This is a genomic window from Zwartia sp. (assembly GCF_049655405.1).
Lineage (GTDB): Bacteria > Pseudomonadota > Gammaproteobacteria > Burkholderiales > Burkholderiaceae_B > Zwartia.
The window spans coordinates 457,454-515,124 of sequence record NZ_JBASJR010000011.1 but is presented as its reverse complement, the minus strand read 5'-3'; the positions used below and the strand labels follow the sequence as shown (position 1 = coordinate 515,124).

General features: G+C 53.8%; 53 protein-coding genes (2 of these 53 running past the window's edge). 32 read left to right on the top strand and 21 right to left on the bottom strand.

Annotated features, from left to right (window positions below; genetic code table 11):
* The 13 genes from fba to WBJ47_RS10260 all read left to right on the top strand — a co-directional run.
* Positions 1-161, top strand: the end of a protein-coding gene (gene fba, locus WBJ47_RS10320; protein ID WP_422245254.1) for a class II fructose-bisphosphate aldolase. 904 nt of this gene lie to the left of the window's left edge; 161 of the gene's 1,065 nt are visible here — the last part of the coding sequence; its start codon lies off the left edge, out of view; its stop codon occupies positions 159-161.
* A 5-nt stretch (positions 162-166) separates the two neighbouring features.
* The gene (locus WBJ47_RS10315; protein WP_422245256.1) at positions 167-1,048 is read left to right on the top strand and encodes a phosphoribosylaminoimidazolesuccinocarboxamide synthase; all 882 of its coding nucleotides are present in this window, start codon (positions 167-169) and stop codon (positions 1,046-1,048) included.
* A gap of 38 nt (positions 1,049-1,086) precedes the next feature.
* Positions 1,087-1,593: a 5-(carboxyamino)imidazole ribonucleotide mutase gene (purE, locus tag WBJ47_RS10310; protein WP_422245258.1), complete on the top strand. Its 507-nt coding sequence runs from the start codon at positions 1,087-1,089 to the stop codon at positions 1,591-1,593.
* A 26-nt stretch (positions 1,594-1,619) separates the two neighbouring features.
* Positions 1,620-2,747 carry a 5-(carboxyamino)imidazole ribonucleotide synthase gene (locus WBJ47_RS10305; RefSeq protein WP_422245328.1) on the top strand — a complete coding sequence of 376 codons (1,128 nt, stop codon included), beginning with the start codon at positions 1,620-1,622 and terminating at the stop codon, positions 2,745-2,747.
* Positions 2,748-2,759: 12 nt separating this feature from the next.
* Positions 2,760-3,782 (top strand): L-threonylcarbamoyladenylate synthase, encoded by a 1,023-nt coding sequence (locus WBJ47_RS10300; RefSeq protein ID WP_422245259.1) that lies wholly within the window; start codon positions 2,760-2,762, stop codon positions 3,780-3,782.
* A 144-nt stretch (positions 3,783-3,926) separates the two neighbouring features.
* The gene (locus WBJ47_RS10295) at positions 3,927-5,600 is read left to right on the top strand and encodes an AMP-binding protein (protein ID WP_422245261.1); all 1,674 of its coding nucleotides are present in this window, start codon (positions 3,927-3,929) and stop codon (positions 5,598-5,600) included.
* A gap of 18 nt (positions 5,601-5,618) precedes the next feature.
* A complete protein-coding gene (locus tag WBJ47_RS10290) occupies positions 5,619-6,401 on the top strand; it encodes an enoyl-CoA hydratase/isomerase family protein (protein ID WP_422245263.1) in 783 nt (260 codons plus the stop codon).
* A 3-nt stretch (positions 6,402-6,404) separates the two neighbouring features.
* Positions 6,405-7,163 (top strand): SDR family NAD(P)-dependent oxidoreductase, encoded by a 759-nt coding sequence (locus WBJ47_RS10285; RefSeq protein ID WP_422245265.1) that lies wholly within the window; start codon positions 6,405-6,407, stop codon positions 7,161-7,163.
* A gap of 15 nt (positions 7,164-7,178) precedes the next feature.
* A complete protein-coding gene (locus WBJ47_RS10280) occupies positions 7,179-8,357 on the top strand; it encodes an acyl-CoA dehydrogenase family protein (RefSeq protein WP_422245267.1) in 1,179 nt (392 codons plus the stop codon).
* The gene (locus WBJ47_RS10275) at positions 8,354-9,229 is read left to right on the top strand and encodes a 3-hydroxyacyl-CoA dehydrogenase family protein (RefSeq protein ID WP_422245269.1); all 876 of its coding nucleotides are present in this window, start codon (positions 8,354-8,356) and stop codon (positions 9,227-9,229) included. Before WBJ47_RS10280 ends, WBJ47_RS10275 begins: the two co-directional genes overlap by 4 nt.
* A gap of 5 nt (positions 9,230-9,234) precedes the next feature.
* Positions 9,235-9,900, top strand: coding sequence for a 3-hydroxyacyl-CoA dehydrogenase family protein (locus tag WBJ47_RS10270; RefSeq protein WP_422245270.1), 666 nt, complete (start codon positions 9,235-9,237; stop codon positions 9,898-9,900).
* On the top strand, positions 9,887-10,993 hold the full coding sequence (locus WBJ47_RS10265; protein ID WP_424585625.1) for a CaiB/BaiF CoA transferase family protein: 1,107 nt from the start codon (positions 9,887-9,889) through the stop codon (positions 10,991-10,993). The genes WBJ47_RS10270 and WBJ47_RS10265 overlap by 14 nt, the downstream gene beginning before the upstream one ends.
* A gap of 54 nt (positions 10,994-11,047) precedes the next feature.
* Positions 11,048-12,016 carry a Bug family tripartite tricarboxylate transporter substrate binding protein gene (locus WBJ47_RS10260; RefSeq protein WP_422245273.1) on the top strand — a complete coding sequence of 323 codons (969 nt, stop codon included), beginning with the start codon at positions 11,048-11,050 and terminating at the stop codon, positions 12,014-12,016.
* A 29-nt stretch (positions 12,017-12,045) separates the two neighbouring features.
* On the opposite strand, the gene WBJ47_RS10255 is transcribed toward WBJ47_RS10260, so the two are convergent.
* Entirely contained in the window at positions 12,046-12,813 is a 768-nt protein-coding gene (locus tag WBJ47_RS10255) for a short-chain dehydrogenase/reductase (protein ID WP_422245274.1), read from the bottom strand.
* Positions 12,814-12,926: 113 nt separating this feature from the next.
* Here WBJ47_RS10255 and WBJ47_RS10250 point away from each other — a divergent pair, with 113 nt between their 5' ends.
* Genes WBJ47_RS10250 through WBJ47_RS10235 form a run of 4 tightly spaced genes read left to right on the top strand, consistent with a single transcriptional unit; the run spans position 12,927 to position 16,236 of the window.
* A complete protein-coding gene (locus WBJ47_RS10250) occupies positions 12,927-13,700 on the top strand; it encodes an SDR family NAD(P)-dependent oxidoreductase (RefSeq protein WP_422245275.1) in 774 nt (257 codons plus the stop codon).
* 59 nt (positions 13,701-13,759) lie between these two features.
* Positions 13,760-14,734, top strand: coding sequence for a Bug family tripartite tricarboxylate transporter substrate binding protein (locus WBJ47_RS10245; protein WP_422245277.1), 975 nt, complete (start codon positions 13,760-13,762; stop codon positions 14,732-14,734).
* A 4-nt stretch (positions 14,735-14,738) separates the two neighbouring features.
* A complete protein-coding gene (locus WBJ47_RS10240; RefSeq protein ID WP_422245278.1) occupies positions 14,739-15,395 on the top strand; it encodes an aspartate/glutamate racemase family protein in 657 nt (218 codons plus the stop codon).
* A gap of 31 nt (positions 15,396-15,426) precedes the next feature.
* Positions 15,427-16,236: an enoyl-CoA hydratase/isomerase family protein gene (locus tag WBJ47_RS10235; RefSeq protein ID WP_422245280.1), complete on the top strand. Its 810-nt coding sequence runs from the start codon at positions 15,427-15,429 to the stop codon at positions 16,234-16,236.
* A 70-nt stretch (positions 16,237-16,306) separates the two neighbouring features.
* Here the strand turns inward: WBJ47_RS10235 and WBJ47_RS10230 are convergent, their stop codons facing one another.
* From WBJ47_RS10230 to WBJ47_RS10195, 8 genes are all read right to left on the bottom strand, one after another.
* The gene (locus WBJ47_RS10230) at positions 16,307-17,497 is read right to left on the bottom strand and encodes an acyl-CoA dehydrogenase (protein ID WP_422245282.1); all 1,191 of its coding nucleotides are present in this window, start codon (positions 17,495-17,497) and stop codon (positions 16,307-16,309) included.
* 66 nt (positions 17,498-17,563) lie between these two features.
* Positions 17,564-19,252: a thiamine pyrophosphate-binding protein gene (locus WBJ47_RS10225; protein WP_422245283.1), complete on the bottom strand. Its 1,689-nt coding sequence runs from the start codon at positions 19,250-19,252 to the stop codon at positions 17,564-17,566.
* 85 nt (positions 19,253-19,337) lie between these two features.
* Positions 19,338-21,005 (bottom strand): acyl-CoA dehydrogenase family protein, encoded by a 1,668-nt coding sequence (locus tag WBJ47_RS10220; protein ID WP_424585359.1) that lies wholly within the window; start codon positions 21,003-21,005, stop codon positions 19,338-19,340.
* 15 nt (positions 21,006-21,020) lie between these two features.
* Complete coding sequence (locus tag WBJ47_RS10215) at positions 21,021-22,130, bottom strand: NAD(P)/FAD-dependent oxidoreductase (protein ID WP_422245286.1); 1,110 nt, start codon at positions 22,128-22,130, stop codon at positions 21,021-21,023.
* Between the two features lie 23 nt (positions 22,131-22,153).
* A complete protein-coding gene (locus WBJ47_RS10210; protein ID WP_422245287.1) occupies positions 22,154-22,660 on the bottom strand; it encodes a flavin reductase family protein in 507 nt (168 codons plus the stop codon).
* A gap of 1 nt (position 22,661) precedes the next feature.
* Complete coding sequence (gene pdxH / locus WBJ47_RS10205; RefSeq protein ID WP_422245289.1) at positions 22,662-23,297, bottom strand: pyridoxamine 5'-phosphate oxidase; 636 nt, start codon at positions 23,295-23,297, stop codon at positions 22,662-22,664.
* A gap of 105 nt (positions 23,298-23,402) precedes the next feature.
* A complete protein-coding gene (locus tag WBJ47_RS10200) occupies positions 23,403-24,059 on the bottom strand; it encodes a gamma-glutamylcyclotransferase (RefSeq protein ID WP_422245330.1) in 657 nt (218 codons plus the stop codon).
* Between the two features lie 7 nt (positions 24,060-24,066).
* Positions 24,067-25,323, bottom strand: a complete 1,257-nt coding sequence (locus tag WBJ47_RS10195) for an MFS transporter (RefSeq protein ID WP_424585358.1) — start codon at positions 25,321-25,323, stop codon at positions 24,067-24,069.
* Between the two features lie 110 nt (positions 25,324-25,433).
* Between WBJ47_RS10195 and WBJ47_RS10190 the strand changes: the two genes are divergently transcribed.
* The 5 genes from WBJ47_RS10190 to WBJ47_RS10170 all read left to right on the top strand — a co-directional run bounded on the left by WBJ47_RS10190 (position 25,434) and on the right by WBJ47_RS10170 (position 30,355).
* Positions 25,434-26,309: a tRNA threonylcarbamoyladenosine dehydratase gene (locus WBJ47_RS10190; protein WP_422245292.1), complete on the top strand. Its 876-nt coding sequence runs from the start codon at positions 25,434-25,436 to the stop codon at positions 26,307-26,309.
* Positions 26,310-26,314: 5 nt separating this feature from the next.
* Positions 26,315-27,484, top strand: coding sequence for an alpha-hydroxy acid oxidase (locus WBJ47_RS10185; RefSeq protein WP_422245294.1), 1,170 nt, complete (start codon positions 26,315-26,317; stop codon positions 27,482-27,484).
* A gap of 50 nt (positions 27,485-27,534) precedes the next feature.
* Positions 27,535-28,206 carry an RraA family protein gene (locus WBJ47_RS10180; protein WP_422245295.1) on the top strand — a complete coding sequence of 224 codons (672 nt, stop codon included), beginning with the start codon at positions 27,535-27,537 and terminating at the stop codon, positions 28,204-28,206.
* Positions 28,207-28,312: 106 nt separating this feature from the next.
* Positions 28,313-29,338 (top strand): hydroxyacid dehydrogenase, encoded by a 1,026-nt coding sequence (locus WBJ47_RS10175; RefSeq protein ID WP_422245296.1) that lies wholly within the window; start codon positions 28,313-28,315, stop codon positions 29,336-29,338.
* Between the two features lie 36 nt (positions 29,339-29,374).
* Complete coding sequence (locus WBJ47_RS10170; protein ID WP_422245298.1) at positions 29,375-30,355, top strand: tripartite tricarboxylate transporter substrate binding protein; 981 nt, start codon at positions 29,375-29,377, stop codon at positions 30,353-30,355.
* Here WBJ47_RS10170 and WBJ47_RS10165 read toward each other — a convergent pair.
* From WBJ47_RS10165 to uvrA, 3 genes are read right to left on the bottom strand one after another with little or no spacing between them, the layout of a single operon-like run.
* Entirely contained in the window at positions 30,326-31,045 is a 720-nt protein-coding gene (locus WBJ47_RS10165; RefSeq protein WP_422245331.1) for an aminotransferase class IV family protein, read from the bottom strand. The genes WBJ47_RS10170 and WBJ47_RS10165 overlap by 30 nt on opposite strands.
* Before the next feature lie 8 nt (positions 31,046-31,053).
* On the bottom strand, positions 31,054-32,211 hold the full coding sequence (locus tag WBJ47_RS10160; RefSeq protein WP_422245300.1) for an aminodeoxychorismate synthase component I: 1,158 nt from the start codon (positions 32,209-32,211) through the stop codon (positions 31,054-31,056).
* Positions 32,208-37,817, bottom strand: a complete 5,610-nt coding sequence (gene uvrA / locus WBJ47_RS10155) for an excinuclease ABC subunit UvrA (RefSeq protein WP_422245302.1) — start codon at positions 37,815-37,817, stop codon at positions 32,208-32,210. Before uvrA ends, WBJ47_RS10160 begins: the two co-directional genes overlap by 4 nt.
* Before the next feature lie 102 nt (positions 37,818-37,919).
* Here uvrA and WBJ47_RS10150 point away from each other — a divergent pair, with 102 nt between their 5' ends.
* The 7 genes from WBJ47_RS10150 to WBJ47_RS10120 all read left to right on the top strand — a co-directional run bounded on the left by WBJ47_RS10150 (position 37,920) and on the right by WBJ47_RS10120 (position 44,915).
* Positions 37,920-38,051 (top strand): hypothetical protein, encoded by a 132-nt coding sequence (locus WBJ47_RS10150; protein WP_259662067.1) that lies wholly within the window; start codon positions 37,920-37,922, stop codon positions 38,049-38,051.
* 166 nt (positions 38,052-38,217) lie between these two features.
* The gene (locus tag WBJ47_RS10145; RefSeq protein WP_422245304.1) at positions 38,218-39,273 is read left to right on the top strand and encodes a cyclase family protein; all 1,056 of its coding nucleotides are present in this window, start codon (positions 38,218-38,220) and stop codon (positions 39,271-39,273) included.
* 128 nt (positions 39,274-39,401) lie between these two features.
* Entirely contained in the window at positions 39,402-40,973 is a 1,572-nt protein-coding gene (locus tag WBJ47_RS10140) for an ABC transporter substrate-binding protein (protein WP_422245305.1), read from the top strand.
* Between the two features lie 54 nt (positions 40,974-41,027).
* Entirely contained in the window at positions 41,028-42,017 is a 990-nt protein-coding gene (locus tag WBJ47_RS10135) for an ABC transporter permease (RefSeq protein ID WP_422245306.1), read from the top strand.
* Positions 42,017-42,931, top strand: coding sequence for an ABC transporter permease (locus tag WBJ47_RS10130; protein ID WP_422245308.1), 915 nt, complete (start codon positions 42,017-42,019; stop codon positions 42,929-42,931). Before WBJ47_RS10135 ends, WBJ47_RS10130 begins: the two co-directional genes overlap by 1 nt.
* 8 nt (positions 42,932-42,939) lie before the next feature.
* The gene (locus WBJ47_RS10125) at positions 42,940-43,914 is read left to right on the top strand and encodes an ABC transporter ATP-binding protein (RefSeq protein ID WP_422245310.1); all 975 of its coding nucleotides are present in this window, start codon (positions 42,940-42,942) and stop codon (positions 43,912-43,914) included.
* Complete coding sequence (locus WBJ47_RS10120) at positions 43,911-44,915, top strand: ABC transporter ATP-binding protein (RefSeq protein ID WP_422245312.1); 1,005 nt, start codon at positions 43,911-43,913, stop codon at positions 44,913-44,915. Before WBJ47_RS10125 ends, WBJ47_RS10120 begins: the two co-directional genes overlap by 4 nt.
* A 26-nt stretch (positions 44,916-44,941) precedes the next feature.
* Here WBJ47_RS10120 and WBJ47_RS10115 read toward each other — a convergent pair whose 3' ends face one another.
* Genes WBJ47_RS10115 through WBJ47_RS10105 form a run of 3 tightly spaced genes read right to left on the bottom strand, consistent with a single transcriptional unit; the run spans position 44,942 to position 47,903 of the window.
* A complete protein-coding gene (locus tag WBJ47_RS10115; protein ID WP_422245313.1) occupies positions 44,942-45,907 on the bottom strand; it encodes a Bug family tripartite tricarboxylate transporter substrate binding protein in 966 nt (321 codons plus the stop codon).
* A 44-nt stretch (positions 45,908-45,951) separates the two neighbouring features.
* The gene (locus WBJ47_RS10110) at positions 45,952-47,112 is read right to left on the bottom strand and encodes an acyl-CoA dehydrogenase family protein (RefSeq protein WP_422245314.1); all 1,161 of its coding nucleotides are present in this window, start codon (positions 47,110-47,112) and stop codon (positions 45,952-45,954) included.
* Positions 47,109-47,903 carry an IclR family transcriptional regulator gene (locus WBJ47_RS10105; RefSeq protein WP_422245315.1) on the bottom strand — a complete coding sequence of 265 codons (795 nt, stop codon included), beginning with the start codon at positions 47,901-47,903 and terminating at the stop codon, positions 47,109-47,111. The genes WBJ47_RS10110 and WBJ47_RS10105 overlap by 4 nt, the downstream gene beginning before the upstream one ends.
* 127 nt (positions 47,904-48,030) lie before the next feature.
* Between WBJ47_RS10105 and WBJ47_RS10100 the strand changes: the two genes are divergently transcribed.
* A complete protein-coding gene (locus WBJ47_RS10100) occupies positions 48,031-49,254 on the top strand; it encodes a CaiB/BaiF CoA transferase family protein (RefSeq protein ID WP_422245317.1) in 1,224 nt (407 codons plus the stop codon).
* Between the two features lie 19 nt (positions 49,255-49,273).
* Here WBJ47_RS10100 and WBJ47_RS10095 read toward each other — a convergent pair whose 3' ends face one another.
* Positions 49,274-49,780: a hypothetical protein gene (locus tag WBJ47_RS10095; RefSeq protein ID WP_422245319.1), complete on the bottom strand. Its 507-nt coding sequence runs from the start codon at positions 49,778-49,780 to the stop codon at positions 49,274-49,276.
* Between the two features lie 109 nt (positions 49,781-49,889).
* Here WBJ47_RS10095 and ettA point away from each other — a divergent pair, with 109 nt between their 5' ends.
* Positions 49,890-51,563 carry an energy-dependent translational throttle protein EttA gene (gene ettA, locus WBJ47_RS10090; protein ID WP_424585357.1) on the top strand — a complete coding sequence of 558 codons (1,674 nt, stop codon included), beginning with the start codon at positions 49,890-49,892 and terminating at the stop codon, positions 51,561-51,563.
* A 94-nt stretch (positions 51,564-51,657) separates the two neighbouring features.
* Here ettA and minE read toward each other — a convergent pair whose 3' ends face one another.
* From minE to WBJ47_RS10065, 5 genes are all read right to left on the bottom strand, one after another.
* Positions 51,658-51,915, bottom strand: coding sequence for a cell division topological specificity factor MinE (minE, locus tag WBJ47_RS10085; protein WP_422244019.1), 258 nt, complete (start codon positions 51,913-51,915; stop codon positions 51,658-51,660).
* On the bottom strand, positions 51,915-52,730 hold the full coding sequence (gene minD, locus WBJ47_RS10080; RefSeq protein ID WP_422244018.1) for a septum site-determining protein MinD: 816 nt from the start codon (positions 52,728-52,730) through the stop codon (positions 51,915-51,917). Before minD ends, minE begins: the two co-directional genes overlap by 1 nt.
* 32 nt (positions 52,731-52,762) lie before the next feature.
* Positions 52,763-53,602, bottom strand: a complete 840-nt coding sequence (minC, locus tag WBJ47_RS10075; RefSeq protein ID WP_422244017.1) for a septum site-determining protein MinC — start codon at positions 53,600-53,602, stop codon at positions 52,763-52,765.
* A 98-nt stretch (positions 53,603-53,700) separates the two neighbouring features.
* A complete protein-coding gene (locus tag WBJ47_RS10070; protein WP_422244016.1) occupies positions 53,701-53,904 on the bottom strand; it encodes a hypothetical protein in 204 nt (67 codons plus the stop codon).
* 26 nt (positions 53,905-53,930) lie between these two features.
* Positions 53,931-55,703, bottom strand: a complete 1,773-nt coding sequence (locus WBJ47_RS10065) for a glutamine--tRNA ligase/YqeY domain fusion protein (protein WP_422244021.1) — start codon at positions 55,701-55,703, stop codon at positions 53,931-53,933.
* Positions 55,704-55,838: 135 nt separating this feature from the next.
* Here WBJ47_RS10065 and recQ point away from each other — a divergent pair, with 135 nt between their 5' ends.
* Positions 55,839-57,671, top strand: the 5' portion of a protein-coding gene (gene recQ, locus WBJ47_RS10060; RefSeq protein ID WP_422244015.1) for a DNA helicase RecQ. It continues 51 nt past the right edge of the window; the window shows 1,833 of its 1,884 coding nt (coding positions 1-1,833); its start codon is at positions 55,839-55,841; its stop codon lies off the right edge, out of view.

The following is a 57,671-nucleotide window of genomic DNA, read 5'->3' as shown; positions in this document are numbered from 1 at the left end:
GCGAATACCTCAAGCCCGCACGTGAGGCGGCCAAGGCGATCTGTGTCGCACGCTATCAGCAATTTGGTACCGCTGGAAACGCGAGCAAAATCAAGGTTGTGCCGCTCAATGAGGTCGCAGCGCAATACGCCGCTGGAAAATTGTCTCAGGTCGTGCAATAAACGTCATGACGAAAGCACTGTATCAATCCAGCATTCAATCCCTTCCGCTACTTGCGCGCGGTAAAGTGCGCGACATGTACGCGGTTGGCGACGACAAGCTTTTGATCATCGCGAGCGATCGTATCTCCGCGTTTGACGTGATTCTTGATGATCCGATTCCTGGTAAGGGGCAGGTTCTCAAGGAGCTCACCGACTTTTGGTTGGAAAAGCTCGCGCATGTGTTGCCCAATCACTCAACGGGGATCAATCCTGAAGACGTGGTCGCGCCGAACGAACGCGATCAGGTGATCGGACGTGCGGTCGTGGTGAAACGTCTCAAACCCATTATGGTTGAGGCCGTTGCGCGTGGTTATCTGATTGGCTCCGGCTGGAAAGACTATCAAGCGACAGGCGCTGTCTGCGGGATTCAGTTGCCCGCGGGTCTCAAGCAAGCCGGCAAATTACCTCAGCCGATTTTTACGCCAGCCGCTAAAGCCGAGATGGGCTTGCATGATGAGAATGTGGACTTTGCGCATGTCATCAAAGAAGTCGGTCAAGAAATGGCGGAGCGTATTCGTGATGTGACGTTGCGTCTGTACTCCGAGGCTGCGACCTTTGCCGCTACCAAGGGCATTATGATCGCGGATACCAAATTTGAATTCGGTCTGGATGCGAACGGCACGCTGCATTTGATGGACGAGGTGCTCACACCTGATTCCTCACGGTTCTGGCCTGCAGATGGCTATCGCGAAGGCATCAGCCCACCCTCGTTTGACAAGCAGTTTGTTCGTGATTGGCTCGAGACGCAAGACTGGGGTAAAACACCTCCGGCACCGCGACTACCTGCGGATGTGATTGCTAAAACTGCGGCCAAATACCGCGAAGCCCTTGATCGTCTGACCGCCTAATCAACTCACTGTTCTATTTTCATTAGCAAGGCTTTGTTATGACCTCTTTATCTTCTGCTGGTGCACCGCTTGTTGGTGTCATCATGGGTTCATCCAGCGATTGGGAAGTCATGCAACATGCCGTGAGTATACTGAGTGATTTTGGTGTGCCCTGCGAGACTCGGGTGATCTCTGCCCACCGCATGCCCCACGACATGGCTGAATATGGGGCACAGGCAGCAGCGCGCGGTTTGCGCGGTATTATTGCCGGTGCGGGTGGTGCTGCCCATTTGCCTGGCATGATGGCGGCGCTGACCGAAGTCCCTGTGTTTGGTGTGCCAGTGCCCTCCAAGTATTTGCGTGGCGAGGACTCTCTTTTGTCCATCGTGCAAATGCCCAAGGGCATCCCAGTTGCGACGTTTGCGATTGGCGAAGCTGGCGCGGCCAATGCCGCCTTGCACGTGATTGCAACGCTCGCCACAACCGATCCTGCCTTGCGTGAAAAGCTCATTGCTTTCCGCTCACGCCAGACTGAGGCGGCACGTGCCATGCGGGTGCCGCTGTGATTGCACCCGGTGAGTGGTTGGGTCTGATGGGCGGTGGTCAATTAGGCCGCATGTTCTGTCATGCGGCGCAGTCCATGGGTTATCGCGTCGCGGTACTAGATCCTGCGGCAGAGGGACCTGCGGCCTCGGTTGCTGATATGCACATCCAGGCAGACTACGATGATGAAACGGCGCTGATCAAGTTGGCGCAACGCTGCCGAGCCGTGACCACAGAGTTTGAAAACGTCCCCGCCCAAAGCTTGAAGACGTTGGCCTCGCATTGCCGCGTGACACCTGGTTCGCATGCGGTCGAGATTGTTCAGGATCGCATTGCAGAAAAAGCGTTTATCGTCAGTCAGGGCGTCGCCGTCGCACCGTATGCCGCGATCCGTGCAGAGTCAGATTTGCGCGCAGCAGGTGCACATTTGTTTCCAGGTATTTTAAAAGTCGCTCGTCTGGGCTATGACGGTAAAGGCCAGGCGCGCGTGCGCTCGCTCGAGGAGGCATTAAAGGCTTTCGCTGAGTTTGGTGGCGTGCCATGCGTACTCGAAGCCATGCTCGATCTCAAAGAAGAGCTCTCGGTCGTGCTGGCCCGTGGATTAGACGGTCAGTGCGCAGTCTTCCCCATCGCACGCAACGTCCACGAGCAAGGCATTCTGGCTGTGACGACCGTTGACATGCAAGCCGTCCCAATGACGGCGCGTGCAACCGAAGCCGCGTTAGCCATTGCGCAAGGTCTCAAATATGAGGGTGTGCTGTGCGTAGAGTTTTTTGTGTTGGGTGACGGTCAGTTACTCGTCAATGAAATCGCACCACGTCCTCACAATAGCGGTCATTTCAGCATGAATGCCTGTGTGACCAGTCAGTTCGAACAACAGGCGCGCGTCATGGCGGGTTTGCCACTCGGCAGCACACGCTTGCTCGCACCTGTGGTGATGCTCAATATTTTGGGTGATGTTTGGTATCCAGGTTCGGATGACAAACAAGCTGAGCCCGACTGGCAGGGTGTATTGGCCGTGCCGGGTACTTCGTTGCATCTCTATGGCAAGCGCGAAGCGCGTCGCGCACGCAAGATGGGTCATGTCAATTGCACAGGTGCGACGCTTGCCGAAGCCGTCTCCCATGCCAACCAAGTGGTGCAGGTGTTGCGCTTGCCCGTTGCGGCAACGCTTTGAGACGGCGGCTCAGTGACCACAGCCTCTGATCGCGACATCCATCAAGCCGCTCAGGTGTTGCTTCAAGGCGGCTTAGTCGCCTTTCCAACCGAGACGGTGTATGGATTGGGTGCAGATGCTGAGAGTCGCGAGGCGGTTGAACGGATTTATCAGGCCAAAGGGCGTCCTTCTAATCATCCTGTGATTGTTCATGTGGCGCCCGAGGCGGATGTTTCTTATTGGGCAGCTTCGGTGCCTGACGAGGCGCGTGCGCTGATTGATGCGTTTTGGCCAGGCCCTCTCACCTTGATTCTCAAACGTGCCGCGCACATTTCTGATGTGGTGAGCGGAGGACAAGATAGCGTGGGTCTGCGCTGCCCTTCGCACCCAGTTGCGCAAAGACTGATCCGTGCGTTTGCCGCCGGCAAGCCTTCAGGTCAGGGTGGGATCGCCGGACCTTCTGCGAATAAATTCGGTCAAGTATCGCCCACGCAAGCCTCACACGTACGCGATGAGTTTCCCGAACTTGTCGCGGCAGGCATGCCAATCCTCGAGGGCGGTTCTAGCGAGGTTGGCATTGAGTCAACGATTATTGATTTATCTCGCCTCAGCCAAGGTGTCGGCCCTGTGCTGTTGCGCCCCGGATTGATCACGGCAAACCAAATCTCTCAGATATTGGAAACGCCTGTGCACCAGCCTGATGCGCAGGCCCCTCGCGTATCGGGTGCTCTCAAGTCTCACTATGCACCTCAGACGCCCATCAAACTTGTCGCTGGGGCAAGTATCTTGTCTGACGTGCTGTCACTTGTAGAGCGGACTACCCAAAAAATAGTGTGCGTCACACATAGTATTGATCAGGCGATGTGCCCTCGGCATGACCGGATCGAGTGGGTCGCGATGCCCACACAGCCAGCCGCCTATGGCTATGCGCTGTATGCAACCTTGCGTGCGCTGGATCAGGCTCACTACGATTGCATGCTATGGGAAAACGTCCCAGATACGCAAGAATGGTCTGGGATCAAAGATCGACTTGGGCGTGCGGCTGCAGCGTTCTGAGCGCACCATCGCGGCTGTTTTGACACAGATGAAAATTCATCTATGCTAGTACGGATTGAGTTCACAAAAATACAAAAGAGACAAACGTGATCGCGCTGAAAGAAGGATAAACAGGCGTAGTCACACAAGGAGAAAATTTAGATCATGATGCTGACATTGCATGATCCTCAGCAGTCGCACGCGTTCTATAAAAATGGATCTTGGCAATCTGACACATTTTTCAGTCTGCTGGAGCAGCACGCGAATCTTCATCCAGAACAGCGGGCGCTGCGCGACAATTTGGTTGCATTGACATGGTCGCAGTTACTCGGTGAGGTGGAGCGGGTTGCGTTGGCTCTTCATCAAAGCGGCTTGCGACAGGGTGATCGCGTCGCGATTTGGTTGCCGAGTCGAGTCGAAAGCGTGATCGTGATGCTGGCCTGCTCTCGTAACGGCTATGTTTGCTGTCCGTCTTTGCATCAGAGCTATACCTCTGACGAAATCGTGACGTTGCTCAAGCGCATCCGTTGTCGCGCGTTGTTCGCGATGCAAGGCTATGGCTCAGACGCCAAGACCAGTTCAATTTTTGAAAAACTTGATCAAGTGTCAACATTGGCTGCAGTGTATGTAGTTGGTCAGTCTTTGCAACAAGCTGCTTTGGATGTGCCTGCTGAGCGCCAGTATCCGCGACAGGCTATCGACCGTGCGGATTTGCCACCGGTGGTGCTTAATCCCGACAAAATCGTCTATCTTGCCTTTACCTCCGGGACAACAGGTTTACCCAAGGGCGTGATGCATAGTGACAATACACTGTTGGCAAATGGTCGGGGTATGGTGAGAGATTGGCATCACGACCGAGAGACCGTGCTGCTCGCCTTGAGTCCGATGAGTCATCACATCGGGACGGTGGCCGTTGAGCAGTGGTTGGTGGCAGGCATGCAGCTTGTCATTCATAATTATGCGCATAGTCAGACAGCGTTGCAATGGATACTGGAAAGTGGTGCGACCTATGTCATGGGTGTGCCCACCCATGCCATGGATATTCTTGAGGATATGCGTCGCAGCAATGTTGAACAACTCGGCGCTGTTAAAACTTTTTATATGGCGGGCTCGCCCATCCCACGAGAAGTCGCAGAACGGTTTCTGAGTGTGGGCGTGCGACCTCAGAATGTATATGGCATGACCGAAAACGGTTCGCACCAGTACACCTTGCCAACAGACCCGACTGATACGATCATCGCGACTTGCGGTAGAGCGGGTGGTGGTTACGAAGTCCGGATTTTTAATCCAGAAAATATCGATGAAGAAATGCCTGTTGGACAGGTCGGCGAAATCGGTGGACGCGGTGGCTTGTTGATGTTGGGTTATTTTGATGATCAAACGGCCACAGAAAAATCCTTTAATCGTGACGGTTGGTTTATGTCAGGTGATCTAGGGATTGTGGATCAGCAGGGTTGCCTTCAAATTGTCGGTCGACAAAAAGATCTCATTATTCGAGGTGGCCACAATATTCATCCAGCGCGCATCGAAGATCTGACCCATCGCCATGCGGGAGTGAGCAAGGCAGCTGCTTTTGCGATCGCAGATGAACGACTAGGTGAGCGAGTTTGCTTGGCAATCATTGCGCGGCCTGGATTCGAGGTTGAAGCACAAGAACTACTCAGTCATTTATACGCAGTCGGGCTATCCAAATACGATATGCCCGAGTATTTCATCGTAATGCCAAAGTTTCCACTCACCGCCAGTGGAAAAATTCTGAAGCGTGAGCTAATGGAGATGGCCAAACGAGGTGAGATCAAGCCAGAGGCGGTTCGATGGAAAGCATCGTCACCGGTATGAATCAATCAGGAGAGAAGGATGGCTGTTGAATTCAGTATTGAAGAGGGACTCGCGCGCATTCATTTAAAGCGTCCAGAGGCACTCAATGCTTTGAGTTTTTCTATTTTGAATGAACTGGGTGCGGTCGTGTCTAAGATTGAAATGGCGATCGAGCAAGGTTTGGTCCGCGGTTTGATCGTCACGGGTGAGGGCGAGAAATCCTTCTGTGCCGGTGCAGATATCAAAGAACTGATGGGACGCACTCTGACCCAAGAACACCAAGGCGCGCGAGCAGGGCAGGAAGCATTTAACCGCATCGCGGCCCTTCGCGTGCCTTCGGTAGCAGTGATTCATGGCTATGCCTTCGGCGGGGGGTTAGAGCTCGCCTTGGCATGCACGTTCCGCGTTGCGACTTCGCGTGCCAAGCTTGGCCTGCCAGAGGTCAAGCTCGGTTTGATTCCAGGCTACGGTGGAACGCAACGTTTACCTCGCCTCATTGGAGAAGACCGAGCGCTGGATATGATTTTGTCAGGCCGCACGGTTGACGCACAGGAGGCCGAGCGCATCGGCTTGGTGACCAGGCTCGTGGAAGATGGAGACGTTGCCGCGATCGGGCGGGCGTTTCTTGCCCCTTATCTCAAACATGGGCTGATTGCTCTTGAAATGGCCCGCTCGGCGGTACAGCGCGGGTTGCAGACCACGCTTGAACAAGGTTTGTTGATTGAGCGTGATTGCTCGACACTGGCGTATCGTAGTCAAGATGCGGTAGAGGGGATGATAGCTTTTGTAGAAAAACGTCCCGCTGTTTTTAAGGATCAATAAGCAATGAGTGTCGAAATCGAAAAAGGTTGTGTGATGGTCACGGGTGCGAGCCGCGGGATTGGTGCGGCGATTGCCTTGGGACTTGCGCGGGCAGGCTATCGCGTGGGCTGCTTGTCGCGCTCAGGCGAAATGCCTCAGATCAGTGGTGTGACGCCAGAAATTGCGGAGCGTTTTTACGCAGCCGCATGCGATGTCAGCCGTCCAGAACAGCTTGCGAAAACTTTTGCTGAAATCACGCAGCGCACTGGCCAGCCAGTTGTGGGTCTTGTGAATAACGCGGGCATCCACTCTCAGGGGCGTATTGAAACCATTGAAGAACGCGAGTTTAAAAATGTGATGGATGTGAATGCGTATTCTGTGCTGGCAGCGAGCCAGTCGATTTATCCCTTTTTGCTCGAACGTAAAAGTGGACTGATCGTCAATATCGGTTCATTTTTTGACAAATTAGGCGTTAAGCAACACTTGACCTATTGCGCGACCAAGGCAGCGGTGGCGGCCATGACGCGTTGCATGGCAGTCGAGTGGGGGAATAAAGGTATTCGAGTGCTGAACGTTGCTCCTGGCTATGTGATGACAGACTTTAATCGCGACCAGATAGAAAAGGGACCGCTAGCAGATTATCTTTCCAAGCGGATCCCCGCTGGCGTGGCTGGGCAGGCGCAGGATATTGGTAATTTTGTAACGTCATTATTTGTGCTGAACTCTCCCTACATGACGGGTGAAACCATTTATATTGATGGTGCCCACGGAATCTTGCAATAGCACTGGATACTCATCATGAATGTATTAAATCGCCTAGACGCAGATCAAAATTGGAATGCCGAAGAGCGCATGTTGTTGGACTCTGTCAGGCAGCTTGCGCGCGAGCGGATCGCGCCTCGCGCTGCCCATTTTGATAAAACCGGCGAATTTCCTTGGGAAAACGTCGCAGCCATCAATGCGCTTGGGCTTAATGCGATGTTCATTCCAGAGGAGTATGGCGGCGCACCGCTGTCCTATTCCTGTTATCTGGCGTGTGTGCGTGAAATCAGCCAGGCTTGTGCATCTACAGGGATTATCTGGGCCACTAATTTCCATGCGGTAAAACCGATTATTGATTTTGGTAACGAAGAGCAAAAGCAGCGACTGTTACCCCGCATTGCTGAGGGTGGCTTGGCCGCTCTCGTGATCACCGAGCCCTCAGCTGGATCTGATGCGACGGGGATGAAGACCAGTTTCAAACCAGACGGCGATGACATTATCGTAAACGGTAATAAGATTTTCATCTCAAATGGTGATGTGGCTGATTTGTATGTCGTATTTGGAAAATGGACAGAAATTGAGGGAAGCAAAGAGTCCATCTCTGCGCTCATCATAGAAAAAGGCACACCCGGATTTTCAGTGACGGGTACAGAAGACAAAATGGGTACCCGTGCCTCTGGAACAGCTTCATTATCTTTCGATCAGGCAAGAGTCAGTCGTGCCAATCTTTTAGTCGGTCCCGGCGAAGGGCTCAGCGTATTGTTAGGCTCGCTCAACAAGTCAAGGCCCAGTGTTGCGGCACACGCACTTGGTATCGCGCGTGCAGCGTTTGAAGATGCGATTGAGTATATGAATGATCGCAGTCAGTCCGGTAAGCGCTTGTTAGAGTTTCAAGGCTTGCAGTTCAATGTCGCTGATCTGGCGGCAGAACTGGTGATGACTGAATCATGGCTCTGGCATGTGGCCAAGCTAATCGAAGCGGATGCACCGAATGTCGGAATCGAAGCGTCGATCTTAAAACTTAAAGCAACGGATATTGCGATGCGCATCGCGACGGATGCGGTGCAGTTCTTGGGCGGCTATGGTTACTGTAAAGATTACCGTGTCGAACGCTTGATGCGAGACGCAAAGATCACTCAGATCTGGGAAGGTACCAATCAGATCCACAGACAACTGATTGGACGCAGTTTTCTAAGAAAGGATAAAAAGAAATGAATCACACGCAAACGGTTGGCGTCGTAGGATGCGGGACGATGGGGACGGGAATCGCAATCGTAGCGGCTCGCGCAGGTTTTAAGACGCGCATTTACGATTTAAATGCGGGCAATCTTGAACTCGCGCGCAAACAAGCTGCCGCCTTTTTGAAAAAATCGGTTGAGCGCGGAAAACTTGCTGAGGGCGAGGATGCCCAGATCATGGCGCAGTTCATGACGACCACGGATATCAGTGAGCTGGCAGATTGTGACTTTGTGATCGAAGCGGTGTTTGAAGATCTCAAGGTGAAACATACGATTTTCAAGCAACTCAACGATGTTTGCGCCGCCCACACGATCTTTGCTTCAAATACCTCCACGATTTCTATTACTGAAATTGCGGGCGGCTCGGGTCGAGCGGATCGTTTTGTTGGCATGCATTTTTGCTTGCCCGCCCAAATGATGAAATTGGTCGAAATGTCTCCTGGGATGAACACCTCTGAGGAAACGTTTGCACGCGCCTGGGCCTTCAGCGAAGCCCTAGGGCAGCGTCCAGTCTGCACACGCGATACGCCCGGATTTATATTGAATTATTTCTTGGTGCCGTGGCATAACGACGTGATCAACATGATTGATCAAGGGGTGGCCGAGCCTGCGGATATTGATTTAGCGGTCAAGACGGCATTAGGTTATCCCCTAGGTCCACTTGAGCTATTGGATATGGTGGGTATGGATACACAGTTGTTGTTGTGTGAAGCCCTGCATGGTGTCACCAACGAGCCGCGAGCGGCTTGTCCGCCACTGGTCAAGCGCATGATTGGCGCAGGCCGGCTTGGTCGTAAGTCTGGGCGCGGATTTCATCGGTACGACAACAATAAGATTTTTGGAGCCTAAGGAACATGAGCTATCAAATTGTTCAGCAGGGTGACAGCCGCTCTTTTCCTCAGGAGCATCCCTTTACGACAGGTGCCAGCGCAACAGGTTCAGGCTTGGTATTTATCGGTGCCAACGCTGCAAAAGCTTACGCCCTTGCAGACGTCACACATGCTGCTCATGATTTTGTGGCGATCGAACTGGGTACGGAATGCCTCGGTGTTCACATTCCAGATGACGATGGCCCAGGCAATGTAGTGGGTTTCGCCCGCTTTCGTCTGGGTGATGATCAGCCGACCAAATTAGTGGAGTTAGTACGCAAGCCCTACACCAGTGATCAAGCGCTTGCTGCTGCGCGTGCGGCCTTTGAAAGTTCGGGTCTTGTGGTGGCGGTGTGTCAGGATTTTCCTGGCCGCATTCTTGATCGTTTGGTACGCCCGTATTACAACGCTGCTTTGCGACGTCTGGATGAGGGCCTCGCCTCTGCAAACGATATGGATATGACCTTGCGCTTGGGTCTCGGTTATCCAGATGGTCCAATTGCATTGCTCAATCGCTCAGGCTTACATCACCATTTTGAGGTGACGCAGAGTTTGTATGAGCAACTAGGCCAAGAGGCTTATGCACCCGCTCGCCGCGCGCGGAACGCCTGGCTCAAGAAAAAATCTGGAGCGGATGATGCAACCTCTTAAGGGCATCAAGGTTCTGGACTTTAGTACGCTTCTGCCCGGGCCTATGTGCACGCTGTTGCTGGCCGAAGCAGGTGCGGATGTGATCAAGATCGAGCGCGCATCGGGTGACGATATGCGTGACTACAGTCCAAAGATCGGAGCAGATAGCGTCAATTTTTCTTTACTCAATCGAGGGAAAAAATCTATTGTCGCGGATCTGAAAGATCCCGCAATCATTGCGAAAATTAAGCATCTGATTACAGAAGCTGATGTGCTGGTCGAGCAGTTTCGTCCAGGTGTGATGGATAGGCTCGGTCTCGCATACGAGGCAGTGGCACAGATGAATCCTCGCCTGGTGTACTGCTCAATCACCGGATTTGGACAAACGGGGCCGAGTGCACAGATTGCCGCGCACGACATGAACTACCAGGCCCGGGCCGGCATGGTGGCACTCAGTGCGGATCGCCATGGCGTGCCTCTCGTGCCGCCTGTACTGACGGCAGACCTTGCGGGCGGTGCCTATCCCGCGATGATGAATATTTTGCTTGGCTTGCGCAAGCGGGATTTGGATGGTCTTGGTTGCCATCTCGACGTAGCCATGGCGGACAACTTGTTTACGCTCATGTACTGGGGGCTTGGAAATGGCTGGGCTGCCAATCAGTGGCCCTCTCCGAGCAATGAACTCATTACCGGAGGAAGCCCGCGTTATCAGGTATACCAAACCCTTGATGATAAGTTTTTGGCAGCGGCTCCTCTAGAAGAAAAGTTCTGGATAAACTTTCTCACACTCGTTGGACTCACTGAACTACAGTCGGTGGAGGATGCGAGACTCGTGACAGCACGTGTGGCCAAAGTGATGGCTCAACGGACTGCAGCAGAGTGGTTAACGATTTTTGAAGGGCACGATGTGTGTGTGACTGAGGTAGTTGGTCTCGAACACGCCACGCAGGACCCACACTTTGTGGAAAGGGGCGTGTTTAAACGTACGCTGCACACCTCGGACGGCACTGTGATCAATGCGTTACCCACGCCTTTAAGTCCATTGTTTTTAGGGGAGGAGAGCAGCGTCAGCAGCCCGAGTTTGGGGCAGCACACGCATGAAATTTTAAAGTGAGGTTGAGGTGAGTTTTTGTAGTACCAAACATAAAAAAATAATTGGAGACAAGACATGAACAAACTTAAATCGTTGGCGATCGCGTTATGCGCGACGATCATTCCAGTTGCTGCCGCTGTTGCGGACACCTGGCCAAGCAAGCCTATTCGTATTGTGGTGACCTTTGCGCCGGGTGGAACCTCTGATGTGCTGGCACGCGCCATTGCACCGGACTTATCCAAGGCCCTCGGTCAGCCTGTTTTGGTCATGAATAAGCCTGGTGGCAATAGCACCATTGCGACACAGGAAGTCGCGCGCTCAGCGCCTGACGGCTATACGATTGGTTTGTTCATCAGCGCGCATTCGATCAATCCATACATTACAAAGTCTTTGCCGTATGACTCAAAGAAGGATTTCACGCCTCTGGCCATGTTGGCCTTGATGCCCGGAATCTTGACTGTCAACCCTGCGGTGCCAGCTAAAAATCTTCAAGAGCTCGTTGCGCTCGCAAAAGCCAAGCCAGGTTCACTCGCGTATGGAACGCCAGGTGGTTTGACCTCAGGTCAATTGTCTATGCAGTATTTAGTTAAGCTGGCTGCCATTGATGTCACAGAAATTGGCTACAAGGGCGGCGGTCCCGCACTCACCGATTTGTTGGCGGGACACATTCAGATGCTGATCAATAGCCCCACCTCGACGATCCCGCATGTGCAAAGTGGCAAACTGCGTCCGATCGCGACAACAGGTGCGACTCGTCCTGCTGCACTGAGTGATATTCCAACGATTGCTGAATCTGGCTTCCCAGGCTTTGAGCTATATGAGTGGTACGCGCTATTTTTGCCTGCAGGAACGCCAAAAAACATCGTGAATCGTCTGCATACAGAGATCATGAAAGTGATGGCTTCACCTGCAATGGTCAAGCGTATCGCTGATATTGGTGCACAGAGCAGTCAGGATACGCCGGAACAGTTTGCAAAATTCCTTGAAAAGGAAGATAAGGTTTGGGGCGATCTTGTTAAACAGATCGGCATCAAACCTCAGTAAAGATGTTGTGCTGGGATGCGTAAAGAGTATTAGGCTCTGAAACGCGTTCCAGCATCTACGGATAGCACATCGCCACTAATATATTTAGCAGCATCTGAAGCAAAGAACACTGCGAGATCGGCCACTTCTTTGGGTTGACCCATGCGACCGTATGGCAGATTTGCCATGACTTTTGCGTAGGCCTGGCGATCAACGTCGGTTTTGGGGTGTAGCAAATTGTCGGTGCGGGGTGTGTGGATCAAGCCTGGGCTGATGCCAAGTACGCGAACGCCATGATCGACGCTCTGCGCACCAAACGCTTTGGTAAAAGCAATCAGGGCGGCATTTGCGACAGACGTTCCAATCGAGTTTGGATTCAGTTTTTCTCCAGCGATACCGATGATGTTGATAATCACACCATATTTTTTAGCCACCATATGTGGATAAAGGGCACGACTGAGCATCATGCTTGACATGACCTTGCCTTCGAAACCTTCACGGAAGCCGTTTGGATCAAGGTCTAGCAACCCGCCACGTGCAACGGCGCCGGCAGAGTTGATGAGAATGTCGGTTTCTGGGAAGGCCTGTGCAACGGCATCTGTGCTGCCAGGAATGGAGAGGTTCGCCGAATGAATCAACACTTCAACGGGGAATTCTTTCTGAAGTGCGCGTTGTGCCTCTTCGAGTGAAGCGAGATCACGCGCCACTAATCGGAGTGCGCAGCCTTGTTCGGCAAGTGCTGTGGCAATGGCAAAGCCAATCCCTTTTGAACCACCCGTTACTAAGGCGACTTTTCCTTTTAACCCTAAATCCATCATGTCTTCTCTTTATAAGTTTTGATTTCGCGTGATAGTAGCCTAGCCAACAATCATAATCAGTAAGATGCTAGATTGTCAGCATCATTGTATTTGTGAACGTTTAAGGAAACAAAATGATTTCAACACCAAACATGAGCCTCGGGCTGACTGGTCAATGCGCTTGGGTATTAGGCGCGTCTGGCGCGATTGGCGCAGCTGTTGCAGAGATGCTTGCGGCGCATGGCGCGACAGTTTGGTTGAGCGGGCGCGACAAAATAAAACTCGCAGCGTTGCAGGATACGATTACGCAAGCAGGCGGGCAGGCTAGGCTCCGCGTACTCGATGCCACGAGCACGGATGAGGTCACTCACGCTGCACGAGAGATTGTGCGTCAATCTGGCAAGATCAATATTTTGGTGAACTCCACCGCCTCCTCGACGTTTGGTGATTTCCTTGACTTGACCGACGAGGATTGGGAAAAAACGTTTCAAAGCAAGTTGATGGTGTATGTGCGTTCGATGCGTGCCGTATTGCCTACGATGCTCAAGGCGGGCTCAGGTGTGATCATCAATATCTCTGGTCGTGCGGGCAAGTTGCCGTCTCCAGCGCATTTGCCAGGCGGCAGTATGAATGCTGCGGTGAACTTGCTCACCAAAGGCATCTCGGATCGTTATAAAGGCCAGGGTATTCGGGCCAATACGATTGCTCCGGGCCCCATTGCTTCCGCTCGCTTTGACGCTCTGGCCGCCCAAGACAGCGCAATACCTGCCGCCAAGCCCTCCGCGATGGCGACTCAAGGATCACCTCAGGATGTGGCTCATGCGGTCGTTTGGCTGGCGAGTCCATTTGCTTCGCATTTGAATGGTATTGTTTTACCGCTGGATGGTGGAGCCACACCGACAGTCTGATGTATTCTTTACCTAGATAAGAGCACTCTCAAGAGTCCATATCCCCAAAGGAGACAAGCATGAAAATTTTATTCAAAGCGCTCTGTGCTTTTGCAATATCGACTTTTGCTTTCGCGGGTGTATCCGTGGCGCAAGATGTCTATCCTTCCAAGGCGATTAAGTTAATCGTTCCTCTGGGTGCAGGAGGTGCGACGGATGTGGTGGCGCGCGTGGTGGCGGCTAAGCTGTCGCAGCGCCTCGGCCAGCCTGTCGTGGTTGAAAATCGTCCGGGCGCCGAAGGTGTGATTGGTGTCAATGCAGGTGCCAAGGCAGAGCCTGACGGTTACACCCTTGTCTTGGGTTCCAGCACAACACTCGCGGCTAATTATCATCTGCGAAAAAGTCTGCCTTTCCATCCTGTGAATGACCTGGCGCCTGTTTCGATGGCCTTAAAAGATTTTTATAACGTACTGGTGATTAATCCCAATGTACCGGCAAAAAATCTAAAAGAGTTCATCGCCTATGCAAAGGCAAACCCTGGCAAGATCAACTACGGCACCGCGACCGTCGGATCAAAAATATGTATGGAAATGTTCCGTACGATGGCAGGGATTGATTTGAAAATGATCAGCTATAAAAGCTCATCTCAAGCGCTCAATGACCTGATGGGTGGACAAATTCAAATCGTTTGTGAGCCCGTAGCGACGTCAGTGCCCAATATCAAAGCGGACAAGCTTCGCTCAATCGGTGTGACGAGTTTGACGCGTGTTCAGCAAGCGCCAGATTTGCCAACGGTAGCTGAGCTGGGCTTGCCGGGTTTTGATTACAGTGCTTGGGTCGGTGTGTTTGCGCCAGCAAAAACACCCCAAGCCATTATTGACCGACTCTCCAAAGAGTTTGAGATTGTTTTAAAAGACCCTGAAACAGATGCAAAAATTCGTTCGATTGGCGCGGCGCCGATGATTGGCGACTCCAAGCAATTGGCCAACTTGTTAAATCAAGAGATCGCAAAAGCCGGCAAGATCGTCAAAGACGCTGGGATTCAACCGGAATAATTTTATGACTGCCCATCGTATTTTTCTCGTACACGCTGTGGATGTTTCCATGGCGCCGGCCTCCACAAGTTTTAAACAGCAATGGCCAGAGGCCAGCATTATCAATGTGCTTGAGGAGTCATTAGCCGTTGATATGTTGGCTGATGGAAAGATGACCCCTAGAATGATTCAGCGGTTTTCACGTCTCGGTCAGTATTGTGTGGATGCGGGGGCAGATGGCATTTTGTTTACGTGCTCGGCCTTTGGGGAGGCCATCAACCATCTTAAAACGGAGCAATCCATTCCGATTTTGACTTCCAATCAGGCGATGTTTGAAGAGTTAATCGAGCGGGGGGGCACGATCGCGATGTTGACGACCTTCGGTCCTTCGCGACAAACGCTGCGTGATGAGTTGGCTGAGATGATGCGTGCAAAGGGTGTTGAGGTGCAGGTGGATTCTTTTATGGTCGAGGGTGCGCTGGATGCCTTGTTGGCGCGCGATCAAGCGCAGCACGACCTACTGATTGCTGAGCAGATCAATCGTTTGAGTCAGTATTCAACCATCGTGCTGGGACAGTTTTCGATGGCGGCAGCCGCAACACATCCAGCGATTCGCACACAGGCCCGCATCTTGACCACGCCGGACAGTGCGGTGAGAAAGCTCAAGCAGCTCTTAAAATAATTTTCTACTTTTTTGTTCAAAGGGTTTTGCCATGCAAAGTTGCTATGACCGTTACACACGCCTGAAGTTTGATCGACCCCATCCCCGTGTCCTGCGTATTACGCTCGCCTCTCCACTCAAGATGGGTGCGATGGATGCGACCATGCACCGTGAAGTGTCTGAGATATGGAAAGATGTGGATGCTGATCCTTCGGTATCGGCGATTATCGTGACGGGCGAGGGCAGGAACTTCTCCGCGGGCGGTGATTTGAATCACGAGCGTAAAGTGTGTGATGACTATGCTCAGCGGATGGAGGCGATGCGCGAGGCGCGTAATCTAGTCAACGGCATGATCAACTGTAGCAAGCCGATTGTGACGGCTGCGCGTGGTTGGGCAGTGGGAGCCGGTCTTGCTCTGTTGATTTTGGCGGATGTATCGATTGCATCAAAAGATGCAAAATTTTCAGATGGTCATTTGAAAATTGGTATTGCCTCGGGCGATCATGCGACGATTATTTGGCCACTGTTGTGCGGCATGGCCAAGGCCAAGTATTACCTGATGACTGCCGACACCTTTACTGGTGAAGAGGCCGATCGCATGAATCTGATCTCAATGGCGCTGGATGATGCTGAGGTCGAGCAAAAGGCGATTGATATCGCCAGCAAATTCGCCGACGGCCCTCCGGGTGCGTTGCGTTGGACTAAGCACGCGCTCAACAGTTGGTTGCGTCAAGCCGGTCCGATATTTGATGCGTCACTCGCACTCGAATTTATCGGCATGGCAGGTCCTGAGGGCAAAGAAGGCATCGATGCCTTCTTGCAAAAACGCCCACCTAATTTCGATCAAGACTTTTCGATTTAAGAAAAAACTGCGGAACATTTTTTAATGTTCCGCAGTCATTTTGCAGCGACAGATCGATCAATTAAAGAAATTAAAAGAACGCCTGAATACCTGTCTGCGCGCGACCTAAGATCAGGGCGTGCACATCATGGGTTCCTTCGTAGGTGTTGACCACTTCGAGGTTGACCAAGTGACGGGCCACACCGAACTCGTCAGAGATGCCGTTGCCACCCAGCATGTCACGGGCCATGCGTGCGATGTCGAGCGCTTTACCGCAAGAGTTACGCTTCATAATTGAAGTGATCTCAACTGCTGCAGTGCCTTCATCTTTCATGCGACCCAGACGCAAACAACCTTGCAGGCCGAGCGTGATTTCAGTTTGCATGTCGGCGAGTTTCTTTTGGATCAACTGATTGGCGGCCAGAGGGCGGCCAAACTGTTTGCGATCCAAGGTGTACTGACGGGCCATGTGCCAGCAGAACTCGGCGGCGCCAAGTGCACCCCAGGCGATACCAAAACGTGCGGAGTTGAGGCAGGTAAAGGGGCCTTTGAGACCAGAGACGCCAGGCAACATTTGCTCGTCACCGATTTCAACGTTATCCATCACGATTTCGCCGGTGATGGAGGCACGCAAACCTACCTTGCCGTGAATCGCAGGTGCCGACAGGCCCTTCATACCTTTTTCAAGAATAAAGCCGCGGATACGGCCATCGTAATCGCCGCCCACGCACTTACCCCAGACGACGAACACGTCTGCGATCGGGGAGTTAGAGATCCACATCTTGTTGCCGGTAAGGGAGTAGCCATGGGCGGTTTTGACGGCCCGTGTTTCCATGCCGGCTGGGTCAGAGCCATGGTTGGGCTCAGTCAGACCGAAACAGCCGATCCATTCGCCACTGGCCAGTTTAGGCAGATATTTTTGCTTTTGAGCTTCGCTGCCAAAGTCGTTGATGGGGACCATCACGAGCGAGGATTGAACGCTCATCATTGAACGGTAACCGGAGTCGACGCGCTCGACTTCGCGAGCAATCAGACCGTAGCTGACGTAGTTCAGACCTGAGCCGCCGTATTCAACGGGGATCGTGGCGCCTAGCAAGCCAAGCTCACCCATTTCAGGGAAGATCTTGACGTCAGTTTTCTCGTGGCGAAAACCCTCGAGGACGCGTGGGGCCAGCTTGTCCTGACAGTAAGCGCGCGCGGCATCGCGAACCATGCGCTCTTCGTCGGTCAGCTGGCTATCCAGCAAGAGAGGGTCTTCCCAGTTGAAAGTGGCTTCTGCCATGTCATGCTCCAAATTAAAAACTATTCAAAATTGTACAAAATGCCTAGTGAGTCGCGCTTGAAGACCTTAGGTTTTCTGGGCAGCGGCTCTGAGCTTGGCAATAGTCGTGGTCGGGGTAATGGCCTCGGGATCAATCAACAGATGCAAGATCGCGGGCTGTCCGCTTGCGACCGCGCGTTCAAAGGCGGGGCCGAACTCTTCTGTTTTCTCGACACGCTCGCCGTGACCACCAAAAGCACGTGCATAGGCTGCAAAGTCAGGATTTTTTAGTTGTGTCGCGGAAATGCGGCCAGGGTAATGTTTTTCCTGATGCATCCTGATGGTGCCGTACATGCCGTTATCAATGATCACAACCACAATCGGCAGGTTGTATTGCACAGCAGTGGCAAACTCTTGGCCATGCATCATGAAACAACCGTCACCGGCAAAACACACCACCATTTTGTCGGGTGAGAAGCGCTTAGCACCAACAGCTGCTGGCAGACCGTAACCCATCGAGCCCGAAGTGGGTGCGAGTTGCGTGCCATATTGTGTAAAGCGGTGGAAACGGTGCAGCCATGTGGCGAAGTTACCCGCGCCATTGGTCATGATGGCATCGCTTGGCAAATGCGCTTCAAGGTATTCCATCACGCCACCCATTTGAACCGCACCTGGCGTTTTAATGGGCGCAGGGTCGCTCCATGCCAAGTAGCTTTTGTGCATGGCGGTAGTGCCCGCAGCCCATGGTGTAGAAGTGGGCGTGGGCAAAGCTGCCAACTCAGCGGCAAACGCGGCGGGTGATGCATTGATCGCGATCGAGGCGCGATAGACGCGACCCAGCTCGCCACTATCGGGATGCACATGCACCAGTTCTTGCTTGGGCACGGGAATATCAAAGAGTGTGTAGGCTTGGCTCGGCATTTCTGACATGCGCCCACCGACGAGCAGCACGAGGTCGGCGTCTTGCACGCGCTTGAGCAACTCGGGATTTAGACCAATGCCGACATCACCGATGAAACAGGGGTGGTTGGCGGGGAAAAGCATTTGACGGCGAAACGACACAGCCACCGGCAACTTAAACCGCTCGGCGAACTTGGCAAACTGCTCGACTGCCTGTGCGTTCCAGCGCGCGCCACCCAAAATCGCGACGGGAGCTTTAGCTTTAGAAAGGCGTTCAGCCAAAGCTGCCATTTGACCGGTGGCAGGTGCAGAGTCGATGGCTTCGTAATGAGGTGCATCTGACACGGTGGCCATTTCAACCAACATGTCCTCAGGCAGCGCAATCACAACAGGTCCTGGGCGGCCAGAGGTTGCGACATGGAATGCTCGAGAGAGAATCTCGGGAATGCGTGCGGCATCGTCGATCTCGGTGGCCCACTTGGCAGCCTGTCCAAAGACCGCGCGATAGTCCATTTCCTGAAAGGCTTCGCGTTCACGCATGCCGCGTTCAATTTGTCCGACAAAAACGATCATAGGGGTGGAGTCTTGCTTGGCGATGTGAATGCCAGCCAGCGCATTGGAGGCACCAGGCCCACGTGTCACCATACAAATGCCCGGCGCACCGGTCAGCTTGCCAAAGGCGTCGGCCATCATGGCGGCACCGCCTTCTTGACGGCATACAGTGACCTCAATACTGACATCGACTAAGGCATCAAGCACCGCCAGAAAGCTTTCCCCGGGCACGCAGAAAACATGTTTGACGCCATGGCTGACGAGTTGACCGACAAGAATCTGGCCACCGGTACGTGGCTGACTGGGAGAGGGGGCTTGGCTCATTTTTATGTGTCTTTTAAGTGAGAACTTGAATAAGTGTCTAATCATATCCCGTTGAGAGGGGGATTTCCTCTGCAAAGGGGCCGTTCTAAAGCGATTCAGACAACCATTCACACACGCGGATGTCTGCTAATAGCGGGTCTGCGATAGGATCGCGTGCGGCTAACCGATTTTGTAGGACGATGTCGGCAAGATGGCTGCGGATCGGCATATTTGCTTGTTTGGCCTCCCAGCGCATACCGGCCATGGTGACAACGTTGTACAAGGCGGTAGCGACTTGGCGTGCTTGCTCAGAGGTGTTGGAGGTGCTGGCTGCTTGGGCAAAGGTAAACGCGCGTTCGATGCGTTCGGCCTGAAGGGCAGCGAGAGAGGCGCCAACAGGCGCGCCTTCGGCAAGCAGTTTTTCCACATGCGTGCGCAGTGCGGGCAGAGAGTCTTCACGTTGAATCGCTCTCAGCACATCGAGCGCCACAATGTTGCTCGTGCCTTCCCAAATAGAACCTAGGTGCGCATCACGCAGCACGCGCGGGTCGCTCCATTCTTCGATGTAGCCACAACCGCCACGCACCTCCATCGCATCACCGGCGACTTTGCGCGCGTCGCGGCAGGCGCGAAACTTGATCAGTGGCGTCATGATGCGCATGAGTGGACGCTTTGAGGCGTCCTCGTCCGCCGCCGCTAGCGCGAGCGCTGTTTGATAGACCATGGTGCGGGCTTGCTCGGTCAGCATGGCCATTTTGCTGAGTTGGCGTTGCATCAGGGGCATCTGGTTAAGGTTTTTGCCAAAGGCCATGCGATGCTTGGCAACATAAAGCGCTTCTGTGAGTGCGCGTCGCATCAGTCCCGCGGCACGTACGCCGTTGGAGAGTCGCGAGTTGTTGATCATGTCCGACATCTGCTTGAAGCCTTGACCACGCTCACCCACAAGCCAGGCGAAAGCACCCTCGAGACGGATCTCGCCACTCGCCATTGAACGTGTGCCGAGCTTGTCTTTTAAACGCAAAATGCGATAGTTGTTTGGCGAGCCATCAGGCCTTGTGCGTGGCAATAGAAACAAGGACACGCCTTTGAGCCCTTCAACAGGCTCTGAACGCGCCAGCACCATGGCGAAACCTGCATCTGGGTTGGAGCAAAACCATTTGTCACCAGACAGTAACCATTGACCGTCCGTGTTGAGAGAGGCTTCGGTTGCTGTTGCACTCACATCTGACCCTGCGCCTTGTTCGGTCATGAACATGGCCCCTTGATGAAGCGCATCAAAATCTTGGGTGGTGACGAGGGGCAAAACCTGTTCGACTAAGCGAGGATCCCCAAACTTGCGAAGCGTGCGCGCAAGCGAGTCTGTCATGCTGACTGGGCAACACAAACCAAACTCTGCCTGCACAAACAAGTAGGTCAGGGCGTATTTGGCAGCCGGGGGCATGGGCGTTGGCCAACCCAGCACGCCGCCTCGGTGTGACATTGCAGCCAGGCCGAATTCGCTGTAAGCAAAGCGCTCAAGTTCGACATAAGCGGGATGCTTATTGACTTGATTGGTATCGATGCCAGCGCGCGTCCGCACAGCGAGTGTGGGTGGATGTTTGTCTGCGACACCTGCCAGATCGTCGAGGAGGGAACCCGCGAGGCCTCCGAGCCGGTCAAGATGCGGCAATAAGTGTGCGTGTAAATCTTTGGGCAAGTAGCACGCCAAGAGATCGCGTCCCGAGTCTGCCGCAAAGAGATTGAGTCCGTGAGCGTCTGGAACGGGATGTGACATGGGTTGAGTTCCGAATTAGGGGTTGAGGCGCGCGAGCGCTTCCTGAGCGATGGCGAGGCTAGAGGTCAAGCCTGGCGACTCGATACCAAAGAGGTTGACCAATCCAGGAATGCCATGCGTCGCGGGACCGACAATCATAAAGTCGGCCGCAGGCTCGTGTGGTCCGGAGACTTTGGGTCGAATGCCGGTGTAACCGGGCGACAGCGTGCCATCCTTCATGCCGGGCCAGTAACTGCGGACCGCTTCGTAAAAACCTTCGCAGCGGCTTGGATCAATGTCATAGTCGACGCGATCGATCCATTCAGTATCGGGACCGAACTTGGCTTGACCACCGAGATCAAGTGTCAGGTGCACACCCAGACCGGCATGATGCGGAGTGGGATAAATCAGGCGTGTAAAAGGGGCGCGGCTCTGCAACGTAAAGTAGCTGCCTTTGCACAGATACTCGGTCGGGATCGAAGACTCCGGAATACCTTGTATGCGACGGGCCAGCGTCGGGGCGTGTAAGCCCGAGGCATTGATCAGTACGTTGCACGACAAGCTCATGGCGTCTGCGCCACCAAACTGCAAGTCAAAACCGCCATCGCTGCGAACTTGGCCTGACTCAAGTGGCGTATGAAAGACACATTGAGCGCCGGCGTTTTCCGCATCGCCTTGATAGGCAAGCATCAAGCCATGACTGTCGATGATACCTGTAGAGGGAGATAGCAGTGCAGCTGTACAAAACAGCGCAGGCTCAAGCGCTTGCGCTTGCGCTGCTGTCAGCAACTCCATGTCCTCGACACCATTGACGCGGGCTTTTTGAAGGATATCTGTGAGCTTAGGGATTTCTTCTTCGCTCGTCGCAACAATCAGCTTACCGATCCGCTTGTGCGCCACGCCTTTTTCCGCACAATATTCGTACAGCATGTGCCGGCCTTGCACGCAGAGTTTGGCTTTCAAACTACCCGCCGGGTAATAAATACCCGCGTGGATGACTTCGGAATTGCGAGCGCTTGTGCCGGTACCGATGCCCTCTGCGGACTCCACCACCATCACTTCACGTCCAGATCGCGCCAGTGCGCGGGCAATTGCCAAGCCGACAACACCGGCTCCAACCACGATGCAATCAATATCTGTACTCATGCTGTCTCTTTTATTTTTACTAACTAACGGTCGCTGGAGGGCGTTAAATCATAGCCGCCTGCGTGATAAACCAAGGGAAGGGCATCTGTGCGCGCGCAATGTTCTACAGCGCCGATAAAAATAATATGGTCCCCTTCTTCGTAACGCCGATGGTTAGCGCATTCAAACCATGCGGCGCAGGGCAAATCGAGTCTGGGAGAACCGTTGGGGGCTTGCGTCATGGGAACGCCGCTAAAACGCTCGGCTGCTGGGCCACTTGCAAAGCGTTGAGAGACAGACATCTGCTCAGAACCCAAGACGTGAATGACATAACGGTCGCAGCGCTCCAAGGTTTTGAGCGACGAAGAATTGCGAGATAAGCTCCACACTACCAGAGGTGGATCGAGAGAGACGGAGTTGAATGAACTCACGGTCAATCCAACAGGGGCCATGCCTTCCGCGGATGCGGTGATGACCGTTACGCCTGTTGGAAATCTGCCGAGTGCTGCTCTAAAAAAAGCCGAATCAAATGAGGGGGGTGTTGTGTTCATATTAGGGGGCAATGCGTCCGATCGTCCACGTTGCCGTGCCAGTCGCTTGGTAGGTGAGGCGGTCGTGCAGGCGCGATGGGCGTCCCTGCCAGAATTCGAAGTACTCGGGCTTGAGCCGGTATCCACCCCAGTGAGGAGGACGTGGAGGCTTGCTGTCCCCGTACTGGTCTTTGAGCGCTTTTTCAGTCGCGGCGAGTTGCTCAAGGGTAATCGGACGACTCTGTGGAGAAGTCCAGGCACCAATTTGCGAACCCACTGGGCGTGTTTGAAAATAATCGTCCGACTCTGCCTCTGTGACTTTTTCGACAATCCCCTCAATGCGGACTTCGCGCTCAAGGGGCTGCCAGAAAAATAACAAGCTCGCCCAAGGTTGAGCCGCTAGTTCGACACCTTTGCGTGATTCGTAGTTGGTGAAAAATAGAAAGCCCTTTTCGTCCACGCCTTTCAGCAAAACGATACGCGCGGAAGGACGGCCGCGAGCATCAGCCGTCGCGAGTGTCATCGCAGTGGGTTCTGGAACGTTCTGGGTGAGCGCCTGATCGAACCAGACTGAAAACTGCTCGTAGGGGGATGCTTTCGCGTCTTTCTCTAAGAGTGTGTATTTGTCGTAGCTCTGACGAATATCCGCAATAGACATAGTTCGGGTCCGATACGGCGGACTAAAGATGAGTCGCCAACAAGGGTTAAGGGATAATACTGAGTGTACCGTGACATGGTCAGGGCTGGCTTGATTGACCCGAGCTCAGGAAAGGGTGTGCTGTCCTTGCTGAAGTTTGATTTTCAGGCGCGTCACCAGGGCGGTCAGTCGCACATCATGAATCCCAACGGCCTCAAGAGCATCGGCTGTTTGCGTCACGTACTCTAAGCAAGAGCCATAGATGCCAGAGGCTCTCAACACAATCTCAATCAGAGCGTCTTCGGGCGGTTCTGACACATATGCAGGGCCGGCTTGATCAATCACAAAAGCGAGTGCCTTGACCGTGCCATCCTTTGTTTGACAGTCGATCCAGCTCGGATGATAGGCACCTGTGGCCATTTCACGGCGCCAAAGCGTCTCAAATATGGGGGCGACCGTGTTTGCTGCCAGTCGGAAAGCCATGCCATGGCACTCTCCACCCGCTTCAAGTCCAAAGACGAGACCCGGTAGTTCGGGTGTGCCACGATTGATACGAGACCACAGGCAAAGCGCACGGTGGTGGCCTGGCAAGGTTGCTGGGCGTTGCTCGATAAAATCGAATTCAGGTTTCCAGATGAGCGAGCCATAGCCAAATACCCAGACATCCTCTGTGTTGCGCCATTGCTTGAGGGCTTCTTCTCGAGAGGCTTTTAAGCGCTCCTCTGGCCAGCGTGCAAAGGTGCTGAGGGGCGGGGCGGCTGGAATCTGTAGGAACGAACTCATCGCGGCATTAAGTGGTTGAGGGTGGCTTTGAAGGTGGTGGCGGGGCTGAAGGCGAAGGAGGCTCATCGGCTTTGCCAGCGCTTTCAGCGTGACGCGTAAACCAGCGGCCAGCCCCTAAACCCGCGGCGGTCAGCCAAAACAGCGGCATGATACCAATCACTGCGCCCAAGGCGCCAAAAGCAAGCGGCAGGGTGACTTGGCAGCCATTAATGAGCGCCATTCGCAGACCAAACGCTTCGCCAGCCCGTCCGGCGGGTGCATTTTGCTGAAGCAGCGCCAGGATACTGGGCTGTGTCGAGCCCAGGCCGAGGCCCAACACAAAAGAGAGTGTCATCAAAATCCACACTTGCTCAAAAAAAGGATACAAAACAAAGTTTAGGCCTGTGGCGAGCAGAGCAAAGTGAATCAATTGCCACGGGCGGACGCGATGTTGCAACAGAGGGAGCGCCAAGCGCACCACAATGGTGGCTGCGGCAAAAGCGGCCAAAATCAAGCCAATCGTTGTGGCGGATAGCCCGACCATCACACCAAAAATAGGCACGACGAACATATGCGTATCCCAAGCGCTCGACAGCAGCATATTGGCGGTATAGACACGGCGCAATTTGGGGCTCGCAATCAGATCTGTGACACTTTGCTTGGTCTCGCTCGTCTCGGTAGGCGGTTTGTGTGAGGTTTTGAGGTAGTTGCGAACGCGATATAGACCGAACACGCAGAGCACCGGGGAGATGGCGAGCAAGGCAAATACTGCTCGGTGACCCAGGTAATCAATCGAGACGCCTGCCAGCAGGGGGCCCAGCAAACCCGAGGTTGCCATAGAAAGCGAGAGCCAGGAAAAGTTGCGCAGCCGCTCTTCGCCAACGCTCAAGCCCATTTGGCGTTGCACCGCGATTTGAAAAATCATGTGCCCGACACCCACACAGGCCGCTGAAATCACGAGTGCAATGAAATGTTGCCAAATCAAGGGAAGAATAATGCCAATAATCACCACAAAAGCACTGGCCCGCATGGGGCGCCAGGGCCCAATCTGATCAAGCAGACGCCCCGCCTTGACTGAAAGCAGCATGGGTAACAAGGCGAAAACGGCGATCAAAATACCGACTTCGAAGGTCGAGCGTTTGAGTTCGAGTGCAGTCAGAGATACGGCGACACGCCCACCAGAGATCGCCATGTGAATCAGCAAAACGAGCAGACAAAGTGCCACCGGTCCGGCAAAAGCAGACAACTTGGCAGAAGATGGGGAGGGTGGGAAAGACATGCTCACGGTGTTATGGGCAAATTGTGTTCCTCTCCCAGACACTTGTCGAGAGCGAATGACTATTTTTTTTCTAGATCATGCAAAAATGCATCATTCAGCAGACATCAGGACATTGAATGCATGGCTCAATGAATGGACAACAGTCCGATGCTTCGTCAGAGGTTCATCCCGATGAACAGGCAGAGCACGTGTCCGAAGCGCAGCGCCGCTTTGGTGGTCTGGCGCGCTTGTTCGGTCCCCATGCCTATGTTGCGTTGCGTCAGGCGCATGTGGCTGTCGTGGGCATTGGGGGCGTAGGCTCTTGGGCTGCGGAGGCTTTGGCGCGTCACGGGGTGGGTGCCTTGACCTTAATTGACCTGGATCACATCGCTGAATCAAACATCAACCGGCAGGTGCACGCGCTGTCGGATACGCTCGGACAAGCTAAGGTGGAGGCGATGGCGGCGCGGATTCGCGGGATTAACCCAGAATGCCGGGTCACTTTGGTGGATGATTTTTTGACCCCTGAAAACGTCAGTGAGGTCCTGCCTGAGGCACTCGATGTCGTGATTGACTGCACGGACCAGATGCGTGCCAAGGTCGCCATGGTGTTGCAGGCTCGCACCAGAAAGCAGACGTTGATCGTGTGCGGAGGGGCAGGAGGCAAGACGGATCTGCTCTCCTTGCGCGCGGGCGACTTGTCCGAAGCCACCCATGATGCGCTGCTCGCTCGGTTGCGCAATATTTTGAGAAAACAGCATGGCTATGCCCGTGCCTCGACTGGGGCGGGTCAGCCACGCAAGCGTATTCCCAAGCTGGGAGTCCGGGTGTTATGGCTGGATCAGCCAACAATTTTGCCAGAGGCCTGGCAGGAAACGCAGACGAATTCCGACGCGGGTTTGCAAGGGCTCTCTTGCGCTGGGTACGGCTCTAGCGTTACTGTCACGGCATCCATGGGACTTGCGGCGGCAGCGGAGGCCGTCAACAAGATTATCCACACACAATCAAAATAACAACCATGACTCAGACACGTGCATTATCCAAGATTCTTTCCTTGGCTGATTTTGAACGCGCTGCAGCAAAGCGCTTACCTAAGCCCATTTTCGGGTATGTATCGGGAGCGTGTGAGGACTGTCACTCCTTGCGCGCAAACCGCGATGTCTTTGCAGAGTACGAGTTTGTGTCTCGTATTTTGGTGGATATTTCTCAGCGTTCACAGACAGTTGAGATTTTTGGCAAGCAATACGATGCGCCGTTTGGCATGGCACCCATGGGGATCACGGCGATGTCAGCCTACCGCGGCGATATCGTGCTGGCGGAGGCGGCCAAGCGCGCCAATGTTCCAATGATCATGAGCGGTTCGTCGCTGATCAAGATGGAAGAGCTCGTCGCGGTCGCACCTGACGCGTGGTTTCAAGCGTATTTGCCCGGCAAGGTCGATCAGATCGCACCTTTGATCGATCGCGTGGCCACTGCAGGTTTTAAAACCCTGGTCATCACGGTGGATACGCCATCATCGGCGAATCGCGAAAACAACGTGCGTACGGGCTTCTCCACGCCCTTGCGTCCCAGTGTGCGCCTGGCGTGGGAAGGGATCAGTCATCCACGTTGGTTGTTTGGTACCTTTCTGAAAACCCTCATGCGCCATGGCATGCCGCATTTCGAAAACTCTTTTGCCACCCGTGGCGCGCCCATTATGTCTGCGAATGTCATGCGCGACTTTTCCTCACGTGGCCATTTGAATTGGGATCATGTGCGTGAGATTCGCGCGCGCTGGAAGGGCCCGATGGTCATCAAGGGTATTTTGCATCCAGCAGACGCTGCCTTGGCTCGCCAGTACGGAATGGATGGCGTGATTGTCTCCAATCACGGCGGCCGTCAGCTTGATGGTGCAGTGGCCCCGTTGCGGATGTTGCCGCAAATTCTTGATCAGTTCAAAGACGGTCCAGTGATGTTGGATAGTGGTGTCCGGCGCGGCACAGACGTCTTGAAAGCGCTCGCATTGGGTGCGCGCTGCGTATTTTTAGGTCGCCCTTTTAACTACGCAGCGGCAGTGGGTGGCCCTGCCGGTGTCGATCATGCAATTTCCTTGCTGTCGCAAGAAGTTTTGCGCAATATGGCGATGATGGGAATCAACCGTCTGAATGAACTGACGCCCGCCTCCTTGGTGCACGTCGGTCGCCGATAAATTTTTCTAGTCCTTTTACGCTAACTATCTTTTTAAAAAACGGAGTCAACATGGCAGATCTTGGATTCGCGGTGAATACACACAAGCACACCGTCAGTAACGCAACACTCAAAAAGTTTGCAAAATTTGCAGTGGCCAATATCAGTGATGCGGTGAGCCGCACGAACGGCACGGTAGACCTGCGTCCGATCCATAAAGGTGGCCGCATTCTGGGTCGCGCGTTCACCGTCAAAACTGCCCCAGGTGACAACCTGATGGTGCACAAGGCGATTGATATGGCCGCACCTGGTGATGTGATCGTGGTGGATGCAGGTGGTCCTCAGCGCAACGCCATCATCGGCGAAATCATGTCTACACTGGCAGAAAGCCGCAAAATTGCTGGTTTTGTGATTGACGGTCCTATTCGCGACTTCGACGCCTTGAGCAAGGGCAAATTTCCAGTTTTCGCACGCTCCATTTCGCATCGCGGTCCTTACAAAGAAGGCCCCGGTGAAATCAACGTGACGGTCTGTGTGGACGGCATGGTTGTTCATCCCGGCGACATTATTGTGGGTGATCACGACGGCGTGTTTGCGATTCGCCCAGAGATGGCTGATCAGTTAGCAAAAATTGTGGCTGACATTGAGAAGAAAGAAAAAGAGATCTTCGCCAAGATTGCTAAAGGTACGCTGGACCGCAGCTGGGTCGATCAGTCCCTGCGCGCAAAAGGCGTCCTGAAGTAATCATGGATCGCTATAAGCGCATACCCTGATTCACAGTATGCGCTGAATCAACAACAATCAGTCACACTGCCCACTACGGTGGGCAGTTCATTATTGGACGGAGACAATGAAAAAAAAGGTCGTACGGTTTGATTTCTGGTTGAACCCAGCGTTCGATCAACACATGAGCACGCTGAAGGACATTGATGTGTCAGTCAGCCAGTACTCGGATGACGAACAAAAGACATTGGCGCTGTTTAAAGACGCGCACGTCTATCACATCTGCGCTGCGCGCGATGAGGTGCCGTCGCAATGGTGGGTCGACGAGACTCTGCTCAGCAAGATGCCTAATTTGTTGTGTGCGTCGACCTCGGGTGCGGGCTACGACCCTGTCGACGTTGAGGCCTGCAACCGTCATGGCGTTCTGGTGGTCAACCAGTCTGGCTGTAACGCCAACTCGGTGGCTGAGCATGCAATGGGCATGCTGCTTTCGGTGAAGCATCGCATTACAGAATCCGATCGCGTGATGCGCGCCAACGCCTACACTACGCGTGAAGATTTGATGGGCAACGATATTCGCGGCTCAACGATCGGCATCGTGGGTGTGGGTAATATCGGCACACGCATGGCAGAGTTAGCAAAAGCTTTCGATATGAATGTACTGGGCTATGACCCTTACCTTTCAAGTGAGGAAATCAAGCGACGTGGCGCCACACCGGTGAGTTTTGAAGAGTTGCTCGCGCGTTCGGATGTGGTGACGGTTCATTGCCCACGCAATCCAGAGACGTTGAACTGGATTGGCGCCAAAGAGTTTCGCGCCATGAAAAAAGGCGCTGTCTTTATCGCCACTGCGCGTGGTGGTATCCATGACGAGCAAGCACTGTATGAAGCTTTGCGTGACAAGCATCTCTCTGGAGCAGGCCTTGATGTTTGGTCGGTCGAACCTCCCGCGCCAGACAATCCATTGCTCAGTCTCCCTAATGTTGTAGCGACCTATCACACCGCTGGCGTTAAACACGAAGCCCGTGGCAATGCAGCGGCAATGGGTGCAGCGCAAATCGAAGTCATCTTGCGTGGAGAGCGTCCGCCACGTTTAGTGAACCCCGAAGTATTTCCAGTATTCCTGGAAAGATATAAAAAGATGTTTGGATAACAAAATAAAAACAGCACTAAACCGAGGAGAGTGAGTATGAAAAAAGTGATCAATAAGTTGAGTCGTTTAGGGAGTGTTGCCTTGTTGGCCGCAGCAGCATGGTCGGGTTCAGCGGCGGCGCAGTATCCAACCAAGCCTATCACCATGGTGATCGCTTTCGCGCCTGGCGGTGGAACCGATCTGATTGCGCGCTTGATTGCCCCCTATATTGAAAAACACCTGGGCAACAATGCACGCATCATTGTGACCAATCGTCCTGGCGCGGGAGGTGGTATTGGTTTTACTGAGATCGCCAAGGCTACGCCAGACGGTTACACCATTGGTTTTGTGAATACGCCCAACATGTTGTCGATCCCAATCGAGCGTCCATCCAGTTACAGCTGGCAGAGCTATGACCTGATTGGCAACCTGATTGATGATCCAGGTGCTTTCGCGTTGAACACTTCCTCGCCGATTAAAAATCTGAAAGAGCTCGCTGCTTATGCCAAAGCAAATCCCGGCAAAGTGACCGTGGGTTCAACAGGTGTGGGCTCTGACGACCACCTCGCGATGCTCTTTTTTGAGCGTGCAGCCGGCGTCAAAATGACACACATTCCTTACAAAGGTTCTGGTGAAACACGTGCAGCAGTCGTTGGCGGTCAAGTGATGGTTGCTGCAATCAACGTTGGTGAGGCGCTTGCCTACATCAAAGGTGGCTCTCCAATCAAAATGATTGGTCAGATGTCTGCCAAGCGCACTGTATTGGCGCCAGATGTTCCTACGTTCGCGGAACAAGGCTACAACATTGAGAGCGCTTCTTTGCGAGGCTTGGCCGCACCGAAAGGACTTCCTGCCGATGTTCGTGAAAAGCTTGTCAGCGCAGTCGCCAAGGCCGCTGCAGATCCTGAGTACATCAAGAAAGCGGGTGAGTTGTTTGCGCCGATTCGCTATCTCGCACCCAAGGAGTATGCAGTCGAGTTGGAAAATACTGACAAGCAGCTGCGTCAGTTATGGAAGGAAATGCCCTGGAAGGATTGATGGGTCTAGTTGTACGTCAAACCAGCCGCGCAAGGCATTCGATAATCTGATTGAGGCCTTGTCGGCGGTAAAGTCCAAGGAGGTAAGGATCGCTTCCTTGGCTTGTCCGGTCTCTAACAAATGTGTGCGCAAGACGCCGCCCAAGAGTCCAGAGGCCAGTGGTGGCGTGAGCCATCTGCCTTCTTTCAATACGTAAATATTCGAGCGACTACCTTCACAGAGCTCGTCTTTTTCGTTTAAAAAAATCAAATCAAAATAATCAGGGTGCAGGGTGAGCCACTGTGTGGTCGCGTCATACCAGGGGCGATGTGTCGTTTTGTGTTGCAAAAAAGGTTCAGCACTGTCGAGTCTCAGGTGAGTCAACGCGACGAAAGGCACGCCTTGCAAAGCTGGTAGCGGTGCAGTTTGAATGTCGAGCTGGCCAAGAGGATTGAGTAAGAGTCGAACACGCGTGCCGGAGATATCGATTGCGTGAGAGGACGGGTGAGACGTGTTGGCGGCGGCCGAGATCGGCGACGCAGAGCCGGCTTGGTCTAACGCCCCTTGGATGGCCGCGATGACCGTATCGTCCCCAGGAAAAGCATATCCCAGCGCTAGAGCAGATTGCTTTAAACGCCGCAAATGATAGGGCAGCAGCACAACCTTCCCCATTGCGTCTGCCTTCATGGTTTCGATCAAGCTGGGTTGCAAGTTTTGAGTCATTGATCTTTGTTCAATATCCGAGCTTTCCAATGGCATTCGTCCCACTCTTGCTCAGGGTTGGAGTCGTAGACGATGCCTCCGCCGACATGATAGCGACCTTGGCCTTGAGCATCCAATACAAGTGTGCGAATCGCGACATTCAGTGAAAAGTCACCGTTTGGCGCGAGCCAACCCAAGCTGCCACAGTAAATGCCGCGGGGTTCAGGTTCTGTTTCTTGAATACGTTTCATTGCTGCGATTTTTGGCGCACCTGTGACTGAGCCGCAGGGGAATAGGGCTTTTAAAATCTCGGCTAGCGAGGTCTCAGTGGCAATCTCAGCTTGCACCGTCGACGTCATAGTCCAGACGGATGGATATTTTTCCAAAGAGAATAATGGATCGGCTCGAACTGTTCCGGGGCGTGCAAGGCGCCCAAGATCGTTTCTGAGTAGATCCACAATCATCAGATTTTCAGCGCGATTTTTTTCACTCGCCTGCAGAGTCTCGCCGAGTATGCGATCCGTTTCAGGATCCGCAGAACGTGGTGCGGTGCCTTTCATCGGTCGCGTGATGAGGGTGTTGCCCGTTCTCTGTAAAAAAAGTTCAGGTGAAAAAGAAAGAATCGTCCGTCCTTCGTCCTCGATAAAGGCCGCGTGGGCGACAGGATGGCGTGTGGCGATTTGACGATACAGTTGCGCGGGGTCTCCCTCTGTTTTGACAGACAAAGGGAAGGTTGAGTTGATCTGGTAGACCTCACCTTGCGCGATCCATTCTCGGATCTGCTCAATGCGAGCAAGGTAACGCGCCTTGGCAATGCCAGGGGTGACTGACAGAATGCTAGCTTGCGTATCGCTTGTATCGCTTTTACATTGCGCAGCCACAGACCAAGGCCGCTCTTCGTGCATGTGCTCAAACACCAGTGCCGTGAGTCTCGGTTGTGCATGTGAACTATCAAGAACAGCTTGCCGAGACGACTCCGTCAGCGCTGGCTCCAGCCACTCACCCAATTCGTACTCGAGCAGCAACGCCACCCAGTGCCCGGCGCGACGCGCATCCTCAATCTGGGCAAACGCCTCAGGCAGTTCCCCAGGTGAGGTCGCCACAATTCGACCACACGGCTGCGTGAGCACGCGTGCATGCTGTGTCAGACGATCCTCGAAACGACAGTGACTCATGAACGATTTAAAAACTCATGAAGGACTTCACCTGTGTGCGATTTTTGGCGTGCGGCGACCACTTGCTCGGGCGTGCCTTCGATCACCAGTTGTCCGCCGCCCGAACCACCCTCTGGACCCAGATCCAACAGCCAATCGGCTTCGGCAATGATGTCCAGATTGTGTTCGATCACCACAACGGTATTGCCAGCCTCAACCAGGCGATGCAACACACGAATCAATTTTTCCACATCTGCCATCGACAGACCGACAGTCGGCTCATCCAAGACATAAAGTGTATGCGGCAGGCGCGAGGCACGTCCGGTGGTGATCACACCCTCGGTCATTCGAGCTTTAGCCAGTTCAGTCACAAGCTTGATGCGTTGTGCTTCACCACCCGAAAGCGTGGGAGAGGGTTGGCCCAGCGTCAGATAGCCCAGTCCCACGTCTTGCATCAGCTGCAAGGGATGGCGGATGCGCGGATGGGCTGCAAAATACCCGATGGCGTCATCGACTTCCATGGACAACACATCGCCCGCGTGTTTCTCGCGCATTCTGACACCCAAGGTGTCGGTGTTGAAACGCGCGCCATTGCACGCATCACAGGGCACTTTGACGTCAGGCAAAAAGCTCATCTCTAACGTGCGCATACCTTGGCCTTCGCACAACGGACAGCGCCCATCACCCGTATTAAAGGAAAAGCGACCTGCACCCCAACCGCGAATGCGTGCTTCATTGGTTTCAGCAAACTGTTTGCGGACATCGTCCCAAAAACCGATGTAGGTCGCAGGACATGAGCGCGGTGTTTTACCGATCGGCGTTTGATCGACTTCGAGTACGCGATCTAATACATCCCAGCCTGTAATCTCTGCGCAACCATGCCAAGGTTGCGCGCCACGTGCCGCAATCGCTGCTGAGAGGTTATCCAGCAAGACCTCTCGTGCGAGAGTCGACTTGCCAGAGCCGGACACGCCGGTGACGACACTCAAACGCCCAATCGGAAAATGTGCGGTCACGCCGCGCAAGTTATGCAACATCGCACCCTTGACCGTGATCATCGGCGTATCTTTGGCAATGGGGCGTCTAGGTTGCAACGGGTGCGCTAAAGGATGACGCAAATAATGTCCCGTTGTGGACTCAGGTGCTTCCATGAGGTCTTGAAGCGTGCCTTGCGCAACGACACGACCGCCACGCACACCTGCACCCGGTCCGATATCGATGATGTGCTCAGCCCGACGAATCGTATCGTCATCGTGCTCCACCACCACCAGCGTATTACCGTTTTTCTCTAGCCTGGATAGCGCACCGAGCAGGATACGATTGTCACGCGGATGCAGACCAATTGTGGGCTCATCCAGCACATAACAGACACCCTGCATGTTCGAGCCTAATTGCGCGGCGAGGCGGATACGCTGTGCTTCGCCACCCGATAAGGTCGGTGCGGCACGATCAAGGGCCAGATAGCCCAAGCCGACCTCTTGCATAAATTGCAGACGGCCACGGATTTCGCTCAAAATGTCACGCGCAATTTCCGCATCTCGGCCACGCAAGACGAGGCCGGTAAAAAAGGTGTGTGCATCTGAGACAGGCATGCCTGCAAGCTCAGCGATAGATTTATCCCGCCACAACACCGCACGTGCAATCGGATTGAGACGCGCGCCATGACAGCTGGTGCAGGTCTGCGTCTCACCCTCGTACGAGGCGTTCCACGCGTTCTCTTCACCGGTTTGTTCGCCGTCAAAGCCTTGCAGTTGCAAACCTGTTCCAAAACATCCCTGACACCAGCCGTGTTTGGAGTTGTAGGAGAACATCCTTGGGTCTGGCTCAGGAAAGCTCGTGCCGCAACTTGGGCAGGCACGTTTCACTGAAAAATGTGTTTGCTCGAGTGGCGCAGACATATCGCTTTCGAGTTTGCCCAACGGCCACAGCACACTCATCAACCCTTGGCCGTGCTCGAGCGCGCTGCGGACGGCCTCACGCAAAGCTGCCTCGTCCTTGGTGCTCACGACTAAATCAGCAACCGGCAATTCAATGGTGTGCTCTTTGAAACGATCCAGACGCGGCCATTTAGCGGTGCCGATAAACTCATTGTCGACACGCAGATGGGTAAAGCCCTTACCTGAAGCCCATTTCGCCAAGTCGGTATAAAAACCTTTTCTTGCCGTGACCAGCGGTGCCATCAGACCGATGCGCTCGCCTTTGTGGTCACGCATGATGCGCGCGACAATTTGATCCGCACTCTGAGGCTCTACGCTGACCTGACATGTCGGACACATTTGCGTCCCGAGTTTCATGTACATCAGACGCAAGAAATGATGGATCTCCGTCATGGTGGCGACGGTCGATTTACGACCCCCACGGCTCGTACGCTGCTCGATCGCCACGGTGGGTGGAATGCCAAAGATTGCATCCACGTCGGGCTTGCCGGCAGGCTGCACGATCGCGCGTGCATAGGCATTCAAGGATTCAAGGTAGCGGCGCTGTCCCTCGTTAAACAAAATATCAAACGCCAATGTGGATTTGCCCGAACCCGACACTCCCGTGATGACTGTGAACTTATCGTGGGGAATACTGACATTGATATTTTTGAGATTGTGCTCTCGCGCATGCAAAATATCGATGCTGTGTGAGCGACGTCTTTCTTTCAACACGCTTTGCAGGGGACGACCACTGGCTTCTTGAGCGGGTATGCCTGCCGCACCCGAGCCAATCGCATCCGGAGTCATCGCTACAGCATACTCACGCAGCGCCGCACCTGTGTGCGAGCGTGGATTGGCCATGACGGTTTCTGGACTTCCGACCGCCACGAGTTCGCCGCCGCCATCGCCACCTTCCGGACCCAAGTCGAGCACCCAATCCGCGGCACGAATCACATCAAGGTTGTGTTCGATGATGAGTAAAGTATGTCCCGCGCCCAAGAGCTTTCGAAACGCGCGCATCAGACGTGCGACATCGTCAAAGTGCAAACCTGTGGTGGGTTCGTCAAACAAAAACAAACTTCCCTTTTTAGCGACCTTTGCAGTAGAAATACCACTGCGCGCTGCTTCGGCAAGGTGTCCCGCTAACTTCAGACGTTGCGCCTCACCACCCGACAGCGTTGGCACAGGCTGACCCAGCTTGACGTATTCCAAGCCGACGTCTGCGAGCGGCGCGAGTCCCAGCTGCACATCACGCAAGCCTTTGAAAAACTCCAAGGCTTCAGACACCGTCATATCAAGCACGGCGTCGATCGAGGCGCGTCGACCCAGATGTTCGATCTGGACCTCACGGACCTCGGGTCGAAAACGTTTCCCATCACAGTCTGGGCAACGGATATAAACATCCGATAAAAACTGCATCTCGACGTGTTCAAACCCTGTGCCGCCACAGGTGGGGCATCGACCATCACCGCTGTTAAAGCTAAAGGTTCCCGCGGTATAGCCACGCTCACGCGCGACGGGCGCTTGTGCAAACAGTTTACGAATGGGATCAAACGCGCCCACATAACTTGCGGGATTGGAGCGCGCCGTCTTGCCGATTTGGGCCTGATCGACCATCACGACATCAGCAAGTTGCTCGGCACCCAGGAGGCGATCAAACGCGCCGGGTGCTTCGGTCGGCTTGCCCATGATCTTGAGCATGGCTGGGTACAACACGTCTTGAATGAGTGTAGATTTCCCCGAGCCTGAGACACCCGTCACACACACTAGACGTCCCAACGGAATTTCGATTGAGACATTTTTGAGGTTGTTCGCGGTGACACCCTCCAAGATGAGCCTCGGGGTGTTGTCCGCAACAGGCATGGGACGCGGCGCTTCGACTTTGAGTCGACCGCCCATGTATTGACCGGTCAGTGTGGTGGCGTCTTTAAGCGCAGCCGGTGTGCCATCAAACACAATTTGACCGCCACGTTCGCCAGGGCCTGGGCCGACATCAATCACGCGGTCGGCGGCGATCATCACTTGAGGATCGTGTTCGACTACTACTAGTGTGTTGCCAGCGTCACGGAGTCGATGCATCACCTCAACCACACGGTGGATATCCCGCGGGTGCAGACCAATGGAAGGCTCGTCCAGCACAAACAAGGTGTTGACTAGAGAAGTCCCTAGTGCGGTCGTCAAATTAATACGCTGAACTTCACCCCCTGAGAGGGTGCGACTTTGCCGGTCCAGCGTCAGGTAGCTCAAACCTACATCACAGAGAAACTTCAGTCGTGCGCGCACCTCGGTTAGCACCAGATCCATGGCCGCATCCATGGCGCCAGGAAAGGTCACTTGATCGACAAACGTTCGCAGCTGCACGATCGGTGTCAGCATCAAGTCTTGAATCGACTTGCCCTGAATTCGCCACAGGAGGGCATCGGGTTTGAGTCGTGCGCCTTTGCAGGTCGGGCAGGGCGTATAACTACGGTATTTAGACAGCAAGACCCGCACATGCATTTTGTATGACTTGGTTTCGAGCCAGTCAAAAAAACGCTGCACGCCGTACCATTGCGTTTTCCAGGCTTGATTGCCGCCTTTCCAAAGTGGGTCGCCATGCAGGACCCACTCTTGATGTTCTGGGGGGAGATATTTCCATGGCGTATTGATCGAAACATTGGCACGCTTGGCGTACTTTTCCATTTCGACCTGACACTCTTTATAGCTCGGTGTCTGCCAAGGTTTGATCGCACCGCCTTCGAGCGTCTTGTTCTCGTCTGGAATGACCAAACCAAAATCAATCCCAATGACGCGACCAAAGCCTCGGCAAGCCTCACACGCGCCAAGTGGCGAATTGAATGAAAACGTACTGGGCAAGGCATTGCTATAGCTGATGTTGCAATCTGCGCAGTGCAGCTTGTCACTAAATTTCCAGACCTCTGTATCCGCGCCTTCCTGATCGACAGCATGGACGGATATCAGACCATTGCCCATTTTGAGGGCAATGTCGAAGGCCTCCATGACGCGAGAGGGCTCCGCGGTGGAAAAGCGGAACCGATCCTGCACGACGCGCAGGGTGCGTAACAGCGGCGACAGGGTTGCGGATTTCTTTTTGGAAGCTTTCGCAGGTGGCGCGACCGCTGCACTCGAGGCCGCAGCTGACTGCAGCGGGTTTTCATCCGCATGCACACGCGTATAGCCTTGCTGCTCTAAAAATCCACGCACTTCATCTTCTGTGAAGTTCAGTGGGACCTGAACCGGAAAAGTCACGACCAAGCGAGGGTCATTCGCTTTTTCAGAGCGTGCCTGGACGGCAGCAAAAATAGATGCGGTACTGTCCCGGCAGACTGCCTGGCCACACCCGCGGCACATTAGTTGCGCGCCCCGCGCGAACAGTAGCTTGAGGTGGTCGTTGAGCTCCGTCATGGTGCCGACCGTACTGCGTGAGCTGCGGACCGGATTGGTCTGGTCGATGGCGATGGCAGGCAAAATGCCTTCGATGCGATCGACAACCGGTTTGTCCATGCGATCCAGAAATTGACGCGCATAGGGCGAAAAGGTCTCGACATAGCGTCGTTGACCTTCGGCATAGAGCGTGTCAAACGCCAGAGAGCTTTTGCCTGAGCCGCTTACGCCCGTGATGACCGTCAGTTCGCCCGTATTCAAGGTCAAATCGAGGTTTTTAAGATTGTTCTGGCGTGCGCCAGTGATGCGAATGGTTGGGTTCATAGCGTAATCATAGAGCGGCGGCCTGCAAGGCGCATGGAAAACCAGATGAATATTCTGGCCAGATATAGGGTAATATACGAAGCTCAATACCGGAGAATTGCTATGGCTTCAGAAACAAAACGCACGCGCCGCAACACTCTCGAGCGCCGTTGCTTGGGCAAGGCCTTCAAGCGCCTGTTCGTCAACGCACCGAAAGGCGTGTTCAAAATGCTGGAAAAAGTCAAGAAAGCCTGAGTTTTTGGCATTCGGACTAAGTATTTAGAATTAAGTATAGGGCTGCAAACTTAACGGTTTGCAGCCCTTTTACTTTTTCTGACCAAGTTTCAGGTCCGTTTTTCTTGTAAAACGGGCGATTACCGTTCCAATCATTCAATTAAAAAATAAAACCTGGAGATTCGCTATGAGTGGCAATAAACGTTGGGTCAATCGCCCAGAGGGCTCTACTTGGGGTGATTTTGGTGAGGATGATCAGCGCGGTCGCATCAACTTGCTGACCTCAGAAAAGCTTAAGCAGGGCATTGCCGAGGTCAAAGAGTTTCAGCCTTTCTGTCTGAGCCTGCCTTTGGACCTCCCGGGGGGTAACTTATTGAATCCACGGCGTTTTCCGCCTGTCATCCGTCCCACCTTGCGTGGCGATCGCCCCAATATGAACTATGGTCTGTTTCGAGATAACGACCAGCAAACCGACGTGATCAGTGATGATCTGGTTGTGATGCACCTCCAATACTCCACGCAGTGGGACAGTTTGGCCCACGTGGGCTCCAGATTTGATGCCAATGGCGACGGGATCCCCGAGTCGGTCTATTACAACGGCTATCGTGCGGGCGAGCACATTATCGGACCTACTGATGGCAAGGATGCGGGCGTTCCTGGACCGGGCGAAAACAAGTCCACCTCCAACGCCATCGCGCTGGGTATCCAAAATATGGCCGAGTCTTGCGTGCAGGGTCGCGGCGTAATGATCGATTTCCACGCGCACTTTGGCAATAAGCGAGAAATCATTGGTTACGACACGCTGATGCGTGTGATGGAGCAAGACAAAGTGGTCGTTGAGCCCGGCGACATGGTGTGTTTGCATACGGGTTTTGCACAACTGCTGATGGACATGAAGGGCAACCCTGATCTGCACACGCTTGAAAACAGCTGCGCGGCGTTAGACGGTCGCGATCAAAAACTCCTCAAGTGGATCACCGACAGCCAGCTTGTTGTGCTGATGGCTGACAACTATGCGGTTGAAACTTACCCAGCGACCAGCCACATCGGTTGTTGCGCGACATTGCCTTTGCATGAGCATTGCTTGTTCAAACTCGGCGTGCATTTGGGTGAGATGTTTTATCTCACCCCCCTGGCGCAATGGTTGCGTAAGAACGGTCGAAATCGCTTCTTGTTGACCGCGCCACCGTTGCGTTTGCCCGGTGCTGTGGGTTCGCCTGCCACGGCGGTCGCCACGGTTTAACCGTTTTTTAAACGTCCGGAATCCGCGACGATGTCAGTTTGACGAAAGCTTGAATAAGCTTATGGTTGACGCAGTCATCGCGGGTGGGGCAATATGACTTTGTTATTTAACTATTCCAGGAGCGTGCCATGCGCCGTACCCTCATTGCTGCGGCCCTTTCAGCCGCGATGCTGTTGCCCGGACTGGGCTTTGCCAAGACATTCAAATGGACCAGCCAGGGCGATATTCTGACCCTTGATCCTCACTCGCAAAACGAAGGGCTGAACATTGCCGCTAACTTGTGGGTCTACGATCCGCTGGTCAAATACAACGAAAAATATGAAGTCGTGCCCTCGCTGGCGACCTCGTGGGAGCGCATCAACCCCACCACGATGCGTTTCAAATTGCGTCCAAATGTAAAGTTTCAGGACGGCACACCTTTTACTGCTGATGACGTGGTGTTCTCGCTCAAGCGCGCCATGGCACCTTCTTCACAGTTCAAGTCCTACGTGGCAGGCATCAGCGATGTGGTCGCCGTCGATCCTTTGACTGTGGATGTCATCACGGCCGGTCCTAACCCTGTCTTGCTGCGTCAGTTACCTTCATTGGGCATCATGAGCAAAGCTTGGGCTGAAAAGAACAATGCCGCGTTACCTCAGGATTTCAACAAAAAAGAAGAAAGTTTTTCTGCGCGCAACGCGATGGGCACCGGTCCTTATCAGTTGAAGTCACGCGAAGTCGACATCAAGACTGTTTATGTGGAAAATCCAAACTGGTGGGGTAAACCGACCAAAACGGGTAACGTGACAGAAATCGTCTACACGCCGATCAAGCAAAACGCGACACGCACGGCTGCCTTGCTGTCGGGCGAAGTTGATTTTGTATTGGATCCACCTGCACAGGATTTGGACCGCTTACGCAAACAAGTCAACGTGCTGGACGGCAACGAATACCGTACGATCTTCATCGCGATGGACGTCAAAAGTCCTGAGCTGAAGTACAGCAACATCAAGGATAAAAATCCGCTTGCCGATGTGCGTGTGCGCGAAGCCCTCTATCGTGCGATTGATGTCGAGGCCATTAAAAAGTCCGTGATGCGCGGCATGTCCTTGCCCACAGGCGCCATGATCTCTCCACAGGTCAATGGCTATTCAGACGCCTTGGGTAAGCGCGTGCCCTATGATCCCGTCAAGGCCCGCGAGCTGCTCAAGCAAGCTGGCTACGACAACAACCTCGAGTTCACGATCGATTGTCCGAACAACCGCTATATCAACGACGAAGCGATTTGTCAGGCTGTTGTCGCGATGTGGGCCAAGATTGGTGTTAAAACCAAACTGAATGCGATGCCGCGTGCGACTTTCTTCCCGAAGTTGGCTAATGGCGACACCAGCATTTATTTGTTTGGCTGGGGCGTGCCAACCTTTGATGCGTTTTACACACTGGAGTCACTCATTCGTACCAAGGGTACCGGCGCAGCAGGTGCCTTTAACTATGGTGGTTACTCCAATCCCAAGGTGGATGCTTTGATCGATACGATCAAGACCGAAACCGACGATGCGAAACGCACCGCCATGATTCAAGAAGCGCTTGGCATTCATGCCAAGGAGTTTGGTGCGATCCCTCTGCATGACCAGATCATCCCCTGGGCCATGAAGAAAAACGTCAAGATGATTCACCGTCCGGACAATCGTCCCGTGATCGAGTGGATCCGCATCGATTAATCGATGTTTCTAAAGCGAGCCTCCGTGTGGAGGTTCGCATTTTTGTGAGAATGCATGTTCGCTTTTATTATTCGCCGGTTGCTTCAGGCCGTGGGCGTGATGCTGACCGTCGCGCTGCTAGCTTTTATTCTGTTTCAGTATGTCGGCGATCCTGTCATGATCATGTTGGGTCAGGAGGGCACGCCTGCTGAGCGTGAGCAGTTACGTCAGGACCTCGGGCTCAACGATCCAATTATTGTGCAGTTCTATCATTTCCTCGCCAATGCCGTACAAGGTGACTTTGGTTTGTCACTGCGGCAAGGACAAAAAGTTTCGGTGCTGTTGCGTGATCGCTTGCCGGCGACCTTGGAGTTGTCAATCGCTGCTGCGTTGATCGCCTTAGTGATTGGCGTGCCGTTAGGTGTTTACACGGCACTCAAGCGAAATGGAAAGTTATCCCAAGCTTTTTTGGCATTTTCGCTCTTGGGTGTTTCGCTCCCCACGTTTCTCATCGGTATCTTGTTGATCCTAGTGTTTTCTGTTCAGCTGGGTTGGTTGCCTAGTTATGGCCGTGGAGACACCGTAAAACTGGGCTGGTGGTCAACAGGCTTACTCACGGCAAGCGGCTGGAAACACTTGATCCTGCCAGCAGTCACACTTTCTCTCTTTCAAGTCGCACTGGTCTTGCGTCTCGTTCGCTCCGAGATGCTCGAGGTCTTGCGTGCTGACTATATCAAGTTTGCGCGTGCGCGCGGTTTGACGAAGCGGGCGATTCACTTCGGTCATGCCCTTAAAAACACGCTCGTGCCTGTCATTACGATTATGGGTTTGCAGCTCGGCGGCATTATCGCGTTTGCGATTGTCACAGAGACCGTGTTTCAGTGGCCGGGCATGGGTTTGCTCTTTATTCAGGCTGTCCAGTTCGCCGACATTCCGGTGATGGCGGCTTATCTGTGTCTGATCTCATTTATTTTTGTGGTGATTAATCTGATTGTTGATTTGTTGTACTTCGCGGTCGATCCGCGACTCCGTGTGGGTCTAGGCAAGTCAGGAGGGGGCCACTGATGCGCGCCGCTCTTGCAAAATTCTGGAATGGGGATCTCGCTTGGTCATGGCGACATACACCCGTGGCCATCATTGCGACCTTTACGCTGCTCATCATGTTGATTGCTGCGTTTGGCGCTGGATGGATTGCGCCACACAACCCCTTTGACTTGGCAACGATCGAGTTGCTGGATGCGCTCAAGCCTCCCGTTTGGGCGGACGATGGCACGTCCAAATACTTATTGGGTACGGATAGTCAAGGACGTGATCTGCTCTCCGCCTTGATGTACGGCACCAAAGTATCTCTGCTCATTGGCTTGGCTGCGGTGGCCGGGGCGATGTTGCTCGGCGTTGTGCTTGGATTGATCTCTGGCTACGCAGGGGGTCGCATTGATGCCTTGATCATGCGCGTGGCGGATGTCCAGCTTTCCTTTCCTGCCATTCTGATTGCCTTGCTGATCGATGGTGTGGCACGTGCAGTGGTGCCAGGTGACATGCACGAGGTGATCGCATTTCCAGTGCTGGTGGGGGCGATTGCCCTGGCGGGATGGCCACAATATGCGCGAACGGTTCGGGGCTCGACCCTTGTTGAAAAAAATCGAGAATACGTCCAAGCAGCGCGCGTGATTGGTATTTCTTCGCCTGTCATCATGTTTCGCCACGTGCTGCCCAATGTATTGGGTCCCGTGCTGGTGCTCGCGACGGTTCACCTGGCGACCGCGATCATTACAGAGGCGACACTCTCCTTTTTGGGGGTCGGTGTGCCGCCAACCTCTCCCTCGCTTGGAACACTGATCCGCGTGGGCAATGACTTTTTGTTTTCCGGAGAGTGGTGGATCACCATTTTTCCGGGCGCGGCTCTCGTGCTGCTGGTGTTGTCTGTCAACCTGCTTGGGGATTGGCTGCGTGATGCCCTGAATCCCCGTTTGAGTTAAGGGCAGACATGTCTAATATTTTAGAAATTAAAAACCTCAGCGTCGAGTTTCCGACACGACACGGCACCTTAAAAGCGTTGAACGATGTGTCGTTTTCAATCGCAGCGGGCGAGGTGGTGGGCGTCGTTGGCGAGTCGGGCGCTGGTAAGTCCCTGACTGGTGCAGCCATTATTGGTTTGCTCGAACCGCCAGGACGCATTTCCGGAGGTGAAGTGCTGCTTGAAGGCCGGCGGATCGATAATTTGTCGGATGAGCAGATGCGGCCGATTCGCGGCCGTGAAATTGGCGCGATTTTCCAAGATCCGCTGACCTCTCTCAATCCGCTCTATACCGTTGGTCATCAGTTGACTGAGACCATCGTGACACACTTACCGATGACGAGGTCTCAAGCCCGACAGCGTTCAATCGAGTTGCTAGAGTCGACGGGTATCCCCGCCGCTCGTGAGCGCATTGATCACTATCCCCATCAGTTTTCGGGTGGCATGCGTCAGCGTGTCGTCATCGCGCTGGCCTTAGCGGCACAGCCCAAGTTGATCGTCGCGGATGAGCCCACCACGGCACTGGATGTTTCTATTCAAGCGCAGATTATTGAGTTGATTAAAAAGATGTGCCGCGAACAAGGCACCGCCGTGATGTTGATCACACACGATATGGGTGTGATCGCCGAAACGGCTGATCGAGTCGTGGTGATGTATGCAGGACGCGTCGCTGAGATCGGCAAGGTACGTGACGTGATTCATGCGCCTCGTCACCCTTACTCAGTGGGACTGATGGGCTCGATTCCCTCCATCCACCATCATGTCGAACGTCTGGTGCAGATTGATGGTTCGATGCCAAGGCTCACGGCGATTCCCAAGGGTTGTGCGTTTAATCCACGCTGCCCGCGTGTCATGGATCGCTGCCGCGAAGAGCGTCCCGAAATCATTCAGGTCGGCACCTCGCAAGCTGCCTGCTGGTTACACGCATCAAAGGAGGCGTCATGAGTACAGAGCGTCCTTTAGTGGAAGTGCATGACGCGGCACGTTGGTTTGATGTCTCGGCCCCCTGGCTCGAGCGCGTGCTGTCCCGCAAGCCACGCAGTATTCTGCGCGCGGTCGATGGTGTGTCATTTGGCATTCGCAAGGGCGAGACTCTGGCGCTAGTGGGGGAGTCCGGTTGCGGCAAGTCCACCATTGCCCGGATGTTGGTCGGTCTTTATCCGCTCACGCGCGGGACCATTACCTTTGATGGTCAACCAATTTCAAATATGCAGGGCCGCTCTGGTCTGGCCTTGCGCAAGCGCCTGCAGATGATTTTCCAGGATCCCTATGCCAGTTTGAATCCTCGCTGGCGTGTCGGACGGATCATTGCTGAGCCGATGCTGGCACATACCGACATGACCGAGCAAGAGCGTGATGACCGTGTCGATGTGTTGCTGACCCAGGTTGGTTTACATCCCTCAGACAAGTCCCGCTTTCCGCATCAGTTTTCCGGTGGACAAAGGCAGCGCATTTCGATTGCGCGAGCCTTGGCGGTTAATCCCGAGTTTCTCGTGTGCGATGAGCCGACTTCGGCACTCGATGTGTCTGTTCAAGCGCAAGTGTTGAACATTATGAAAGACTTGCAGAGAAATCTCGGTCTGACCTATCTGTTCATTTCACATAACTTGGCTGTTGTGCACCACGTGGCGGACCGTGTGGGTGTGATGTATCTGGGGCGGATTGTCGAAATCGCCGATCGTGACACCTTGTTTGCAAATCCTCAGCATCCCTATACGCGGATGTTGCTGTCAGCGATTCCAGATATGACGGGGCAGGGACGCAAACGTACGCCTGTTGCGGGTGAGGTTCCCAATCCCTTGAATCCACCCACGGGATGTACCTTTCACCCGCGTTGCCCCTTTGTGCGAGAGCGCTGCAAAACTGAAGCCCCCGCGACACAAAACTTTAAAGGCGTGGAAATTGCCTGCCATGGTGTTGCAGAAGGTTGGCCGATGCAGGGTTAATTGCCTCGGCCACACGGCAAGTGAAACTAGTTCGTCTTGATGTTGCGCACCTTGACGAGCTCGTTCCATTTCTTGATATCTGTTTCGATGTATTGTTCAAACTCTTTTGAACTCCCGCCGACAGGCTCCATGCCAATCGAGACAAAGCGCTCTTTCACATCGGGTTGAGCTAGGATCTCGTTGATCTCTTTGTTCAGGCGCGTCACGATATTCGCGGGCAGCTTTGCGGGGCCGACGAGACCGAACCAGGTGTAGACGTCAGTATCTTTGAACCCTTGCTCACCAAGTGAGGGAACGTCTGGTAACAAAGCTGAGCGCTGTGAACCAAACACGGCAATCGCGCGCAACCGGTCGTTCTTGATAAAGGGCAGAGGTGCGACAATAGGATGCACGCCTGCCGTTAACTGGCCACCGACGAGGTCCGTCATCGCTGGCGCATCGCCCTTGTAGGGCACATGCGTCATGTTCGATTTAGCCAAATAGTTAAACAACTCAATCGCCAAATGAGGGCCTGTGCCATTGCCTGGGCTGGAGACATTGACTGTTCCAGACTTGGCAGCGAGTGCAAGTAACTCTTTGGTGGTTTTGACTGGTGAGGCTGCCGGGACCAACAAGAAAAGTGGAGCACGGACCACTTGGATAATGGGCGTAAAGTCTTTGAGCGTGTCGTATTGAAGCTGGCCAAACAATGCGGGGTTGGTCGTATGAGGGGCGGCGGCCATCAGCAAGGTATAGCCATCTGGATCAGCCTTGGCAATGAAGGCGGAAGCAATGCGTGTATTGGCGCCTGGCTTGTTTTCCACGACAACAGGTTGTTTGAGACGGATGGCAAGGCGTTCACCGATGACACGTGTGGCGATGTCGTTTGAGCCACCTGCCGGAAAGGGCGAGATCAGTTTGATTGGCTTTGTAGGCCATTCTTGAGCGAGTGCCAAGCCTGTTGCACTCAGTGTTAAGCCAAGTGCGAGTGCGATGCGGCTAATTATTTTCATGTCTGCCTCCAGAGAGCAATAAAACTGATGAATAAAAAATAAAATTACTTCATGATCCGTTTTGCAATGTTGAGCAAATGAATCTGGCTTGTACCTTCGTATAAACGGAACAGCCGGACATCCCGATACAGCATTTCAATCGGTCCGCCAATGTCGGCGCAGTAGCCTGCGCCGCCGAAAATTTGCACCACGCGATCTGCTACACGTCCGCACATCTCTGAGGCGTAGTATTTACAGATCGAGGCTTGTGTCGTCACATCCTCACCGTTGTCACGTGCGCGCGCAGTCTCCAGCACCAGACTGCGTGCGGCTGAAATCTCCACTTGGCACTCAGCCAGCATGGCTTGCACCAGTTGAAACTCGCCAATCGGTTTGCCAAACTGCTCTCGCTTTTTGACATGCGCCAGAGCCTCGTCGAGCAGACGCATCGCCGGACCGATACACAGTGCGGCCAAATTAATACGTTGTTTATTCAGAGTTTTCATGGCGGTCGCAAAGCCTTTTCCGGGCACGCCGCCTACGATCTGCTCGCTGCTTGCCATGACATCCTCAAGGTAAACCTCCGAGACAGGCGAGCCTGACTGACCCATTTTCCGGTGCTCAGGACCCGTACTCAAGCCAGGTGTTTGACGTGGAATCAAAAAGGCACTGATGCCACGGTGCGACAAGTCCTCGGGGTCGGTTCTGGCAAATACCGTAAAGAGCTCGGCGATTGGGGCGTTCGTGATGTAGCGTTTAGTGCCATTGATGCGCCACTGCTGCGCACCGCCTGTCATCGCTGGGGTTGCAGACGCCTTTAGTGCTGTGGCATCCGAGCCTGCATCGGGTTCAGTCAATGCGAGACAGCCCGTGACCTCACCACTGGCGAGCTTGGGCAACCATTCTTGTTTTTGCTCAAGCGTGCCGTCTTGAATGATGGATTCAGCACCGATACCAGTGTTGGTCCCCGCCCGAGCGCGAAAAGCCGTTGCGGCCTTCGAGAGTTCAATATTGGCGAGCGCGAGTTCCTCAGTTGTCATACCTGCGCCGCCATATTCGCGCGGAATACTCCAGCCAAAATAACCACGCTCGCGCATGATCTGGACGATATGCGCGGGAATCTCGTTGTCCCTGACAACTTGAGCTTCCGCAGGAATAGCGATTTCACGGACAAATTGACGAATGTCGTCCAGGCGTTGAGTGTTGAGTGTTGAGTCTTGAATCATAAGGATGTTCCGCTTGTGGTCAGGATCTTGCCGCTGTCGCGTTCGATGTTGTGACGGGCTTCAAATAAGTGAGGAATGATGTTTTTAAGGAGTTCGGCTTTGGTCAGTCGAGCCGTACTGATCGTGCAATTCATGCCGATTTGCAGATGATCATCCGAGGCGACCGTGAGAGGAACCGCCACGGCGAGGACATTGCGCTTCCAGTCGCCACGGCTCAAACAGAAGCCATTTTTTTCGTAGCACGCACGGTCTTTTTCAAAATAGGGAAAGTCTGCCGCATATTGCGCCGGGTCCTCGACTTTGAGTCGATTCAATATCGATGCGCGTTGCGCGTTTGTGCTTGCGAAAAGCAAGGCGCGTCCGAGGGCTGTCGTTAACAAGGGGCGCGCACTGCCGATATCGGGTTTTAAAAAATTCCCTCGGTCAATACGTAGGGCGTCGATGTATACCACCTCGAGTTTTCCCAGCATCCCGAGATTCACTGTCCAACCTGTTTTGGCAGCCAGCTTTTCGATATGGGGTCGGGCCAAGTGCCGGATTTCCATGCTGGCAAGCATGGGATAGCCCAGCATCAGCACCCCAGGTCCGAGGCGATATTTTTGCAGGCGATCAATCCTCGTCAAATAGCCGAGTTGTTCCAGTGTGTAGGTCAGTCGCGAAATAGTCGCCTTGGGCAAACCTGTTTTTTCACAGAGCTCTCGATTGCCCAGCAGATACTCGGCAGGCGTGAAGGCGCGCAGGACTTGTAGTCCGCGGCTCAAGTTAATTGCAAACTGACGATCTGTCTCCACGGAGTGGGGCGCCTTGTTCATCATCATATGTTGAGGGATTGTCGAAACAGGGACAACCTAAATTTACTAGCGTTTCGCTGTGCGGAACAGAGGACTCATCCAGTCAGGAATCTGCTCAAATATCAAGATGCATACAGAAACTGACACCGAAACGCCCCGTCTCCCCATGCTTGATGGCATCAATATTCTCGATTTCTCGACTGTGCTTGCGGCGCCTTTTGCCGCCACACTCTGTGCGGATCTTGGTGCGCACGTCACAAAAATTGAGTTGCCGGATGGTTCGGATGCGCTGAGAGGCTTAGCGCCCACAACCCCTGAGCATGCGCTCTACTGGAAGGTGGTCAATCGCAATAAACAAGGCATCACACTTGATGTGCGCCAGCCAGAAGGACGCGAATTATTTCTTAAAGCGATTGCGCATACCGATGTGTTGGTCGAAAACTTTCGTACCGGAACGCTGGACAAATGGGGCTTAGATTTAAAGACGCTGCATGCTGTCAATCCTAAGCTCGTGGTTTTACGCATTACGGGTTTTGGACAGACGGGACCCTATGCAAAACGTCCAGGCTTTGCCAGAATATTTGAGGCGATGAGCGGCCTCACCAACCTCATTGGTACACCTGAGAGTGGCCCCCAGCATCCAAACTTACCGATCGGCGATTTGATTACGGGAGTCTTTGGTGCGTTTAGCATTGCTTCGGCCATGGCCTCATTACGCGCGCGTCCAGAGCAAGGTGGTTTTGAAATTGACCTTTCTGCGACAGAGGCGATTTTCCGTTTGCTGGATCCGCTTGCGGTCGAACAAGAGGTGTTGGGCTACACGCGCAGCCACGTCGGTAATCGTGCCGATTACACCGCACCATCAAATATGTATCGAAGCAAAGATCACATCTGGGTGACCTTAGTGGCTTCTTCCAACCCCATTTTTAGCCGTCTCTGTCACGCGATCGGTCACGTGGAATGGTTGTCTGACCCGCGATTTGAAACCAATCCCGGAAGATGCCGTCATGTAGAGGTGATCGATGAGGGGATTTCCCAGTGGTTTGCCAGCCACGACTTTAGTGAAATCGAACGTGTTTTGGGTCAGGCCGATGTGCCCTATACCAAGGTGTTCAATATCAAAGATGTGCTGGCCGATCCTCAGGTGCAGCATCGCCAGTCAGTGATGCGGATCGAGGACCCCGACTTAGGCTCGATCCCCGCTCCCTGTGTTGTACCCAGAGTAGTCGGTGCAGCGGTGCGCCAGCATCGCAGCGGCCCTGCGGTGGGCGAACACAACGCGATTTTTTATAACGAACTCGGTTTAATCGAAGAAGAAATCGCCCAACTAAAGACCCGCGGAGTTTTGTAAAGGGTTCGTCGGGGTGGACTCAGTGAAGAGACGGCGGCTTGCCCGCCTGTCCCGCTGACAGATCATCCTCTTGATCATCGTCATCCCCTAGATCTTCGAGCAACTCAAGATCTGGATCAGGCAAGGCGTCTTCGGTCAAATCAAAAGGCAGGAGCTCAGCAAGCTCCATCGCGTAGTCAAACTCATCACCATTCTGATCGAGCCTGACAAAACGCGCTTCTGGATCATCTGTAATCTGAATCGCCCACAAATACTGACAGTCATAGACCTCTGTATCCAAATCCAGGCCGCCACGGTTTCCCACAAAGCGCGCACCCGGGCCACCCATTTGCACATGTGTGGCTTTTTCATCTGGCGTTTCATCGACCCCAAGTGGAATGGCAAAAATGACCCATTCCGCATCGTCATCCATGCCGATTTCAGCCAAAACAGACTTGCCCATATAGGCGCTCAGACCATCGGCGGTTTTACCCAGCATGGAAAGTTCTTGTTCGGTAAAGCGCAGGGCGTGGTCAGGTGTGGTCATAAGAACTCAGTTTGGAGCCGTTCAGTCAGGCAAAAGTCGATTTAGCCGTCATCATAGCGCCCTCCAAGCCCTACAATAGCGCATCGTCTTTTTATTCTTTGATGGACCTATGGCTCAATACGTATACACCATGCACCGCGTGGGCAAAATTGTTCCCCCTAAGCGTCAGATCCTGCGTGACATTTCTCTGTCGTTTTTCCCGGGCGCCAAAATCGGCGTGTTGGGTCTGAATGGCTCGGGCAAGTCGACCTTGCTCAAGATCATGGCGGGTGTGGACAAGGAAATCGAAGGCGAAGCCGTTCCGATGCCCGGTCTCAATATTGGTTATCTGGAGCAAGAGCCCAAGCTCAACCCCGATCACACTGTGCGCCAAGCGGTCGAGGAGGGCATGGGACCCGTTGTTGCGGCTAAAAAGCGGCTTGACGAAGTCTATGCCGCCTACGCCGAACCAGATGCTGATTTTGATGCGCTCGCCGCTGAACAGGCGGATTTAGAGGCCATTATTTCCGCCGCGGCCTCGAGCGGCTCTGACGATACAGAAACACAAATGGAAATCGCCGCCGATGCGCTGCGCTTGCCCCCTTGGGATGCCAACGTTGGTAAGCTTTCCGGTGGTGAAAAGCGTCGCGTCGCGTTGTGCCGCTTGTTGTTGTCCAAGCCAGATATGTTGCTGCTAGACGAGCCCACCAACCACCTGGATGCTGAGAGCGTTGAGTGGCTTGAGCAGTTTCTGGCCAAGTTCCCCGGAACTGTTGTGGGCGTGACCCACGATCGTTACTTCCTGGATAACGCCGCAGAGTGGATTCTTGAGTTGGACCGCGGTCATGGCATCCCTTGGAAGGGCAACTACAGCTCCTGGCTCGAGCAAAAGAACGATCGACTCAAGCAAGAAGAGTCCAGCGAGTCGGCCCGTCAAAAAACGATTAAGAAAGAACTGGAGTGGGTCCGTCAAAACGCCAAGGGTCGCCAGGCCAAGGCCAAAGCGCGTATGACTCGCTTTGAGGAATTGTCATCTCATGAATATCAAAAGCGCAACGAAACGCAGGAGATCTTTATTCCTGTGGCCGAACGTTTGGGTAACGAAGCGATTGAGTTCGTGAACGTCAACAAAGCGTTTGGCGACAAGCTGTTGATGGATGATGTGAGTTTCCGTGTACCCCCTGGCGCTATTGTCGGCATTATCGGACCCAACGGCGCGGGTAAGTCAACGCTGTTCCGCATGATCGCTGGTCAAGACAAGCCTGATAGCGGTGAGGTCAAAATCGGTCAGACCGTCAAGATCGCCTTCGTTGATCAGTCCCGCGATGCGTTACCAGATGCCAAGACAGTGTTTGACACGATTTCTGACGGTGCCGATCTCCTGACGGTCGGCCGTTTTGAAATGCCCGCTCGCGCCTACCTCGGTCGTTTCAACTTCAAAGGGGCGGATCAAGGCAAGATGGTCGGTCAGCTCTCGGGTGGTGAACGAGGTCGTCTGCATCTGGCCAAAACCCTCATTACTGGTGGCAACGTGTTGCTGCTGGACGAACCTTCAAACGATCTGGACGTAGAAACCTTGCGTGCACTTGAGGATGCGCTCTTAGAGTTTGCAGGCTCTGTGATGGTCATCAGTCACGATCGTTGGTTCCTGGATCGGATTGCCACGCATATCTTGGCGTTCGAGGGTGATTCGCAACTGGTGTTCTTTGATGGCAACTATCAGGAATACGAAGCCGACAAGAAACGTCGCTTAGGTGAGGCGGGTGCAGCGCCCAAGCGGATTCGCTACAAGGCCTTACGTTAGTCAGCTCGCACAGTCAACAAAAAGCGCCTGTATCAGGCGCTTTTTGTTTGTGTATGACAAGCAGGATTCGAGGCCGGGTGGCCTCGCGAGTGTCTTAACGCTGAGGCATCTCGATCTTGACCTCGAGGACCTCAAGGCTGTCCTGTCGATCAAACTGTACCTTGATGTCGTCAGGATTGATCTGCACATATTTAGAGATCACCGCCAGCAATTCCTTTTGGAGTGCGGGCAAATAGTCTGGCGAATTATTCCCGCCGCCGACACGTTCATGGGCCAGAATAATCTGCAAACGCTCTTTAGCAACGTTGGCGGAGGTTTTCTTCTGGCCGAGCAAAAACGACAGAAAAGACATCACTTACCTCCGAACAAGCGCTTGAGTAGGCCGGGCTTTTCGTAATCAACGAAACGCAGGGGCTTTTCCTCGCCAAGGTAGCGCGACACGACATCGCGATACGCTTCTGAAACATCGCTCTTTTCAATGTGAATGGCTGGCAAGCCTTGGTTGGAGGCTTGCAAAACCGACTCAGACTCAGGAATGACGCCGATCAATTTGATCCGCAAAATATCCTCAATGTCCTTGAGCGAAAGCATCTCACCGTCTTCGACACGCTTGGGGTTGTAACGCGTCAGTAGTAAATATTCTTTGATAGGCTCGTCAGACTCGATCGCACGACGTGATTTGGAGGCCAAAATGCCCAAAATACGGTCTGAGTCGCGGACTGAGGAGACCTCAGGGTTGGTGACGACCAAGGCATCGTCGGCAAAGTAGGCCGCCAGCAAGGCGCCTGTTTCAATACCGGCAGGGGAGTCACACACAATGTACTCAAAACCCATGTCTTTCAGGTCATTGATGACCTTGCCAACACCCTCCAGAGACAGCGCGTCTTTGTCGCGTGTCTGCGAGGCGGGCAGGATAAACAGGTTTTCGAGATTTTTGTCTTTGATCAAGGCTTGATTGAGGGTGGCTTCACCCTGAATCACGTTAACAAAGTCGTACACCACGCGACGCTCACAACCCATAATGAGGTCGAGGTTACGCAGGCCGACGTCAAAGTCGATCACGGCTGTTTTGTGGCCACGCATGGCCAAACCGGAAGAAAAACTGGCGCTCGTGGTGGTCTTGCCAACGCCACCCTTGCCTGAAGTCACCACCACAATACGAGTCATGACGCGAGAACCTTTAAATGGAAATGTTAATTTTACTGCCCAAGGGCATTAATATGAAGTGCATCTTTTTCAAGTTGAATGACAACAGGTTTTTGATGCAGTTCGGCTGATAATTTGGTGTCGACGACACGGTAGATGCCTGCGATTGCAACGAGCTCAGCATCAAAACCGGTCGTAAAAATACGTGCGGCGGCATCACCGCGGGCACCTGCCATGGCTTTGCCGCGCAAGGGACCATAAATATGAATGTTGCCGTCGGCGATCACTTCGGCGCCGCGACTAACAACGCCCATCACAATCAGATCACTGCTGCGTGCGTAGACGCGCTGGCCTGAACGCAGAGGGCCCTTAATCACCATAGTGGGGGCTGCCGACGCAGCAGAGGTGGGCACAGAATCGGCGCGCTGAGAAGCTGCGTCGTTCGCTGCGTCACCGTTGGTGTTCGCACTGACAGCGGGTTCATTGATACTGTTTTCTTCTGAGGCTGCAGGCGTTGGCAGACTAGCCGTGACCGGCTCGGCCACGGAGGCTGCCGTTTGCGTATCTGACGCATGACGCGCAGGCGCAGCTGAAAGATCGACCGGCGTGAGACCGCAGGCTTGCGCCTGGATCAAATTGTCACCTTGGGCAACCACACCGATCACAGGCAGTTTGTGCTTTTTGAAAGCCTCAAGCAGTGCTGCCCAGTCGATCACATCGTCCACGCGCATCGCGTCGATCACCACAGGCTCGTTTTCAAAAAAAGCACCAGCATCTGCCATGCGTTTTTTGAGGGCGAGGATCAGTTCTTTGGTGTCAGCGAGCTGGAGCACCACACGTATTGCGTATAGTGTGGCGCTTTTAAATTCTAGGGGGGAAAGTTCGGTCGTCATTGTCTGGGATCATACCTTACCTAGGACAGCGAGGAAAAGTCCAAAAAATGTTCGAACACGTCTTGAAAATCACGAAGACTGAGGGATGATAATGAGGCTTAAGGCTCGTTCAAGGAGGCTTTGGCAGCCTCTTGGGGCGTTAAACCCTCATAAAACTGATCGGTAAACCACTCGGCATGTTCTTCGATATAGCCTTGGGCTTCGCGCAAACTTGCCCCGGCCGCGACTAAATATTCTTCAACCTCGGTGCACCATTGGATTAAGGCCAACGTGTCTGCATCAACTTCTTCTTTTTTAGCCATCAATGGACCGCCTTTGTTAATCGTTATCAAGCAGACACTGCGCTCGCCCAGGTATCTTTCAGGGTGGTGACCCGATTAAAGACAGGGCGCTGAGCGGTCGAGTCTTTCGCATCAATCACAAAATAGCCCAGACGTTCAAATTGCGACACCACCCCAGTTTCAAGGGAGGTGCCGGGTTCAAGCCATGCCTGCACAGTGTGCACGGACAGCGGGTTGAGATAGTCCAAAAACTCACGATCGCCCGCATCTGGGAAAGGCTCAGAGAACAAGCGGTCATACAGGCGAATTTCAGCCGGTACTGCAGTCGCGCAACTAATCCAGGTAACGTTGCCCTTGACTTTGACAGCGTCCGAGCCAGGTGTACCACTCTTGGTCTCGGGGTTGTATTCGGCATGGACCTCCAGGATATTGCCCTGATCGTCCTTGATGCAGCCTGTGCACGTCACGACATAGCCGTACTTGAGCCTGACAGAGTTGCCTGGAAAGAGTCTAAAGTATTTTTTAGGCGGCACTTCGGCGAAATCCTCTCGCTCAATCCACACTTCACGGGTGAGCGGAAATTCGCGTTGACCTGCGGCTGGGTCGTGCGGATTGCGCGGGGCGTGGCAGATTTCTGTGTGGCCTTCTGGAAAGTTCGTGATGACCAGTTTGACGGGATCCAAAATCGCCACCGAGCGAGGTGCCAAAGGATCCTGAACCTCACGCAAGGCCTGATCTAGCAAGCTGTAGTCGATTCGCGAATTGGATTTTGAGACGCCTGTGCGTTCACAGAACAGCCTGAGTGCCGCGGCGGTATAGCCGCGCCGGCGTAAACCCGCCAACGTAGGCATACGAGGGTCGTCCCAACCGTTCACGTGGCCTTCTTTGACCAGCTGTAACAGTTTGCGTTTGCTCGTGACGATGTAGCTCACATTGAGACGTGCAAACTCATATTGATGCGGCAGCGGCAAGGAAAACTTGCCTAATTCCTGCAGGCGGTTCAGTGTCCAGTCGTAAAACGGGCGCTGGTCTTCAAACTCAAGCGTGCAAATACTGTGCGTAATCCCCTCAAGCGCATCCTCAATCGGATGGGCAAAGGCATACATGGGATACACGCACCACTGCGTGCCTGTGCGGTGATGGGCGGCGTGACGAATGCGATAGAGCACAGGATCACGCATGTTGATATTGGGCGAGGCCATATCAATCCGTGCACGCAAGGCCATACTGCCATCCGGATGTTTGCCATCGCGCATCTCGCGCAGCAAGCGCAGCGAGTCAGCGGCCGAGCGATCACGGAAAGGTGAGTTTTGACCTGGTTCAGTGAGCGTACCGCGCATCGCCCGCATTTCTTCTGGGCTTTGCTCGTCCACATAGGCATGACCGGCCTCGACCAGCGCTTCTGCAAACGCAAACATATCCCCAAAATAGCTGCTGGCGTAGTAGAGATGCTCTTTACCTTCCACCTTCCAGTCGAACCCAAGCCATTTGACGGCATCGATGATGGCGTCCACGTACTCTTGTTCTTCTTTTTCCGGATTGGTGTCATCAAAACGCAGGTGACAGATCCCACCGTAGTCGCGCGCCAAACCGAAATTCAGACAAATGCTTTTGGCGTGGCCAATGTGCAGGTAGCCATTGGGCTCGGGGGGGAAGCGGGTACGAATCCGTGCCGAGTCGAGCGCACCCGTTGCCTGCACGTCTGCTGTGCCAGGGTGGCCCGCCCATCGTTTGCCGGCAAATCGCTGAGAAGCGAGATCAGACTCAATAATGTTGCGCAGAAAATTAGTCGTAACGGGAGCGTTGGATTCAGAGGTCATACAAGGATTTTGGGCGGCCATAGCAAGCAATAAGGACATATTTTGCCATGAGCCGCACTCGATAGCCTGTGGACTTATGAAATACCCACAATTTGTTCCTCTACAATCCCCATATGTTGTTGATAAAAGCCACCTATGCGTAAGCCAAACGCTTTCGCTGCAGACCTGTCCTCCCATCACTCCTCGCATTCAAGCGCCAGTCAACTGGACGCTTCCGAGGTGTTGGCGAGGGTCTTTGGCTACGAATCTTTTCGCGGTGACCAGCACGCGATCGTTGAACACGTCATCAACGGTGGTGATGCCTTGGTGCTCATGCCGACCGGCGGCGGAAAATCTCTTTGTTATCAGGTGCCTGCGCTCGTGCGGTCTGGTACAGGTATTGTGATTTCCCCTCTGATCGCGCTGATGCAAGATCAGGTCGACGCACTCACCGAACTCGGCGTCCGGGCAGCATTTCTGAACTCTACCCAGGACTGGCAAGACACCAAAGACGTCGAGCAAGCATTCCTGAATGGAGAGCTTGACCTGCTTTACGTGGCGCCCGAACGCTTGCTGACCGAGCGATGCACTCAGCTTTTAGAGCGTGGAAACATCGCTCTGTTTGCCATTGATGAGGCCCATTGTGTTTCACAGTGGGGACATGACTTCCGTCCAGAGTACCTAGGCCTCTCCGTCTTGCACGAGCGTTGGCCCAACGTGCCGCGCATTGCGCTGACCGCGACAGCCACAGATGTCACGCGTCGCGAAATCGCCACTCGCCTCTCGCTCGACGACGCACAACATTTTGTTGCCAGCTTTGATCGCCCGAATATTCGTTACAACATTGTTGAAAAGCAAGACGTTCGCAAGCAGCTTTTGCAGCTCCTTAGGCAAGAGCACAAAGGCGATGCCGGGATTATTTATTGCCTGTCCCGCAACAAGGTCGATGACACGGCCGAATTCCTGTGCGCGCAAGGCATCGAAGCCTTGCCTTACCACGCGGGCTTGGGCGCGCAGGTGAGGGCGCACAATCAGTCAAGATTTTTACGCGAAGACGGCATCGTGATGGTGGCCACCATTGCGTTCGGGATGGGCATCGACAAGCCCGATGTGCGCTTTGTGGCTCATATCGATATGCCAAAATCTGTCGAGGGCTACTACCAAGAAACAGGGCGAGCCGGTCGGGATGGCTTGCCTGCTACAGCGTGGCTAGCCTATGGTTTACAAGACGTGGTGCAACAACGCCGCATGATTGATGAGTCTGCGGGCGACGATGCCTTTAGACGTCGCCTCGGCGCGCAACTGGATGCCATGCTGGCCATGTGCGAGGCGATTGCTTGCCGACGTCAGCGCCTTCTGCAGTACTTTGGCCAACGTATCGAGCCTTGCGGGAACTGTGACAACTGCTTGCAACCTCCTGAGGCTTGGGATGGGACCGTCGCCGCTCAAAAAATGCTATCAGCGATTTATCGCTTGATGAAAGAGCGCGGGCAACGCTATGGTGCCGGGCATCTGATCGATATCTTGCGGGGCAAATCGACACCGCGCGTCTTAGAAAATGAACACGAAAAACTGACGGTGTTTGGTATAGGCCTGGATCTGACAGACCAGGCTTGGCGTAGCGTGCTGCGGCAATTGCTCGCACATGGCCTGCTGGTGGTCGATCAAGAGGGCTACGGGACACTCGCCTTAACCGAAGACAGCCGCGCTGTTTTAAAGGGTGAGCGTACGTTGATGCTACGACGAGAAGCAGAACGCACAGCAAAATCTTCCACGCCAAAATCTAAAGCCGCGCTGCCTGACTTGCCCTCAGGCGCACAGAGGATCTTTGAGGCCTTACGCCGTTGGCGTTCCGAAATCGCGCGTAGTCATGGCGTACCCGCCTATGTAATTTTTAACGATGCGACACTACGCGAGATTGCGCTGACTCGACCTGACAGCTTGGAGGACTTGAGTCATGTCAACGGCGTGGGTGTCCGCAAGCTAGAG

Bases quoted from the DNA above. Each gene is read 5' to 3' on its own strand.
- WBJ47_RS10175 (WP_422245296.1), top strand. From the start codon at position 28,313: ATGAAAAAAAAGGTCGTACGGTTTGATTTCTGGTTGAACCCAGCGTTC.
- WBJ47_RS10290 (WP_422245263.1), top strand. From the start codon at position 5,619: ATGGCTGTTGAATTCAGTATTGAAGAGGGACTCGCGCGCATTCATTTA.
- WBJ47_RS10070 (WP_422244016.1), bottom strand. From the start codon at position 53,904: ATGGCTAAAAAAGAAGAAGTTGATGCAGACACGTTGGCCTTAATCCAA.
- minD (WP_422244018.1), bottom strand. From the start codon at position 52,730: ATGACTCGTATTGTGGTGGTGACTTCAGGCAAGGGTGGCGTTGGCAAG.
- WBJ47_RS10295 (WP_422245261.1), top strand. From the start codon at position 3,927: ATGATGCTGACATTGCATGATCCTCAGCAGTCGCACGCGTTCTATAAA.
- purE (WP_422245258.1), top strand. From the start codon at position 1,087: ATGACCTCTTTATCTTCTGCTGGTGCACCGCTTGTTGGTGTCATCATG.
- WBJ47_RS10220 (WP_424585359.1), bottom strand. From the start codon at position 21,005: ATGTCACATCCCGTTCCAGACGCTCACGGACTCAATCTCTTTGCGGCA.
- WBJ47_RS10110 (WP_422245314.1), bottom strand. From the start codon at position 47,112: ATGATTCAAGACTCAACACTCAACACTCAACGCCTGGACGACATTCGT.
- WBJ47_RS10275 (WP_422245269.1), top strand. From the start codon at position 8,354: ATGAATCACACGCAAACGGTTGGCGTCGTAGGATGCGGGACGATGGGG.
- pdxH (WP_422245289.1), bottom strand. From the start codon at position 23,297: ATGTCTATTGCGGATATTCGTCAGAGCTACGACAAATACACACTCTTA.
- WBJ47_RS10150 (WP_259662067.1), top strand. From the start codon at position 37,920: ATGGCTTCAGAAACAAAACGCACGCGCCGCAACACTCTCGAGCGCCGT.
- WBJ47_RS10245 (WP_422245277.1), top strand. From the start codon at position 13,760: ATGAAAATTTTATTCAAAGCGCTCTGTGCTTTTGCAATATCGACTTTT.
- ettA (WP_424585357.1), top strand. From the start codon at position 49,890: ATGGCTCAATACGTATACACCATGCACCGCGTGGGCAAAATTGTTCCC.
- WBJ47_RS10230 (WP_422245282.1), bottom strand. From the start codon at position 17,497: ATGGCAGAAGCCACTTTCAACTGGGAAGACCCTCTCTTGCTGGATAGC.
- WBJ47_RS10265 (WP_424585625.1), top strand. From the start codon at position 9,887: ATGCAACCTCTTAAGGGCATCAAGGTTCTGGACTTTAGTACGCTTCTG.
- WBJ47_RS10135 (WP_422245306.1), top strand. From the start codon at position 41,028: ATGTTCGCTTTTATTATTCGCCGGTTGCTTCAGGCCGTGGGCGTGATG.
- WBJ47_RS10260 (WP_422245273.1), top strand. From the start codon at position 11,048: ATGAACAAACTTAAATCGTTGGCGATCGCGTTATGCGCGACGATCATT.
- WBJ47_RS10285 (WP_422245265.1), top strand. From the start codon at position 6,405: ATGAGTGTCGAAATCGAAAAAGGTTGTGTGATGGTCACGGGTGCGAGC.
- WBJ47_RS10170 (WP_422245298.1), top strand. From the start codon at position 29,375: ATGAAAAAAGTGATCAATAAGTTGAGTCGTTTAGGGAGTGTTGCCTTG.
- WBJ47_RS10065 (WP_422244021.1), bottom strand. From the start codon at position 55,703: ATGACCTCTGAATCCAACGCTCCCGTTACGACTAATTTTCTGCGCAAC.
- WBJ47_RS10140 (WP_422245305.1), top strand. From the start codon at position 39,402: ATGCGCCGTACCCTCATTGCTGCGGCCCTTTCAGCCGCGATGCTGTTG.
- minE (WP_422244019.1), bottom strand. From the start codon at position 51,915: ATGTCTTTTCTGTCGTTTTTGCTCGGCCAGAAGAAAACCTCCGCCAAC.
- WBJ47_RS10115 (WP_422245313.1), bottom strand. From the start codon at position 45,907: ATGAAAATAATTAGCCGCATCGCACTCGCACTTGGCTTAACACTGAGT.
- WBJ47_RS10130 (WP_422245308.1), top strand. From the start codon at position 42,017: ATGCGCGCCGCTCTTGCAAAATTCTGGAATGGGGATCTCGCTTGGTCA.
- WBJ47_RS10215 (WP_422245286.1), bottom strand. From the start codon at position 22,130: ATGAGTACAGATATTGATTGCATCGTGGTTGGAGCCGGTGTTGTCGGC.
- WBJ47_RS10095 (WP_422245319.1), bottom strand. From the start codon at position 49,780: ATGACCACACCTGACCACGCCCTGCGCTTTACCGAACAAGAACTTTCC.
- uvrA (WP_422245302.1), bottom strand. From the start codon at position 37,817: ATGAACCCAACCATTCGCATCACTGGCGCACGCCAGAACAATCTTAAA.
- WBJ47_RS10200 (WP_422245330.1), bottom strand. From the start codon at position 24,059: ATGAGTTCGTTCCTACAGATTCCAGCCGCCCCGCCCCTCAGCACCTTT.
- WBJ47_RS10180 (WP_422245295.1), top strand. From the start codon at position 27,535: ATGGCAGATCTTGGATTCGCGGTGAATACACACAAGCACACCGTCAGT.
- WBJ47_RS10255 (WP_422245274.1), bottom strand. From the start codon at position 12,813: ATGATGGATTTAGGGTTAAAAGGAAAAGTCGCCTTAGTAACGGGTGGT.
- WBJ47_RS10225 (WP_422245283.1), bottom strand. From the start codon at position 19,252: ATGAGCCAAGCCCCCTCTCCCAGTCAGCCACGTACCGGTGGCCAGATT.
- WBJ47_RS10125 (WP_422245310.1), top strand. From the start codon at position 42,940: ATGTCTAATATTTTAGAAATTAAAAACCTCAGCGTCGAGTTTCCGACA.
- WBJ47_RS10305 (WP_422245328.1), top strand. From the start codon at position 1,620: ATGGGCGGTGGTCAATTAGGCCGCATGTTCTGTCATGCGGCGCAGTCC.
- WBJ47_RS10250 (WP_422245275.1), top strand. From the start codon at position 12,927: ATGATTTCAACACCAAACATGAGCCTCGGGCTGACTGGTCAATGCGCT.
- WBJ47_RS10185 (WP_422245294.1), top strand. From the start codon at position 26,315: ATGACTCAGACACGTGCATTATCCAAGATTCTTTCCTTGGCTGATTTT.
- minC (WP_422244017.1), bottom strand. From the start codon at position 53,602: ATGACGACCGAACTTTCCCCCCTAGAATTTAAAAGCGCCACACTATAC.
- WBJ47_RS10270 (WP_422245270.1), top strand. From the start codon at position 9,235: ATGAGCTATCAAATTGTTCAGCAGGGTGACAGCCGCTCTTTTCCTCAG.
- WBJ47_RS10280 (WP_422245267.1), top strand. From the start codon at position 7,179: ATGAATGTATTAAATCGCCTAGACGCAGATCAAAATTGGAATGCCGAA.
- WBJ47_RS10120 (WP_422245312.1), top strand. From the start codon at position 43,911: ATGAGTACAGAGCGTCCTTTAGTGGAAGTGCATGACGCGGCACGTTGG.
- WBJ47_RS10315 (WP_422245256.1), top strand. From the start codon at position 167: ATGACGAAAGCACTGTATCAATCCAGCATTCAATCCCTTCCGCTACTT.
- WBJ47_RS10160 (WP_422245300.1), bottom strand. From the start codon at position 32,211: ATGAGTCACTGTCGTTTCGAGGATCGTCTGACACAGCATGCACGCGTG.
- WBJ47_RS10100 (WP_422245317.1), top strand. From the start codon at position 48,031: ATGCATACAGAAACTGACACCGAAACGCCCCGTCTCCCCATGCTTGAT.
- WBJ47_RS10210 (WP_422245287.1), bottom strand. From the start codon at position 22,660: ATGAACACAACACCCCCCTCATTTGATTCGGCTTTTTTTAGAGCAGCA.
- WBJ47_RS10235 (WP_422245280.1), top strand. From the start codon at position 15,427: ATGCAAAGTTGCTATGACCGTTACACACGCCTGAAGTTTGATCGACCC.
- WBJ47_RS10240 (WP_422245278.1), top strand. From the start codon at position 14,739: ATGACTGCCCATCGTATTTTTCTCGTACACGCTGTGGATGTTTCCATG.
- WBJ47_RS10190 (WP_422245292.1), top strand. From the start codon at position 25,434: ATGCATGGCTCAATGAATGGACAACAGTCCGATGCTTCGTCAGAGGTT.
- WBJ47_RS10145 (WP_422245304.1), top strand. From the start codon at position 38,218: ATGAGTGGCAATAAACGTTGGGTCAATCGCCCAGAGGGCTCTACTTGG.